This window comes from Bradyrhizobium sp. 132 (assembly GCF_023074185.1).
Classification (GTDB): domain Bacteria; phylum Pseudomonadota; class Alphaproteobacteria; order Rhizobiales; family Xanthobacteraceae; genus Bradyrhizobium.
In genome coordinates, this window is sequence record NZ_JADPKY010000103.1 from 170,907 (window position 1) to 224,794 (window position 53,888).

The window sequence follows — 53,888 nt, forward strand, 5'->3', positions numbered from 1 at the left end:
TCAGCGTCCCGTTCGACACCTCGTTCGAGATGAGGTCGTCGATCTTCGACTTCATGTCGTCCTTGGAGGGACGCGTGCCGCTCGACTGGTCGCTCGATCGGCTCTGCTGGAGCGCTGTGTCGATGTCGGTCAGCGCCGTCGAGAGCGCCGACTGATCCGACGACGAGACCGCGCCGGCGGAAACTTCAGATTGCAGCTCTTGCTGCAGCTTTTGCAGGGGAGACTGGTGGGTACCGGCGGAGGCCGCCGAAATCGAGGTCATGATGGCTCCGGGCTTTTTGCGGGTTTTCTTGAGTGACTCCGCCACGGTATGGTTAACGGCCTTAACGAGACCTTGCCGCTCCACTGCCGGGTGATGTCGTGGTGTTGCGGCAAAGGCCGTGGAAACAAACTGAAACAAAAATCTTCGCCTTTTGGCCCGAATCTTGGACAAACAAAGCGCATGGCCATTCCCAATCCCAACATCCTGGTCGTCGAAGACGACCGCGAAACCCGGACGTTGATTGCGAAATACCTGCGCAACAACGCCTGCAACGTCACCGCCGTGAGCGACGGCCGCGAGATGTCGCGCGCCATGGCCGATCACCGCGTCGACCTCATCATTCTCGACGTCATGCTGCCCGGCGAGGACGGCCTCAGCCTGTGCCGCAAGGTGCGCGCGGAGGCGCAGACGCCGATCATCATGCTGACCGCACGCGGCGAGGACATCGACCGCATCGTCGGCCTCGAGATGGGCGCGGACGACTATCTGGCGAAACCGTTCAACCCGCGCGAGCTGCTTGCCCGCATCAACGCGGTGCTGCGCCGCCAGGCGTCCGCACAAGCCGCAAGCTCGATCGAAGGCACCAGCACGCTCGACTTCGAGGGCTGGCGCATCGATCTGCGCTTGCGCGAGCTGCGCAATCCCGAAGGCGCGCGCGTCGCGGTGACCAGCGCCGAGTTCGATCTGCTGCGGACGTTCTGCGAGCGGCCCGGCCGCGTACTGTCGCGCGACAGCCTGCTCGACCTCACGCAGGGGCGCAACGCCGGCTCCTTCGAACGCTCGATCGACGTGCTGGTCAGCCGCATTCGCCGCAAGATCGAGCCCAACCCGGCCGATCCGACCATCATCAAGACGGTGCGCTCCGGCGGCTATCTGTTCACGCCAAGAACTGAAGCGGTAAGAACTGAAGCGGTAAGAACGGAAGCGGTCGCGGCAGCCTTGAGCATCTGACATGCGGCTTTTGGGGTTTTTCCATCTCAGGAGCATCAGCGGCCAGATCGCCGCGCTCGTCGTGGTGTCGATCGTCGCGCTTCATCTCATCATCACGGCGGGTTTTCTGATTACGCGGCCGGACCGCGCGGTAGCGCCGCCGGACAGCGAGCATGAACTGGCGAATGCCGCGCTGCTGCTGTCCGCGGCCGACGCGAGCGAGCGGCGGCGCCTTCTCGCCGACATCGCGCGCGCCTTTCCGGATCTGCGGGTCGAAGCGATCGCGCCCGGCTCCGTGACGCCCAGCGGCGACAGCGAAGGCCCGCATTTGCACGGCATGCGCCGCCATCTCGGTGAGGGCTACAAGATCGTCACGCTGGCTCCGAACGGCGGCTCGTCCCGGATCGGCATCCAGCTGCCTGACGGCACAACGATCGCTGGCCATGTTGAGCGGGGACGGCCGGGCTGGTTCTGGGGCAATCCCTGGATATCGACGCTGCTATCTGCCGTGATCAGCGTGACGCTGCTTGGCGTATGGGCCGCCCATGCGCTGGCCGCGCCGCTGTCGTCGTTTGCAAAGGCGGCCGAAAGCTTCAGCCTCGACGGCGCGGCCGACCCCCTGCCCGAGCGCGGCCCGGAGGAGATCCGCTCGGTCGCGCGCGCGCTAAACCGCATGCACGAGCGGATCGCGCGGCTGATATCGGACCGCACCAAGATGCTCGCGGCGATCAGCCACGATCTGCGCACACCGATCACGCGGCTGCGCCTGCGCGCCGAGTTCATCGAGGACGAAGGCAACCGCACGCGCATGCTGATCGATCTCGACCAGATGCGCTCGATGCTGGAATCCGTGCTGTCGCTCCTGCGCAACGACCGCAAGGTCGAGGCGGTGACGCTGGTCGACATCGCGAGCACGCTGCAGCTCATAGCCGACCAGTTCGGCGACATGGGCCATGTCGTGCACTATGACGGCCCGCTATCTGCGACCGCCGCAGCGCGGCCCGATGATCTGCATCGCGGCGTCACCAACCTCGTCGAGAACGCTGTGCGCTTCGGCGCCGAAGTGACGATCCGCCTCGACATATCGGGCACCAAACTCGTCATCGACGTCGAGGACGACGGTCCCGGCATTTCGGACGCGCGCAAGCAGGAGATGCTGGAGCCGTTCGTGCGCGGCGACGATGCGCGCACCATGGACGATTCCACCGGCTTCGGGCTGGGCCTGTCGATCGCCCGGGCGATCGCGGTCGCCCATGGCGGCGAGCTGTCGCTGCACGACCGCGAACCGCACGGGCTGATCGTGCGGATGCAATTGCCGGTGTGGCAACAGCCGCGGCTGGCGGCTTAAAGGCAGCGCTTTAGGCGGCGAGCGGCGGGTGCTCGAGGGCCGCCTCATCAAAGATCGCGATCGCCTCGAAGCGATAATTGCAGGCGTGGCATGTCCAGAGATAGGAGACGCGCCCCTCGCCCGGCTCGATCCAGTCCGGTTGCGGGATCGGCGTGCCGCATTGGGCACAGGGATTATGTCTGGGGATGTCTCCGATGTGTGCCTTCACCACGTTTGCTTTTGTCATGGCACCTCTCCCGATTTGCGCCGCTCTCATACTCGCTTTCGCGCCCGCACGCGAATAGACAGGCCCGCTGTCGCGAATGGCGGCTTCGTCTGCCTGACAACCCCTATGCCGGTCTTGCGTCGGAATGACGGCTCTGCGCTGCAAAATCGTAATCGGCGGCGTTTCGCCACATCATCGCCGCGTTCAAGAGTCCTAACGGTTCCAGTGCAGGTTACCCAAGGACCTCGGGGGATATCTGATGAAAATTTTACGTATTGCCGCGCTGCTCGCCGCCGGACTGATGTTGCCGCAGGCCGCATTCGCGGGCGAAGCGGAGTACGCCGAGATGGTCGCGGCCCATGCGCGCGCCAACGGCGTGCCGGAAGCGCTGGTGCACCGCGTGATCATGCGCGAGAGCCGCTATCAGCCCGGCCTGGTCGGTCATGGCGGCACCATCGGGCTGATGCAGATCAAGCTCGCGACCGCCCGCGGTGTCGGCTACACCGGCGATGCCGCAGGCCTGCGCGATCCCAACACCAACCTCACCTATGCCGTCAAATACCTCGCCGGCGCCTATCACGCCGCCAATGGCGATCACGCCCGAGCCGTGCGTTATTTCGCGGGCGGCTATTACTACGTCGCAAAGCGGCAGCGGCAGGAGGTCGTCCAGGTCGCCAATATGGGCGAGCCTTGGCTCGAGCCGAACGGCAATCCGCAGCCGATGTTCGGCACCGTACCGCACCGAAAGCTCGCCCAGCGCGTCGGCAACGCCCGGGCGCAGGCGCCCAGGTAGCTCTCCGTGTCCCGGACGCGCTGCAGCGTGCAACGCTGCTGCGCAGAGCCGGGACCCAGCCTACTCCCACAGCAATGGGCCCCGGCTCAGCAGCGCATCACTGCATGCTGCGCCGCCTCCGGGGCACGAGGAGTTCCCGCCAAACGCGTTGACACAGCCCGTCACTGGCATACATTAGAGCCGTTCCGAGGGGTGCTCCGAGGAGGAGCTGAGATACCGCTAAATGGGCCAACCGGCCCAGGACCGCGGTGACCCTTTGAACCTGATCCGGGTCATGCCGGCGAAGGGACAGGGATGTTGCAGACGACCAAACGACCGGATTCTTCGATATCCATCATCGGCGCAGGCATTGCGGGCGCCTGGCAGGCCTTGTTGTTCGCGCAGGCCGGCCACGCGGTCACCTTGCACGAGCGCGGTGACGCCGAAATGACCGATGCCACCAGCCATTGGGCCGGCGGCATGCTCGCGCCTTATTGCGAGGCGGAAGTTTCCGAGCCGATCATCTCCAGGCTCGGCCTGCGCTCGCTCGCCATCTGGCGGCGCGAGCTGCCTGACACCCCCTTCAACGGCTCGCTGGTCGTCGCCCATCCGCGCGAGCGCAACGATTTTGAGCGCTTTGCCCGGATGACCGAGGGCCATCGCCGGCTCGATGCCGCCAGTCTTGCCCAGCTCGAGCCGTCGCTCGAAGGCCGCTTCCGCGACGCGCTGTTCTTTCCGACCGAAGGCCATGTCGAGCCGCGCCGCGTGCTGCCGAAGCTGCACGAGCGCATCCGCGCCGCCGGCGGCACCATCAAGTTCGACAGCGACGTTTCCGCCGGGGATCTCGACGGCATCGTGATCGACTGCCGCGGCCTTTCTGCGCGCGAAGATCAGCCCGACTTGCGCGGCGTCAAGGGCGAGATGATCCTGATCGAGACGGACGAGGTGCAGCTTGCGCGCCCGGTGCGGCTGATCCATCCGCGCTGGCCGCTCTACGTGATCCCGCGAGAGCACAATCTGTTCATGCTGGGCGCGACCTCGATCGAGGCCGAGGACACCGGCGTCAGCGTGCGCTCGGCGCTGGAGCTGCTCGGCGCGGCCTATGCCGTGCATCCCGCCTTCGGCGAGGCCCGCATCGTCGAATTCGGCTCCGGCCTGCGTCCCGCTTTCCCCGACAATCTGCCGCGGATCGGCATTCGCGGCGGCAAGATCAGTGTGAACGGGCTCTACCGCCACGGATTCCTGATCGCGCCTGTTCTGGCCGAACTGACGCTCGCCTATATCGAGCGCGGCCAGATCGACAATGAGGTGATGCAATGCGCGTGATCGTCCAATGCTTGTGATCGTTAACGGCGAGCAGCGCGAGATAAACTCGGCCAGCGTCGACGCGCTGCTGAGCGAGCTCGACTACGAGGGCACCCATTTCGCGATCGCGCTGAACTACGACGTCGTGCCGAAAAGCCGCTGGGCCGAGACCCATCTTAAAGCCGGCGACGAGATCGAGATCATCACGCCCCGGCAGGGAGGATAATGGGGATGCGCTCGCTAAACACTCCGCTGTCATCGCCCGGCTTGACCGGGCGATCCAGTACGCCGCGACGTCTCGGTTCCAGCCGCGCGGCCGCGGCGTACTGGATCCCCGCCTTCGCGGGGATGACAGGGTCAATCGAGGAGACACCTCCCACATGGTGACCTTCTACGGCAAAACCTTCGCCTCCCGCCTGCTGATCGGCAGCGCGCTCTATCCTTCGCCTGCGATCATGCAGTCGGCGATCCGCGCCTCCGGCTCGAGCATCGTCACGGTGTCGCTGCGGCGCGAATCCGCCGGCGGCAAGAGCGGCGATGCGTTCTGGAAGCTGATCCGCGCGCTCGACGTGACCGTGCTGCCGAACACCGCCGGCTGCCGCAGCGTGCGCGAAGCGGTGACGACGGCAAAGCTCGCACGCGAATTGTTTGCGACGTCCTGGATCAAGCTCGAAGTGATCGCCGACAACGACACGCTGCAGCCCGACGTGGTCGGCCTGGTCGAGGCCGCCACCATCCTGATCAAGGACGGCTTCGAGGTGTTCCCCTATTGCACCGAAGATCTTTCGGTTGCGAACCGGCTGGTCGATGCCGGCTGCAAGGTGGTGATGCCGTGGGCCGCGCCGATCGGCAGCGCGAAAGGCATCACCAACCGCGACGCGCTAAAACTGATGCGCGAGCGGCTGCCCGACATCACGCTGGTGGTCGACGCCGGCATCGGCGCGCCGTCGCACGCGGCCGAGGCGCTCGAGCTCGGCTACGACGCCGTGCTGCTCAACACCGCCATTGCAAAAGCCGCCGATCCCGTCGCCATGGCCAACGCCTTCCGCCTTGGCGTCGACGCCGGCCGCACCGCATACGAAGCCGGGCTGATGAACGCCCGCGATTTCGCCTCCCCCTCCACCCCTGTCGTTGGGACCCCGTTCTGGCATGCCGTATCCTGATCCGTTCTATCCCGTCGTCGACAGCCTCGCCTGGGTCGAGCGCCTGACCAAGCTCGGGGTCGGCACCATCCAGCTGCGCGCGAAAGATCTCGACGATTCGCAGGCGCTGCAAATCGTCAGCGACGCGCTGGCGATCACGAACGGCACGCAAGCCAAGCTGGTCGTGAACGACTACTGGCGCGCGGCGATCGTCGCTGGTGCAAAATACCTGCATCTCGGCCAGGAGGATCTTGCGGACGCCGACCTCAAATCCATCCGCGAGGCCGGCCTGTCGCTCGGCGTCTCCACCCATGACGAGGCGGAGCTTGAGACCGCGCTCGCCGCCAAACCCGATTATGTCGCGCTGGGCCCGATCTTCTTTACCACGCTCAAATCGATGCGCTTCGCGCCGCAGGGCATTCCAAAAATCCCGGAGTGGAAGAAGCGGATCGGCCCCATCCCGCTGGTCGCGATCGGCGGCATCAAGTTCGAGCATGCCGCAGAGATCTTTGCGGCAGGCGCGGATTCCATCGCCGTCGTCAGCGACGTCACCCAGAATGCCGACCCGGATGCGCGGGTGCGGCAATGGCTCGGCCTATCCGCGGAGGCGGCGTGATGAGCCTCGCTCAGACTTTTCCCCGTCACCCCTGCGCAACGGCGGAGCCGTTGTCGCTGGAGGTGTGGCCGCTTCTTCGGCGGCCCTCGAAGGGCGACGGCCGGCTCCATCCTTCGAGGCTTGCAAGTGCTCGCACCTCAGGATGACGAACAGCACGCGACGACGCAAAACCATATTCAAAGGAGGATCCCATGAACATCCGCTCCAACCCTGAAAAAACCATCCCCGCCGTCACCACCGGCCCGCTGCCCTCGTCGCGAAAAATCTTCGCTTCGCCCGATGCCGCGCCTAATATCCGCGTGCCCTTGCGCGAGATCATCCTCTCTGAAGGCGCCGGCGAGCCGAACCTGCCGGTCTACGACACCTCGGGCCCCTACACCGACCCAAGCGTGACCATCGACGTCAACGCCGGCCTCGCGCGCGGCCGCAAGGCCTGGGTGCTGGAGCGCGGCGGCGTCGAGGAATATCAGGGCCGTCAGATCAAGCCGGAAGACAACGGCAGCGTCTCCACCGACAAGGCCGCGCGAGCCTTCAGCGCCTATCACCAGCCGCTGCGCGGCCTCGACGGCAACATGATCACGCAGCTCGAATTCGCCCGCGCCGGCATCATCACCAAGGAGATGATCTACGTCGCCGCGCGCGAAAATCTCGGCCGCAAAGAGCAGCTCGAGCGCGCCGAGGCAGCGCTCGCCGACGGCGAAAGCTTCGGCGCGGAAGTCCCCGCCTTCATCACCCCGGAGTTCGTGCGCAGCGAGATCGCGCGCGGCCGCGCCATCATTCCCTGCAACATCAACCACAGCGAGCTCGAGCCGATGATCATCGGCCGCAACTTCCTGACCAAGATCAACGCCAATATCGGCAACTCGGCCGTGACGTCGTCGGTCGAGGAAGAGGTCGAGAAGATGGTGTGGGCGATCCGCTGGGGCGCCGACACCGTGATGGACCTCTCGACGGGCCGCAACATCCACACCACCCGCGAATGGATTTTGCGCAACGCACCGGTGCCGATCGGCACCGTTCCGATTTATCAGGCGCTGGAGAAGTGCGACGGCGATCCGGTCAAGCTGACCTGGGAGCTCTACAAGGACACGCTGATCGAGCAGTGCGAGCAGGGCGTCGACTATTTCACCATCCACGCCGGCGTCCGCCTGCAGTACATTCACCTCACCGCCAACCGTGTCACCGGCATCGTGTCGCGCGGCGGCTCGATCATGGCGAAGTGGTGCCTGGCGCATCACAAGGAGAGCTTCCTCTACACCCATTTCGACGAGATCTGCGACCTCATGCGCAAGTATGACGTTTCGTTCTCGCTCGGCGACGGCCTGCGCCCGGGCTCGATCGCCGACGCCAATGACCGCGCGCAGTTCGCCGAACTCGAGACGCTCGGAGAACTCACCAAGATCGCGTGGGACAAGGGCTGCCAGGTCATGATCGAGGGCCCCGGCCACGTGCCGATGCACAAGATCAAGATCAACATGGACAAGCAGCTCAAGGAGTGCGGCGAAGCGCCGTTCTACACCCTCGGGCCCCTGACCACCGACATCGCGCCGGGCTATGACCACATCACCTCAGGGATAGGTGCGGCCATGATCGGCTGGTTCGGCTGCGCCATGCTCTGCTACGTCACGCCGAAGGAGCATCTCGGCCTGCCCGACCGCAACGACGTCAAGGTCGGCGTCATCACCTACAAGATCGCCGCCCACGCGTCCGATCTCGCCAAGGGCCACCCGGCCGCGCAGTTGCGCGACGACGCCCTCTCCCGCGCCCGTTTCGACTTCCGCTGGAGCGACCAGTTCAACCTCGGCCTCGATCCCGAGACCGCAAAGAACTTCCACGACGAGACCCTGCCGAAGGAAGCCCACAAGGTCGCGCATTTCTGCTCGATGTGCGGCCCAAAATTCTGCTCGATGAAGATAACGCAGGACGTGCGCGACTACGCCGCGACGCTGAACGATCCGAACGGCGTGGGGATGTCGATGAGCGGAACCGCCGAGGACGGCATGGCCAAGATGAGCGCGAAGTTCAAGGAGATGGGCGAGAACTTGTATCTGGATGCGGAGAAGGTGAAGGAGAGCAATCGGGTGTTGTGAGGGGGGCAATGCGACCCTTCAAGCTCTACTGGGTTGAGACGCCCTCCTCAGAGGAAAACTGCTTCGTTGCTGCGCGCTCAAAGCGCACAGCGGAGAAGTACGAAGAGGACGGGACGGGATTCGATTCTCATGATTGCGAAGCCACTCTCATCAGAGAGCTTGATGAGAGGTGGGTTTCTCAGTATTGCGATACGCAAGACGCTACGAAGGTCACTCCGTTCTATATTCAGCCTGAAGATGTCCATGAACTCGGGATCGCTTGGCGGATCGTTGAGGGCGACGAGGTCTTCGTCTACGGCGAAAATCATTTCGTCAAACAAGGCACCCTGAACTACTTCGCCTCTTTGGTGAAACGGCGCGACATTGTCGTCATCCGTTCAGTCGCCGACCTACTTGAGGCAATTAGAAAGGCTTCGACCCAGAGAGATTGGATTTTTCGAGGCCATAGCTCAGCGTTCTGGAGCCTCAAGGCCGGAGTGCATCGGTTTTCGGACACTACTACTTCCGACTCCGAACAATTAGTTGGGAGAGAACGGTGGTTCCTCGATGAATTTAAGCGGCGGGCGCGCGCCTTCTTGCCCTCACCTCCAACCTCTGACTGGGAGTGGCTAGTTCTATCTCAGCATTTTGGCCTCCCTACCCGATTATTGGATTGGACCGAGAATCCTCTTGTTTCTTTGTTCTTCGCCGTTCGCGACTAGCATGAAACGGCTAACGATGGAATGATTTACGCTTATCATCACGGCGCAAAAGCAATTGATCTTTCATCGACCAGCGATCCCTTTACGTTGGACCAGATCGAGCTCGTCAGACCGCCACATCTCGATCAAAGAGTCATCGTCCAACAATCCGTGTTCACTGCCGAACCGCCACTGTACGACCGAGGCGGCAGTGAAGACTCAGATTTACGATACTGGTACGTGTCGGTTCGACACAAAGCCAGTATTCGGACCGACCTTGCTAAGCTAGGTATTTCCGAGAGTTCGATGTTTCCCGGCCTTCCTTCACTTGCCTCGCAAATCAAAGAAGAATTTCTGTTAAGTAGGCCCAAGGCGAACGGGGGACGAAAGAGATGGACTGATGTCATCAAAAAGAAGGATGAAGAAAGCATCGAACCAACAGAGCCGTCGGAATAATGGCTGCCACCTGTGATTTGCCTAAGATCTCCCCCCACCGCCTCCCCGACCAGCTCCTTCCCAACCTCCGCCTCGTCTTCGTCGGCACCGCCGCCAGCACCCGCTCGGCCGAACTCGGGCACTACTACGGCCATCCCGGCAATCGCTTCTGGCGTGCGATCCATGAGGCCGGCATCACGCCGCGGCGCTATCAGCCGGGCGAGTTCGCCGCGCTGCTTGAGCTCGGGATCGGCTTCACCGATCTCTCCAAGTCGGGCGCCGGAATGGATCATCAGATCGAGGCCGCATCGATCGACGTGCCGGCGTTCAGGGCCAAGATCGAGAAATATCGGCCGATGACCATCGCGTTCACGAGCAAGAAGGCTGCGAGCTTGTTTTATGGCAGGCCGTCCAGCGTGATTTCGCTGGGGCGGCAGCAGCGGGATGTGTTTCCGGCGGAGGTGTTCGTGCTGCCCTCGCCTTCTGGCGCTGCGTCTGGGCATTGGACGCTGGAGCCGTGGCGCGAGCTTGCGGCGTGGGTCGCTGCACCAGACGCCCAACACCCACCGACCTCATCCTGAGGAGCCTGCGAAGCAGGCGTCTCGAAGGATCGCCGCGGGCGAGATGCGGACCTGCATGGTTCGAGACGGCGCTTCGCGCCTCCTCACCATGAGGGTTTGGCTTCGCATACGTCCCAGAAATCGAGATAGTCTGTCGGAAACTGTCCCCGCCGTTCGTCCTCTGGAAGCAAAATCTAAACCAAGCGGCGCACCGCCGCACCATCGTCATTGCGAGGAACTCCTGCGACGAAGCAATCCAGACTGTCTCCGCGGTGGCAATCTGGATTGCTTCGCTGCGCTCGCAATGACGACGAATGGAGACCTCAAATGCCCCCCACCATCACCGCCTTCGAAAGCTCGCCCGACCGCGGCAAGGGGCAGGCGCGTGACATGCGTGTTCGCTGGGCGCTCGAAGAAGTGGGTCAGCCCTACGACGTGCGACTGGTTTCGTTCAAAGCGATGAAAGAGTCGGCGCATCGCACGCTGCATCCGTTCGGGCAGATCCCGACCTATGAGGACGGCGATCTCACGCTGTTCGAATCCGGCGCCATCGTGCTCCATATTGCCGACCGCCATGCCGGGCTGCTGCCGGAGGATGCAAACGCCCGGGCGCGCGCGATCGCGTGGATGTTTGCCGCGCTGAGCACGCTGGAGCCGCCGATCGTCGAGCTCGGGATGGCCATGCTGTTCGAGCGCGACAAGAGCTGGTACGCGGAGCGCCTGCCGGTCCTGAAGGATCGCGTCCGCGTCAGGCTCGGCGAATTGTCCCGTCGCCTCGGCGATGCCGATTGGCTCGACGGCGCATTCAGCGCCGGCGATCTCATGATGGTGACGGTGCTGCGCCGGTTGAACGCCTCGGGCCTACTGGACGAATATCCCGGCATCGCCACCTATGTCGCCCGCGGCGAAGCGCGGCCGGCCTTCAGGCGCGCTTTCGACGCTCAACTGGCGGTTTTCATCGCCGGATCGAAGGGTTCGTAGGGGCGGTTGGCGCTCTAAAGATCGAAATTGGTCGGCAGCATCACCACGTCACGAATTGTCATGCCGCGCGGCCGCGTCAACATGAACATCACGACGTCAGCCACTTCGCTGGCCTCCAGCAGGCTTCCCGATTCCCTGGCTTCCTTCAGCTTCTCCGGCGGCCAGTCCGCGAGCAGTGCGCTGACAACCGGGCCGGGCGAGATCGAGCCGACGCGGATGCCGTCCTTGAAGACCTGGCGCCGCACCGTCTGGACAAAGCAGTTGATCGCCCATTTGGACGATGCATAGACCGGCTCCCACGGCGTCGGAAAATGCGCCGCCAGCGAACTCGTGACGATGATGTCGCCGGTCCGGCGCGCGATCATGTGCGGCAGCACGTCGTGCACGTTTTTCATCACGACGTTGATATTCAGGTTCAGCATCCGGTCGACCGCCATGGTGTCGGCATCGACCAGATCGCCACCGACATAGGTGCCCGCATTCGCATGCAGGATGTCGAGCTGGCCGGCCTTCTCCAGAACGCGCGGCAGCAGCGTTGCGCAATCCTTTGGGTCCAGCAGGTCGACGAGCAGCGGGATCACTGCGTCGCCATGCTTGTCGCCGAGCGCCTTCAGCGCGGCCTCGTCGCGGTCGACCATCACCACGCGCGCGCCCGCGGCCAACATCGCCTCGGTGCTGGCCAATCCGATGCCCGACGCGGCGCCGGTCACGGCCGCAACCTTGCCTTGCAAGTCTCTCGCCATAGGGATCCCCATCTTGCCGAGGTCACCAGGATCCGGAGTATAGCGATCCGTGGCGGCGTTGTCGGGGACAAACCGGCGACGATGCCATCGTCCGCCGAAGGAGGCGGCGCACAAAGCGCGGGACTGTTGCAAGCCCGTCACCGCGGCGATACGACTCAACTCGAGGAGCATCCCATGCTGACCCTCTATTCCTATCCAGACCTGTTCGGCGTCGCCGACAACAACGGCTACGGCCTCAAGGTCTATGCCTTCCTGAAGCTCGCGGGCGTACCGTTCGTGCATGAGCACGTGTTCGACGCCTCCGCCGCGCCGCGCGGGCAGCTGCCCTATATCGTGGACGACGGCGAGACGATCGGCGACAGCGAGACCATCATCGCGCACGCGATCGCGAAGTACCGCCTCACCATCGATGCAGCGCTAACTGCGGAGCAGAGGCGGACCAATCATCTCGTCACGCGCATGCTCGACGATCTCTACTGGGTGATGTCGTATTCGCGCTGGAAGGACGAGCGCTATTATCCGGCGTTTCGCGACGCCTTCATCGCGCAGCACAAGCAGATCGACGCGACAGGATTCGAGAAGGCGAAGGCGTATAATTCGCAGCGCTATCATTTCCAGGGCATCGGCCGCTATACGCCCGAGCAGGCTTACGCGCGGGGGCTCGCCGATCTGCAGGTGCTGGCCGAGATCGTGCCGGCGACCGGCTTCGTGCATGGCGAGCGACCGACCAGCATCGATGCCGGCATCTACGGCTTCATCGCCAACATCTATTACTTCCCAATCCCGACGCCGCTGAAGGCGTTCGTCGATCCGCACACAAATCTCGTCGCGCATTGCGGGCGGATTCATGCGGCGGTGACGCCGCAACCACAGACCTCATCCTGAGGAGATCGCGAAGCGATCGTCTCGAAGGATGGCCGCGGGCGAGACGGGCCCGCATGGTTCGAGACGGCGCTACGCGCCTCCTCACCATGAGGGTCTAACACCGCAATGAGGGGCACGGTGCTTGCGCGCCTTTGCCCCCTCTACACGCCCTACCGCATCGTGATCGCGAGCCCGCTCAGATCGGCATTCGCCATCAGGCCTACCTGTGTGCCGGACAGCTCGAGCACGGCGCCCTTCTGGTTGGTCAGCACGATGGCGCGGGCGCCGCGGCCGATCGCGATGCCCGCACCGGCGGCGCCGTAGACGCCGGCGATGTCGGAGGGCCGGTTGATGTTGGAGACGCGGCCGCGCAGCACGGTCTTGGAGCCGCCGAAGACCAGGCCGTAATCGAGCCCGCCGGTCGAGAGCGAATAGGAGCGGCCGCGGAAGCTCAGCACGCCCGAGCCGCCGGACCCGCCGATGATCCAGCCCGCCTTGTAGATCGTCAGCACCACGGTGCCGCCGTCGGCCAGCGCCGAGGTCGAGAGGCCGGCCAGCGCTGCAATGCCGAGCAGCGCGGCGCGGAAGGCGGATGCGATCTTCATGGAGGTCTCCGGGGGCTATTTTTCAAGGAGGGAATCGAATCAGACGCGGCGAATGTATCCGATGCATCGCGGCGGCAACATGATGGGGTGGGCGTGAATCGCGGTCTGTAGCACACGCTCAACTGTCATCGTCCGGCTTGACCGGACGATCCAGTATTCCAGAGATCGCGGTGGGATACCGAGACGCCGCGGCGTACTGGATGCCCCGGTCGAGCCGGGGCATGACGGCGGAGTTTGGCGCGACCAGGCACCACTGCCATCATGCCATTCTGCCCCTGTTTTGCCCGACGGAGCAAATGAATATTTTGCTTTTCCGAAACAAAAAGATCAACGATTTCTGCTTGATGCCTACTGTGCATAGGGTTGTTTTCGCGTTTTTTGTTGGAGCGGGCCCGACCTGCCGCTACGCTTACCGCCTCCAGCTGTCCATTCGAGGTGATCCATGCCGATCCAGCATTTCGCACCCCCGTCGCACGTCAAGGCTCCGCCGCTGTCCTTTGCCACGCGCGCCGGTGATCTCCTGTTCGTCTCCGGCATTCCCGGCTTCGACGCCGGCGGCGCGCTGCCCGACGGCTTCGAGGCGCAGTTCGCCAACGTCGTCGTCAACATCAAGCGCGTGCTGGAGGAGGCCGGCGCCGGCGTCCGCGATCTCGTCAAGGTCAACGTGCTCCTGACCCGCGCCTCCGACGTCGCCGCCATGAACGCGCTCTACGCCGGCGCCTTCGGCCCACCACCCTACCCCGCCCGCACCACCTGCGTGGTCCAGGCGCTGCCCGATCCGAAGATGCTGATCGAGATCGAGGCGGTGGCGTCGCTGGCCAAGGGGTAATCAAGCGACAGTCAAGGAATAAGGGTCGACCGAACAACCGGCGAACGGCTGACATATCCGTGAACGGTCAGCGCCCCGCTTGCCAGCCGCGCAGATTTGCCGCACCAGTTTCCTTCTCACGTTCCCATCAGGAGATATTTCATGCGTCGCGTTCTCGCCCTCTGTGCCGTTGCCGGCATCGCCACCTCCGTGTTCGCCGTGCCGGCCTCTGCCGCGGTCGGCTATTACGTGATCCGCTGGGACAACACCGGCATCTGCCAGGTCTGGAACGAGGACCTCAAGTACAAGCCGTTCCAGTGGGGTGTCTCGACCTACAAGGTCGTCAGCAAGCCGCTCCCGACCTTCACGGCCGCCTCGGACCTCCAGATCAAGCTGCGCGCGGAGCGCCGCTGCACGCTCTGAGCCTTACACGACAGATCATATTTTGAGGGCGGATTGCGCAAGCGGTCCGCCCTTTTCTTTTTGGACGCGCCGCTGGTTTTCGGCCGAAGTCACGCATTTTCCGCGCACGCGCTTTGAACCTGGCCACCTGGCGGAACTACTCACATCTTGTCCGGGGCGCGCCCCCCCAAAAAGCGTCTCGCACCACCCCTCCCCAGCAAGGATGCGATGCTAGCATCCTTGCCCGCTCGTTTTTTTACCTCGTGGCTTTGGAGCCAATCGATGCGCGCACCGGCGACAACAACGATTCTCGCCGCATCGCTCCTGCTCGCTGCAACGGCGTACGCGCAGGCCCCGCAATCCTTTCGCGTGATCTCGCCAATCTTCGGCCAGCTGGTCAGCTTCGCGATGCCGTCGAATTTTTCCGCGGTGTTCGAGAACACCGCGGACGGCCACTACATCCGCGAGGCGGTGCTGAAGGGCGAGACGCCGGAACGCTGGACCGAGATGATCACCGTGACAGGCGAGAAGGGCATGACGCTCACTCCAGGTTCATCGCCGGAGAAATTCGCGGGCTCGATCGCAGGCGGTTTCAAATCCGCCTGCCCCGACAGCTTTGCGGCAAGACCGCTCGGCACCACCACGTTCGGCCGCTTCGAAGGTTTCGTCGCCGTGATCGGCTGCGGCCGCGTCGACAGCGGCCCGACCCGGCACAGCGAGACCGCGCTCCTGGTCACCTTGAAGGGTACGACCGACTATTACACCATCCAGTGGGCCGAGCGCGGCCCCGAAAGCGACGAGCCGCCCGTGAACGACGACCGCTGGCAGGCGCGTTTGCGCGCACTCAGCCCCATCGAGCTCTGCCCGATCGTAGCGGGCGAAGCCGCGCCCTATCCGAGCTGCGTGAACAAGAGCTGAGCTCTCACGCGTCCTTGTACGCGCGGGGATGGATCAGGACATCGCGCGCGGCGGCGAGGTCGATGAAGGCTTCGGCGCTGCCGCCCTGGTCGGGGTGCATGCCCTTGGCCGCGCGGCGATAGGCCTGGTTGATGTCCTCGCAGGTGAGCTGCACGGCGAGCGGCAGGCCGAGCACCTTGCGGGCGCGATCCTCGCTGGACAGTTTTTTCGGCATGGCGTTGCGGCGGCCGAAGCGCGGCGCGGTGAGATCATGAACGACCTCGAGGACCACGCCGATGCGCCGCTGGGCCGCCAGCGTGACGCTGTGATCGTCATTGTCCACGGCCTGGCGCAGCACCGGCAGCGCCTGCTCGGCGGCCAGGCGCAGCATGGTATCGGTGCTCATCCGCACGATCTCGGCGACGAGCCGGCCCGCCTCGGCCCAATCGGCGCCTTGCGACGACCGCAGGCGTTCGAGTGCGAGTTTCCAGGATTCAAGCCGTTCCATCATGCGCGCAACGTTTAGCAATGAAGATCAGTATGCCAAGGCCGCCGTTTCCGACCCCTTAATTTCGGGTTAGCCTTTCATGAAACTTAGAAGCGAAATCGGGAGGAAATTGTCATGGCATTGCTCGCTAACCATATCGCCGTCGTCACGGGCGCCGGTTCCGGCATTGGCCGGGCAATCGCGGAAGGCTACGCACGCGAAGGCGCGCGGATCGTGCTGCTCGACGTCAACGCCGACACGGTCGCGGAAGCCGCCGAGGGAATCCGCAAGGCCGGCGGCAAGGCGGAGAGCTTTGCGCTCGACGTGACCAAGCGCGACGACTGTTTTGCGCTCGCCAAGCAGGTCGCCGACAAGGTTGGGCAGGTCTCGATCCTCGTCAACAATGCCGGCATCACCCGCCGCAATGCCTTCACCGCGGAGCCGGAGACAGTGGCGAAGGACTGGAACGACATCATCTCGCTCAACCTCAACGGCGTCTTCAACATGACGCAGGCGTTCCTCAGCCCGTTGCGCGCAGCTAAGGGTCGCATCGTCAATATCGGCTCGATCCAGTCCTTCGTGCATCTGCGCACGCCGAGTTCGGCGGCCTACACCACCTCGAAGCACGGCGTGCTCGGCTTCACCAAGGCGCTCGCGGTCGAGCTCGGCAAGGAGGGCGTGCGCGTCAATGCGATCGGGCCGGGCTTCATCGAGACCAACATCAACGCCAATGTGCGCGCGACGAATCCGGCGCTGGTGCAGGCCTTCGTCGATCACACCCCGCTGGCGCGCACCGGCAAGCCCGAGGACATCGTGGGCCCCGCGATCTTTCTCGCGTCGGATATGTCGGCCTACGTCACGGGAACGATCGTGATGGTGGACGGCGGATACCGGACGGTGTGAGCGGGGCGAGATATGCCCGCATCACGATGCATCTCGCGCCAATCGCGGCGCCTTCGCGGCAATCCTGAGGTCAATTGGTGCGATCGCCCCGCAGTTAACCTTTCATTAACCAAACCCGCCCACCGTAGATCTACGGCTTGGGGGTCGTTGGTTCTCGATCCGCTTCCAAAGATGGAAGCGGGCGTCGATCGGGAGGTGTTTTGATGACCACTGTTCATGTCGCTACGTCCGAACCGGGCGCGCAATTCCTTGCCCCGAACCAGATCGTTCCGCTGCTGATCGGCGCGACCGTCGACGAGGTCGAGCGTGAGCTCGTGCTCCAGACACTCGCGCGCTGCAACGGCAACCGGACGCGCGCGTCGCGCGTGCTCGGCCTGTCGGTGCGCACGTTGCGCAACAAGATCAGGATCTATGCCGCCTCCGGCATCGAGGTCCCTGCCTATCACGACTAGCGCGTGACGTGCAGCCGATTGATGTTGATCAAACCCTGCGCAATGCCGGGCGGAATTGCCGCTGCCGTCAAAGGCCGCTAAGTAGCCGGCTTCCGCAGAGGGAGCAGTGGCGTGGCAGACGAACAAAAACGGCAGGGACCGCGCGGACGTCAGGGCGAACCGGGACGGCCGGGACCACAGGGTCATCCAGGCAAGCGGGGACCGGACGGCGCGCGCGGCAAGCCCGGGCCAGAGGGCAAGCCGGGCCCGATCGGAAAGGCCGGACCGCTGGGCAAGCCCGGCCCGCAAGGCAAGCAGGGCGAAGCCGGCCCGCGCGGGGCAGCCGGCGCGCAGGGATCAGCCGGCCCACAAGGCCCCGCCGGCCCGCAGGGCCCGCGTGGTGAAGCCGGGCCTCCGGGCCAATTGCCGTCGATCGAACAAGTGTTGCCGTGGCTCGATCAGCTTTTCGACGCCTGGGACGAACGCCGCCGCCAGCGCGAGCATGAAGCTGCCGAGCGCGAGGCGCTGGAGGCCGCCGTGCAGGAGGTCGACGACGTGCCCCTCGATGACGGGGACGACGGCAGCGAAGGCGATGATCACAGGAAGAAGAAGAAAAAGAAGAAGCACGGCCACAAGGACTGACAGACGAATCTATTTCGTCCCGTTCTCGCGTCGCGGCAGCATGCCCATGCGCTCGAACTGCCAGCGCATGGCGCGGTACCAGAGATAGCCGACTGCTGCGCCGCAGAAGGCGAGGACTACGATGCTCGCGCTCGAGGACGAGCCGCTCCACCACGTCATCCACGCGGTCCACAGCAGCGTGAAAACGATGGCACCTGCTTTCAGCGGAAGAAGGGGGCGGCTCATGGTCGTGCTCCGGGGTATCAAAAGCCCGGCGAACATCATCGCGCGTTGAAACCGCTTTCACCGTGAGGCAGATCACGGAACGACGTTCGAGGCCGCCTAACCGAAACGCAGCCGCGAGCGTTCCTTCGCCTTGTCCGCCTCGACTTCCCGATCGCGCGCCGGCGCATGAGTGTGCAGCGACGTCAGGAGTTTTCGCGCGACCTCCGAGACCTCCGCCACGGCGCGGTCGAAGGCCGCCTCATTGGCCTGCGACGGCTTATTGAAGCCGGACAGTTTTCGCACGAACTGGATCGCACTGGCGTGGATCTCATCCTCCGTCGCCGGCGGCTCGAAATTGAACAGCGTCTTGATGTTGCGGCACATGCAGTCTCTCCTGATGCTTCCCTTGAAGACGATCGACGACAGCGAAATCCTACATCCTTCCGGACAGTTCTGCTAAGTTCCGCCGCAACGCGGCCGCCGACCATGAGCCGCATGGGGAAATCGACATGAAAGCTTCTTGCGCGGCGCTGTCAGCCATCCTGTTGTCCGTCTCGTTGTCGGCCATCTCGACATCCGCATTGGCGGCCGATTATCCCGCGCCGAAGCAGGGCGACTGGATCGCCAGGGATTTCAAATTCCACACCGGCGAGACCATGCCGGAGCTGAAGCTGCACTACACCACCGTCGGCGAGCCCTCGGGCCAGCCGGTACTGGTGCTGCACGGCACCGGCGGCTCGGGCGCGAGCATGCTGTCGCCCGCCTTTGCCGGCGAGCTGTTCGGCGCGGGGCAGCCACTCGATGCCTCCAAATATTACATCATCATCCCCGACAATATCGGCCATGGCAAATCGTCAAAACCGTCCGACGGAATGAAGACGAGCTTTCCGAAATACGATTACGACGACATGGTCGAGGCGCAGTATCGCCTGGTGACGGAAGGGCTCGGGGTCAAGCACCTGCGGCTCGTCATCGGTAATTAATTGGGCGGCATGCAGACCTGGATGTGGGGTGAGAAATATCCGAAGGCGATGGACGCGCTGGTGCCGATGGCCTCGCAGCCGACCGAGATGGCGTCGCGCAACTGGATGCTGCGGCGGATCATGCTCGACACCATCCGCAGCGATCCCGACTACAATGGCGGCAGCTATACCGGCCAGCCGCGCATGATGAAATACGCGATCGCCGCCTACGGCATCGCGAGCATTGGCGGCACGCTGGCCTATCAATCGCAAGCGCCGACGGCAGCCAAGGCCGACAAGATCGTCGACGATCGGCTGGCCATGCCGAACGCGGCAGATGCCAACGACTTCCTCTACCAGTGGGAGTCCTCGCATGACTACAATGCCGGCGAGAAGCTGGAGCAGATCGAGGCCTCGCTGCTGCTGATCAATTCTGCCGACGACGAGCGCAACCCGCCCGAGACCGGCATCACGGACTCTGCGATGAAGCGGGTCAAGAATGGGCGTCTCTACCTGATTCCAGGGAGCACCGAGACGCGCGGCCACGGCACCACGGGCAACGCAAAATTCTACAGCGAGCAGGTCCGGCAGTTTCTACAAACCGCGCCGCAGCGGACGATGTAGGATTGCCAGGCTCGCAGCCATATCGCGATGCATCATATGCGGCGCCTCGACGCCGCATACTATTTGAGCATGCAATGCGCTGACAGCTCGGGCTTAATCGCATCAACGATACGAATCGACGCGCGGGACAATCGCGCGCCAATGGCACGACACGCGATGAGGAGGATCGCATGCACAGGCTCGTACTGTGCGTTTGGCTGGCGGTGCTGACGAGCGCCGCGTTCGCGTTCGACAACGGGCAATATGATCACGTCCCGCCCGACGTCCGCGCCTGGTTCAAGAGTGTGATCGCACCGAACGGCGTGCCCTGCTGCGACGTCTCCGACGGCCATCGCACGGAGTACGATGTGCGCAGCGGCGCCTATTGGGTGCCGATCGAGGGACAATGGATGCAGGTGCCCGAGCGCGCCATCATCCGCGACCGCGGCAATCCGGTCGGCCAGGCCGTGGTGTGGTACGTCCACCACCGCGGCGCCATCATCATCAGCTGCTTCGTGCCGGCGGATGCGGTGTAGCAGACGGCAGACCCGAATTTCATTGGCTGGAAATGGTCCAATCAGATAGTTTGACGCGAAGCTGAAGCGGAGGCACGCCGTTGACCGATCTTTGCGCCGAAGACCTTGCCACCATCTATGCCCAGCCGAGCCCGCGCGTGATCGCGAAAGCGCGCCCCGCGATCGATACGCACGCGAAGAAATTCATCGAGATGTCGCCGTTCTGCGTGCTCGCGACATCGGGCGTGGACGGCAGCGTCGATGCCTCACCACGCGGCGGCGGCGTTGGCTTCGTCCACGTCGCCGGCCCCAACCAGCTGCTGATGCCTGATCGTTCCGGCAACAACCGCATCGACAGTTTTCGGAACGTCGTCGAGGGCTCGGGCTTCGTGCATCTGTTGTTCTTCGTCCCCGGCATCGACGAGACGCTGCGCGTCGGCGGCCGCGGCACACTGTCCGCCGATCCGGACCTGCTCGCCTCGATGGTGGAATTCGGCAAGCCGCCGCGCGCGGTGCTGAACGTCGCCGTCAGCGAAGTCTATTTCCACTGCGGCAAGGCACTGATGCGCTCGAAGCTGTGGTCATCCGAGAAGGTGCCGCGCTCGGTGATGCCGAGCATCGTCGAGGTGGTCCATGAGCAGACCGGCCTTGGTGAGCCGCAGAGTCAGGAGATCGTGGAAGAGCTCTACAAGACGCAGTTGTAGTTGGCGTCCTAAACTGTCGCCCCGGCCTGGTGCGCAATTGCGAACCAGGCCGACACGAAACCTTGTGGCAGCGCTAACGCGCCAGACTAATGCCCCTCGCCCTCGAGCCCGCCGACGTGCTTCTGGGTGTAGAGTTCGAGGCCGATGCGGCCGATCAAATCTAGCTGGGTCTCGAGGAAGTCGATGTGGTGCTCCTCGTCGCTCATCAGCTTCTCGAACAGGTCACGCGTGACGTAGTCCTTGACGCTGTGGCAATAGGTTGCCGCTTCCTGATAGAGCGCGCGCGCGCTCATCTCGGCGGCGAGATCGCAATCGATGATCTCCTTGACGTTCTGGCCGATGCGCAAGGGATCGAGCACCTGCATGTTCGGAAAGCCGTCGAAGAACAGGATGCGCTCGGTGAGCTTGTCGGCGTGCTCCATCTCCTCGATGGACTCCTTGCGCCAGACCTTGGCCATGTCCCGCAGCCCCCAATTGTCGAGGAAGCGATAGTGGAGCCAGTACTGGTTGATCGCAGTCAGTTCGTGACGCAGTGCCTTGTTGAGATAGTCGATAACTTTTGCGTCGCCCTGCATGATGCACTCCAGATCTTGCGTCCAAATCGGCTCTGCACCGAATTTAGAATGCTTCTAAATGAGTTTAAGGACGGGGGCAACCGGCTACGGGGACGCAGCCGGGATAAAGCTCAGCCGAGGTTGCGGAAGTTTTCAGCAGGCCGCGAGGGCAAACTGGGCGGGCCCGGCCGTCTCGTCGTTGGCGGCCACGGTGTGGTTGTGGGGGCAGCCGGAGCAGCAGGACTTGGCACACGGGCCGAGCGCTTCGTCGATGATGGTCTTGATCGTCCGCGCGCAGCGGCCGCATTCGGCGCTACAGCCGAGACACCCATAAACCTGCTTGGCATGGCGCATGGCGTCGTCGGACTCGGCGACGGCGGCGCGGATGTCGTCATCGCTTAGCACGTTACAGGAACAAACGATCATGGAAGCGGCAGGCCCTTCGGTGATGCGCCATCATCGATATTTAAGAGGCCGTCCGGATGCAAAAGGAAAAAGCGGTATTTGAAGCTATTCCAAACTGGCGCGGAAGCAGCCTAGAGCGACTCTAAAATGGGGTGTTGCGCTGGATCAATTTCGCGACGGACCTAGTCGCCCCCGCCCCCACCACCATCGCCTCCGCCTCCGCCTCCGCCTCCGCCTTCGCCTTCGCCTTCGCAATCCCGTCGCCCCTGGCGAGGGTGCCGTTCATTGATCATTCAAACGAAGTATGGAACCTTGCCCCTCAAAGAGTTCCCGCGTGTTTGTTCGAAAGGTCCAAGCCAATGAAGAAGTCGCTCCTGGCCATCGCTGCCACCGCTGTGGCCCTTACCGCCGGTACACCCGCCCATGCGCAGCGCGGCGTTGCTGCGGGCGTGGCGGCCGGAATCATCGGCGGCGCCATTGTTGGGGGCGCATTGGCCTCCCCGTATAATTACGGACCTGGCCCGGGTTACGGATATGGTCCGGGCTACGGCCCCGGTTACTACCCGCCCCGCTATTACGCGCCGGGTCCTGGCTATGTCGCCGACGACTATTACGGCAACGGCTGCGTCTGGCAGAAGCAGCGCTTCTGGGACGGTTATGCGTGGCGCGCCCGCCGCGTCAGAGTCTGTGGCTGAGTCGCGCCAAGCCGTTTCATTCCGGATGCGCCGTTCATCTCGGGGCCTGAAAAAGACCGCTTTTTCTCGTCACAGCTCCGTGTGCGTTTACCGCGGATTGACCATTTGCGCGCTTCCTAGCTGCAAGGCCAATTCCATCAGAGTCTGCGTGAACCTTTGAACCCCGGACGCTCCTAACAAGGTGCGTCCATCTCTCAGGAGAGCCAAGAGCATGAAGAAGACTTTAGTTGCCGCCCTCGCGGTTGCGACGATCGCCGGTTCGCTGGTGACTGCCACTCCGTCGGCCCAGGCCCGTGAAGGCGTCGGCGTCGGCATCGCAGCCGGCCTGATCGGCGGCGCCATCGTCGGCGGCGCCATCGCGTCGAGCCGTCCGGCCTATGGCGGTCCGGTATACGTGGCCGAGCCCGGCCCGCCGCCCCCGCCCTGCTACTGGCAGCGTCAGCGTTATTGGGACGGCTACGGCTGGGCCGTCCGCCCGGTTCGCGTTTGCTACTGATCTGATCGCATGGCGCTCATAAGCGCCGCGATCAAAGCCCGGCCGAGCATCTCGGCCGGGCTTTTTCTTTGAGCCAGAGGACCGAGACCCGCTATCGCGCCGCCTCGATCGAGCGCAGCACCTCTTCGCTCGGCCAGCAATCGACCTTGAGGCCTGCGGACTTTTGATAGGCACCAAGCGCGGCGCGCGTCTGCATGCCGGCCTTGCCGTCGATCTTGTCCTTGTAGAGCCCGACGCGCGTCAGCCCGCGCTGCATGGTCTCGACGTCCTTGGTACGCAATTGCTTCGAGGCCGACCACGGCGTCGCGAACGGCTGCGGGCTCGTCATGCGGTCGCTGAGATGGCCGACGAACAGCACGTAGAGATCGGAGAAATTGTATTCCTTGATGACGAAGTAGTTCTTCGTGGTCAGGAAGGACGGGCCGTAGATGCCTTCCGGTTGCAGCAGCGAGGCCGGCTGTGTCTGCTCGGCGGCACTGAGCTTTTGTCCCCGCACCGGCACAAAGCCTTCGCGCAGCCACTGGCCGATCGGCTTCGTCATCTCGGGCACACCGCTGGTGCAATCGACCTTGGCAGGCGCCTGCACTTCGTAAGCCCAGCGCACGCCGCTCTGCCAACCCTTGTTGACAAGCTGCTGCGCGGCGGATGCGAGCGCATCCGGCACCGAGTGCCAGATGTCGATGCGGCCGTCACGGTCGAAATGGACGCCGTGCTTGTAATATTCGGACGGCAGGAATTGCGTGAGGCCCGTGGCGCCGGCCCAGGACGAGCGCATGTCCTTGCGTGTCACAACGCCGTCGCCGAGGATTTTCAGCGAGAGGATGAACTCGTTGCGATAGGTGTCCTTGCGGCGGCCGACATAGGCCTGCGTCGCCAGCACGCGCACGAGATCGTAAGGCAGCGTGTAGCGGCCATAGTCGGTCTCGCGGCCCCAGATCGCCAGCATGACGGTGGCGGGCACGCCGGAGTTTTTCTCGATCTCGGTCAGCGCCGGCCGATATTTTTGCAGCAGAAGCTGCCCCTCGCCCGCGAGCCGCGCGATCGAGGCTTCCCTGACGTAGTCGCCCGGCACCTGCACGAACTCGGCCTGCGACGGCGCCCCCGTTGCGGGCCGTCCCGGCAGGATCAGATCGGGCAGCTTGTAGTCAGGCTCGAGCCCGCGCGTCTCTCGCTCGAACGTCGCGCGCGACACGCCGGCGGCCTGCGCTTCCGGCCAGAGCGAGGCGATGAACTGCGTGAAGGCGGCGTCGGCGGCGCGGGCGGGCGGCAGGCTACAGGTGATGGTGATCACCGCAGCTATGAGCGCCCGCCGCATCATACCGAAATCACCGCGTCAGCTTCTTGTACTTCACGCGATGCGGGATGATGCTGTCCTGGCCGAGCCGGCGCATCTTGTCCTTTTCGTAATCCTGGAAGTTGCCCTCGAACCATTCGACGTGACTGTCGCCTTCGAAGGCCAGGATGTGGGTCGCGATGCGGTCGAGGAACCAGCGATCATGGCTGATGATGACGGCGCAGCCGGCGAAATCCTCCAGGGCTTCTTCGAGCGCGCGCAGCGTGTCGACGTCGAGATCATTGGTCGGTTCGTCGAGCAGCAGCACGTTCGAGCCGGATTTCAGCATTTTCGCAAGATGCACGCGGTTGCGTTCACCGCCTGAGAGCGCGCCGACCTTCTTCTGCTGATCGGCGCCCTTGAAGTTAAACGAAGAGCAATAACCGCGTGAATTGACTTCCCTCTTGCCGAGCAGGATCAGTTCATTGCCGCCGGAGATCTCCTCCCACACGTTCTTGCTGCCATCGAGCGCGTCGCGGGACTGGTCGACGTAACCGAGATGAACGCTCTCGCCGACCGTGATGGTGCCCTTGTCCGGCTCTTCCTGCTTGGTGATCATCCTGAACAGCGTAGTCTTGCCGGCGCCGTTGGCGCCGATCACGCCGACGATACCGCCGGGCGGCAGCTTGAAAGTGAGATCGTCGATCAGCATGCGATCGCCGAAACCTTTGCTGAGCCCTTCGAAGTCGACCACGTTCTGACCGAGTCGCTCGGCCACTGGAATCGTGATCTGCGCGGTCTGGGTCTGCTTTTCGCTCGCCTGTTTCAGCAGTTCGTCATAGCGCTGATAGCGCGCCTTGGATTTGGCCTGGCGGGCTTTCGGCGAGGACGCGATCCATTCCTGCTCGCGGGCCAGCGTCTTCTGATGAGCAGCGTCCTCGCGGCCCTCCTGCTCGAGCCGCTTCTGCTTCTGCTGCAGCCAGGACGAGTAATTGCCCTCGTAGGGGATGCCCTTGCCGCGATCGAGCTCGAGGATCCAACTCGTGACGTTGTCGAGGAAGTAGCGATCATGGGTGACGATCAGGATCGCGCCGGGATAGTTGCGCAAATGCCCTTCCAGCCACGACACGGATTCTGCGTCGAGATGGTTGGTCGGTTCGTCGAGCAGCAGGAGTTCGGGCTGGTCGAGCAGCAGCTTGCACAGCGCGACGCGGCGGCGCTCGCCGCCGGAGAGTTTCGAGACCTCGGCATCGTCGGGCGGGCAGCGCAGCGCGTCCATGGCCTGGTCGACCTTGCTGTCGAGATCCCAGAGGCCCTGAGCCTCGATCTCGTCCTGCAGCTTGGTCATCTCGTCCGCGGTCTCCTCGGAATAATTCATCGCCAGCTCATTGTAGCGATCGAGGATGGCCTTCTGCTTGGCGACGCCCAGCATGACGTTCTCGCGCACGCTGAGTGTCGGATCGAGATGCGGCTCCTGTTCGAGATAGCCGACGCGGGCGCCCTGGGCGACCCAGGCCTCGCCGTTGTACTCCTTGTCGAGGCCGGCCATGATCTTGAGCAGCGTCGACTTGCCCGAGCCGTTGACACCGAGGACGCCGATCTTGGCGTCCGGGTAGAACGACAAATGGATGTTATCGAGCACCTTGCGGGTCGGGTAGCTCTTGGTCAGGCCCTGCATAAAGTAGATGAACTGGCGCGCCATCGGTCCCGAAAACCTTCGATTTGAGGAAATTTGCTTGCCGCCGATGTAGCGATCCCGCCCTCAAAGGGCAATGTTTTCCCTCCGTTCACCACGGATCAATACGGGTCGGACACCATCCGGACCTGGATCCGGACAATTGAAACCATCTTTTAATAAATCAGGCCAAAGCTCGGTTTCGCGCGGAAACAGCGCCACCCGCTCAGAAATGAACGGGAGCACAGCGAGACAGCGTCATGGCCGTGATCGAGACCAATTCTCTTCCCGTTCCGGTAGACTCCGGGAACGCGTCCGTGTTCGTCTCGGAGATCAAGGGCTTCTGGAAACGTTTCTTCGCCACCGCTTTCAACCCCTACCGGCCCGAACTGCATTACATGCGCGGCCCCGGCCCCGCCTGGCGGGCCAAACACGGCATGAATGCGCCGTTCCGGCTCAAGCCCCCCGAGCTCTGAGCCTTAATCACCTATCGGATTTTTGAAGACGCGAACGGCTTGCGCACGGTCGTGATTGCGCGCAACCATGGCCCGGTTCCACCTCACCCATGGATGAACGCTGATGACGCGGTTGCGCTGTGCAATTCTCGACGACTATTTCAACCTCTCCCTCGATGTCGCCGACTGGCAAAGGCTGTCCGACCGCGTCGACGTCACCGTCTTCAGCCATCCCTTCGCTTCCGAACAGGCTGCGGCCAGCGCGCTCGCCGATTTCGAGATCGTCTGCGCCATGCGCGAGCGCACGGCGTTTCCGAAGAGCTTGTTCGAGAGCTTGCCGAAGCTGAAGCTGCTGCTGACATCAGGCATGCGCAACGCCTCGATCGACATGGAGGCCGCGAAGGCGGGTGGCGTTACGATCGGCGGCACGCAATATTCGCGCGATCCGACCGCGCCCTTGACCATGGGCCTGATCCTGGAACTGACCCGCGGCATCGGCCGCGAGAACGCGCGCATGCATGCGGGCGAGCCCTGGCAGACCTTTGCCGGCGTCGAGATCGAGGGGCTGACGCTCGGCGTCATCGGGCTCGGCAAGCTCGGCAGCAAGATGGCGGGTATCGCGAAAGCGTTCGGCATGAACGTGATCGCCTGGAGCCCGAACCTGACGCCGGAGAAGTGCAAGGACGCCGGCGTCGGCTATGCCACCAAGGAAGAGCTGTTCGCCAAGGCCGATATCATCACCATCCATGTTGTACTGAGCGAGCGTTCGCGCGGGCTGGTCGGAGCTGCCGATCTTGCGCGAATGAAGCCGACAGCCTTCCTCGTCAACACCGCGCGCGGGCCGATCGTGGACGAGCAGGCGCTGCTCGAGGCGTTGCAGCAGAAGCGGATTGCAGGCGCCGGCATCGACGTGTTTTCGGTCGAGCCGCTGCCGACGGACCATCCGTTCCGCAAGCTCGACAATCTCGTGCTGACGCCGCATCTCGGCTACGCCACAGAGGACGGCTTGCGCATCCATTACGGCCAGATGGTCGACGCGATTGACGCCTTCACCAAGGGCGGTGAGCTGCCGCGGAAGCTGGCCTGAAGCCTCAGGCTGCCGCGCGGTGGCTGGTGGGCTGCCTTGCCGCATCGGCAAAGCCGTCGCGCCAGGAGGCATGCGCCAGCAGCCAGCCGAGCTCGCGCTTTGCCCTGCCGTTGGATGCTCCGCGCACCTCTGTCATCATCGCAACCATATGCTCGCCCGCAAGCAGGCGCCCGAGCCAGGCGGGAATGTGACGCGGCGGCTTGGCACCAAGCAGCTCGGCCAGCGCGGGCAACCAATCCCTCACCTGCGCCGGATGATCGTCGACGATGTTGTAGATGCCGCCAACGCGTCCGCGTTCAACCGCGGCCAGCGTGGCAGAGGCGGCATCTTCGGTGTGAATGAACGACCACGTCCCGCCGCCATCGCCGATCACCGGCACACGCCGGTGGCGCAGCTGGTCGATCATCGCCGGCGAGAGCGTGCCGGTGCCAGGTCCATAGAAGAATCCATAGCGCAGCACGATGCCCCCCGGCTTCGTTGAAGCGGTGACGCTTCGCTCCAGATACCGGATTGCCTCAAGGGTGCGTCGCAGCTCTTGCGGGGGATGCGGGTCGAGTTCATCGATCTCGGTCTTCACCGTTCCCCCGGCGCGACTGAAGGTCCAGCCGCAGAAGCTTTGCGCGATGAAGCGCTTGGCGCCGGCCTCGCGTGCGGCGTTGAGAAGAATGTCGGTTCCGCGGGTGCGGAGCTCGTTGGTTCGCGCGAAAGCCCGATCGAAGTGCCGGAGGTCCGTGGCGGCCGCGAGATCTGTCATCTGGTGGATGACGGCGTCGGGCTTCGCCGCGATCACCGCAGCGCGCATGCTGTCGGCATCGAGGCCGTCGGCGACGACCGGCTCCGTACCCAATCGACGCACAAAATCTGCTTTTGCCGCATTCCGTGTCGTGCCAATCACGGAATGACCTGCCGCGACTAGCAATGGAACAAGATAGCGACCGACCGCGCCGGTCGCCCCCGCAACAAAGATGCGCATCCTGTGCTCCTCAATTCGTTGCAATCCTCCCGGACGTAATCGAGGTGCTGAGCCGTTCAAGGAAGGCATGCGCAAGCAAGGCATGCGCAAGCGAGAGATGCGCGCATGCGTCAAATGATTACGGCGCGTGACCGAAATTCACGCGCCGTAATCAGATCAATTCTTGCGAGGCCGGTTCAGCGCACGGTGACTGGTGCGGGTAGCGGCGGCACCACGGTCGGCTGGGTGCCCGGGACCGGACCGGCCTGCGCGGCCATCGGCGCGGGCCCGGCAGCACCGGGCACGGGCGCGGCGGATGCGGTCGCAGTTCCCGGCGGCGGACCACCCGGCATCACGACCACACGGGTGCCGACCTTGACGCGATCGAACAGGTCGGAGACGTCCTCGTTCAGCATGCCGATGCAGCCGGAGGACACGAACTTGCCGATCGTCGAGGGCTGGTTGGTGCCGTGGATGCGGTAGACGGTCGAACCGAGATACATCGCGCGGGCGCCGAGCGGATTGCCGGGACCGCCAGCCATGAAGCGCGGCAAATAGGGCTGGCGCTCGATCATTTCCGTCGGCGGATGCCAATCCGGCCATTCGGCCTTGCGGGTGATCTTCTGCACGCCGGTCCAGGTGAAACCGTCGCGGCCGACGCGGACGCCGTAACGGACCGCACGGCCGTTGCCGAGCACATAGTAGAGGTAGGTATTCGGGGTATCGACGATGAGCGTTCCGGCCGGCTCCTTGGTCGCCAGCGAAACCTCCTGGCGACGCAGGTTCTGCGGCAACTGCGCTGGAGCGGCGTCGGGCTGCTCCTCGGGCGGCAGCGAGGCGATCGCCATCGGCCGGCCATCGGCGCCAACAGGCGGCTGCCCGGCCTGGACCGTTCCGGTCGCGGCGGGACCACCGACCGCCTCGGGCGGACGCAAGCCGTCACTGCCGGGCGCCTGAGCCGGACGATCCGCATAGATCACCGCGGGCGGCCCGGCGGGGCGGCCGTAGCGGGGGTCGTCGGGCGACGTCACGGGACCCTGCGGCGGCGCGGCCGAGTAGACGGGCGCGCCCGCGGGACGACCATAACGGGGATCATCCGGCGACATCACCGGACCCTGCGGCGGGGCCGCCGAATAAACCGGGGGAGCGCCGGCCGGACTGCCGTAGCGCGGGTCCGGGCCGGGCGGCGGTAGCGCCGCCTGCGGCATCGCGTCGTCTTCATCGTCCAGCGCGTCGAAATTCGGTGCGCGGTCGCCGGGCCGATATTCGGCCGGCGCGCCATAGCTCGGCGCCTGCTGGACCGGATAGCTCTGAGCCTGTGCGAGCGAGGTTCCCGCCGCAGCGACTGTCGCGGCAGCGCATATCGTCAGAATATGTTTGATCATCATCGCTCTTGTATAGTCCCCGGGCCCCGTCCGGACCGTTAACGGCCAGATGACGGAAGATAGCGGCACATTCAAGACATTACAGGTTGATTCGTGCCTGATTTGCCGATTTGTGATCCGCAAAACTACCGTTGCCTCGTTGCATCATGGGATGAAAATCAACGCACGCTTGAGATCACCGGAGTCGCCGGCTCCGTTTTTTACGGAACGACCCGGAATCGTTGCGGTATGTTCGAATCAGCCTGATTCGCCTCCGCTTTGAGCTTCGATCCCCGCGTGGCGAACGCGGCAAGCAGTACCGTCACCGCGTTCAGATGGCTCATGGGCCCTGGCCAATTCGCCGCCGGGGCGGAAATTCGCAATCCCTCGATGCTTCCCGGCTTTCGCTTCCTGTTTGCCGCGATCCTGCTGTCAGCCTCCATCCTGGTGTTCGGCCTAGGCGCCGCCGCGCTGCTGCGGGCGACCCACGAGCAGTATGTCAGCAACCCCTCCTGGCGGAACGGCCCGCAGGAGAAGGTGTTTGCGCAAGCTCCCGAGCCGGCCCAGCCGGTGCTCGCGGTACTGCGCGCCGAGCCGGAGGCGGTCGAGCCCACGCCGTCGCTGCGCGACCGGGTGCCGACGATCGGATTGCCGGCGAGCGAGCCCGAGCAGATCGCGCTGACGACCGAGACCGAATCTCAGCCGCAGATCGTTGCACCTCCGGCTGACGTCCCCGCCGAACCGGCCAATGCCGAGACCATGGCCGAGACCAAGGCCGAGACGACGACGGACGCCGCGGCGCCGGCCTCGAGCAACACGCTTACTCCGGCCGACGCCACCACATCCATCGCCGCGGCCAAGCCCGTTCCGATCGCTCTCGCGAGCAAACCAACACCTGCCGCCGCCAGCGGAGCCTCGGCTTCGTCCACGTTCGACATGGCGAGCGCGAAGTTCGCCGCGTTGAACGACCCGGCGACCACGGCCTGGAAGGATCCGCCGGCGAAAGCCAAGGGCGACGCTAAGGCCGACAGCAGCTCGCCGGAGAGCAAGGCAACCAAGCCGCGGGCGCATCGGGTGAAGAAGCGCCGCCACATTGTCCGGCGTCCGCCGCCGCCGGTTCAGCAACTCGATCCGTTCGGGCAGCCGCAACCGGCCTTCGCCGCGACGACCGCGCGCGCGCGTCCGTAAGGTTACGCCGGCCCGGTCGCGATCGGCGGGCCTTTTTCCTGGCCCCATTCCGACCATGAGCCGTCGTAGAGTGCGGTGTCGGTGATGCCGAGGCGATAGAGCGCCAGCGTCAGCACGCCGGCAGAGACGCCCGAGCCGCAGCTCGTCACGATCGGCGCATCGAGCTTGACGCCGGCGTTCGCGAAGGCGGCGCGGAGATCGTCGAGCGGCTTCATCGTGCCGGTCGCGGCGTCGAACAGCTGATTGTAAGGCACGTTGCGTGCGCCGGGGATGTGACCGGAGCGGATGCCCGCGCGCGGCTCGGGCGCCCGGCCCTCGAAACGGTCGGCGGCGCGCGCGTCGATCACCTGCTCGGCACGGCTTTCGACGTTGGCGACCAGTTGCTGCATGCTGCGCACGCGTTTTGAATCATAGCTCGCCTTGAACGTCGCAGGCTTCGGCTTCACTTCGCCGGTCTCGGTCGCACGTCCCTCGGCGCGCCACTTCTTCAGGCCGCCATTGAGGATACGCACATCGTTGTGGCCGAAAGCCAGGAACATCCACCACGCGCGCGGCGCGGCGACCCAGCCGCCGGCATCGTAGATCACGATGGTGTCGGCATTGGAGATGCCGAGATTGCCGACGTCGCGGCCGAACTGCTCGGCGCTCGGATACATGTGCGGCAGCGGGTTGGAATGGTCCGAGACCGCATCGACGTCGAAGAACACCGCGCCCGGCAGATGGGCTGCGAGATAATCGTCCTTCGGCAATGGCAGCACGCCCGGCAGCTTGAAGCTGGCGTCGATCACCTTGACGCCGGCATCGTTGATGTGGGTGGCGAGCCATTCGGTGGAGACGAGAGGATCGGTGGGGGTGGTCATGCGATTTCTTCCTTGTCATTCCGGAGCGTGCGCAGCACTGGCGAAGTTGAAGCAGTGCGCGTCAAACTCCACTGTCATCGCCCGGCTCGACCGGGCGATCCAGTATTCCAGAGGCGGTTGTGATTGAGCGGAGAGGCCGCGGCGTACTGGATTCCCCGCTTTCGCGGGGAATGACGCCGGAGATTGGAGCAACAGCGCAACACCCCTCACTCCTCACCCCTTCTTCTTCGGCTCCCACTGCTCCACCGGCCCGCCGGCATCCCGCCAGGCGGCGTAGCCGCCGGCGATGTGGGCGACGGGCTTCAGGCCCATGTCCTGCGCGGTCTTTGCGGCGAGCGCGGAGCGCAGCCCGCCGGCGCAGTGGAATACGAACTTCTTGTCCTCCTGGAACACCGGCTTGGCGTACGGGCTCTGCGGATCGATCCAGAATTCGAGCATGCCGCGGGTGCAGGCGAACGCGCCGGGGATGCGGCCGTCACGCTCGATCTCGCGGGGATCGCGGATGTCGACGATGACGACGTCGCCGTTTTTGGAGATCTCGATGGCATCCTTGGCGTTGAGCGTCTCGATCTCCGCATTGGCCTCGTCGATCAGCGCCTTGATGCCGCGGGTGATGGTCTGGGGCATGTGGTTCTCCCTCTTGTTGTCATTCCGTGGAGCGCGAGCTAATGCGTCAATTCCTTCATCGCACCCTCGAGCCCCTCGATCGTGATCGGGTACATGCGGTTGGCGAAGATGCGTTTGATGATCGTGGTGGATTCCGAATAGTCCCAGTGCTTCTGCTGTACCGGGTTCAGCCATACCGAATGCGGATAGGTATGGATGATGCGGTCGAGCCAGACCGAGCCGGGCTCCTCGTTGACATGCTCGACCGAGCCGCCTGGCACCATGATCTCGTAAGGCGACATCGAGGCGTCGCCGACGAACACGATCTTGTAGTCGTGCGGATATTTGTGCAGCACGTCCCAGGTCGGCGTGCGGTCGGTGAAGCGGCGCTTGTTCTGCTTCCACACGCCTTCATAGAGGCAGTTGTGGAAGTAGAAATACTCCATGTGCTTGAACTCGCTCTTCGCCGCCGAGAACAGCTCCTCGACCTGCTCGATATGCGCGTCCATCGAGCCGCCGATGTCGAAGAACACCAGCAGCTTCACCGCGTTGCGCCGCTCGGGCCGCATGTGGACGTCGAGATAGCCGTGATTGGCGGTCTCGCGGATAGTGGTGTCGAGATCGAGCTCGTCGGGCGCGCCGGTGCGCGCGAACTTGCGCAGACGGCGCAGCGCCACCTTGATGTTGCGAATGCCGAGCTCGACGTTGCCGTCGAGATCCCTGAACTCGCGTTTGTCCCACACCTTCACGGCGCGGTTGTTGCGGTTCTTCTCCTGGCCGATGCGAACGCCTTCGGGATTGTAACCATGGGCGCCGAACGGCGAGGTGCCGGCGGTGCCGATCCACTTCGAGCCGCCCTGATGACGGCCCTTCTGCTCCTCGAGGCGCTTCTTCAGGGTCTCCATGAGCTTGTCCCAGCCCATGGCCTCGATCTGCTTCTTCTCTTCGTCCGTCAGGTATTTCTCGGCGAGCTTCTTCAACCACTCCTCGGGGATCTCGGCGCCTTCCATGGCATCGAGCAGGCTTTCCAGCCCCTTGAACACCGTGCCGAAGACGCGGTCGAACTTGTCGAGATTGCGCTCGTCCTTCACCAGCGAGGTGCGCGACAGATAGTAGAAATTCTCGACCGAGTAATCCGCGAGGTCAGCGTCGAGCGCCTCCACCAGCGTGAGGTATTCGCGCAGCGTCACGGGGACCTGCGCATCGCGCAGAGAAGTGAAGAATTGCAGGAACATGGGTGACAGATTGCCCGTCGGGGGGCGAACGTCAAGGGGCGGAGGCCACCGCTCTGCGCTGGACCGCGAGGCTTTTTGCTCTAGAATTGGCGGCCTCACGGGGTTGTTTTGGGGACGTTTGCAATGGGAATTCTCGCAGCGCTCGTCATTGGCGCAATCGCCGGCTGGCTTGCCGGCAAGATTGTCCATGGGGCGGGATTTGGGCTGATCGGCAACATCGTCGTCGGCATCATCGGCGCGCTCGTGGCGAGCTGGATTCTGCCTCAGCTGCACATCCAGCTCGCAACGGGCGCGGTCGGCGCCATCATGGATGCCACGATCGGCGCGGTGATTGTGCTCGTCATCCTTTCGCTGATAAAACGGGTCTGAAAGCCTGACCGAACCAGGAACGGCCGCCACGCGCGGCCGTTCCCATGTCGCGACCAGGGCAACGCCTGGGACGACGACCAACAAGGACGCGCGATGAAATTTACCGGCACCAAGGACTATATTGCGACCGACGATCTCAAGGTCGCGGTCAATGCCTCGATCGTGCTGGAGCGCCCGCTGCTCATCAAGGGCGAGCCCGGCACCGGGAAAACCGTTTTGGCCGAGGAAGTGGCGAAGGCGCTGAACGCGCCGTTGCTCACCTGGCACATCAAGTCCACCACCAAGGCGCAGCAGGGCCTCTACGAGTACGACGCGGTGTCGCGCCTGCGCGACAGCCAGCTCGGTGATAGCAAGGTGTCCGACATCAAGAACTACATTAAGCGTGGCAAGCTGTGGGACGCCTTCACCGCCGAGCAGCGCCCCGTGCTCCTGATCGACGAGATCGACAAGGCCGACATCGAATTCCCGAACGACCTCCTGCTCGAGCTCGACCGCATGGAATTCCATGTCTACGAGACCGGCGAGACGATTAAGGCCAAGCAGCGCCCGATCATGATGATCACCTCCAACAACGAGAAGGAGCTGCCGGACGCCTTCCTGCGCCGCTGCTTCTTCCACTACATCAAGTTCCCCGACGCCGACACCATGACCCGGATCGTCGACGTCCACTTCCCCGGCATCAAGAAGCGCCTGGTCGAGGAAGCCCTGCGCATCTTCTTCGAGGTCCGCGAAGTGCCCGGCCTGAAGAAGAAGCCGTCGACCTCGGAGCTGCTCGACTGGCTCAAGCTGCTGCTGAACGAAGACATGAGCGTCGAGCAGTTGCGCGAGCGCGACCCGCGCAAGCTGATCCCGCCGCTGCACGGCGCGCTGCTCAAGAACGAGCAGGACGTGCATCTGTTCGAGCGGCTGGCGTTCTTGAGCCGAAGGGAAGTGTAGGACAAAGACAAACTGTAGGATGGGTAGAGCGCAGCGAAACCCATCAAGCTTTTCCCGTAGTGACGGAGGCGATGGGTTTCGCTGCGCTCTACCCATCCTACGCTCTCCGCACCTCGTCTCACGCGCGCAGACACACGCCCGCATCCTCGCGGCGCATTTCGCCCGAGCTATGCTCTCTCCATCGCCCTCATCAAAAAGGGCGCAGGGAAGACCGGGTGCCGGCTGGCACCCACGGTCCGCTGTGCGAAGATGTAGCGCAAGGAAACCGCACAGCGGCATACAGGTGTAGCCAATCACTCGGCCTTCCCTGCGCAGTGGCTTTACGGCTTATGCCGTGCTCTCCCGGGAGCCGAGTTCCTGTTGGCCTCCCTCGTCTTCACGAAAGTCGCGGACACCGCGCCGGTTGACGCGAATGCCGCATCCGCAAAGGCTTGACCGTAGCAACGACGGCCAGGACCACACGGTTTTGCCGTACGCACACAGCGTCGCTCGTCCACACGAAGCCTCGGGCTCACGGAGAGCAATCCGCCCTGCCCTTGACCTCTCGTACACGACGCTGCCGCGTCCACCGCAACCCGGCCCGCGTTTCGAACGACTCGCGAACCGCCCCTCTTCGTCGGGCCGGGCTGTTTCGATTTATGCCGCAATTCCGAATTTCGGTAAAGTGGAATGTTTTCGCGCAAAGGGATTGACGTAGTGCATGGTGTTTTGCCCGTCGGGCACGCGTAGGATGGGTAGAGCGCAGCGAAACCCATCAAACTTTTCCCGCGGTGATGGAGGCGATGGGTTTCGCTGCGCTCTACCCATCCTACGAAGATGCCCTACGCCACCGCCGCATCCGGCACGCGCGCGGCTTCCATCGGCTGCTTGCCGCGGATCAAATCCGACGCGCGGTCGGCGATCATCATGGTCGACGCATTCAGGTTCGCCGAGATCATGCGCGGCATCACGGAGGCATCGATCACGCGGAGGCCTTCGAGGCCGTGAACGCGGAGCTGGTCGTCGACCACCGCCCAGGTCGAATCGGCCGGGCCCATGCGGCAGGTGCAGCCGGGATGGAAGGTGGTAGTGCCGCGTTCGGTGGCGGCGGCCAGGAACTCGTCGTCGGTGTTGATGTCAGGGCCGGGGAAATCCTCGTAGGCGTAATAGGGCGACAGCGGCGCGGACTTCAAAAGCCTGCGCGCGAGCTTCATGCCGCCGACGATCACGCGGCGGTCGAGCTCGGCGTCGAGATAATTGGTCTGGATGATCGGCGGCGCAAAGGGATCGCTGGAGCGGATGCGGACATAGCCGCGGCTCTCGGGGCGCTGCTGCCAGGAGGCCACCGTCATGCCGGGCTCGTTCTCGAGCTGGCCCTGCACGCCTTCCTTGTAGCTCGCCGGCGTGAAGGTGAGCTGAAGGTCGGACGAGTCGGCGCTCTCGCCGGAATGCCAGAAGCAATAGACCATGGTCGGCGACAGCGAGAGCAGGCCTTTGCGCGCGGTCGCCCATTTCAGCGCCTCGATCCACAGCGAGAAGCCGCGGCGAAGCTCGTTGATGGTCCTGATGTTTTTGACACGCGCCACAGTGCGCGGCGCATAATGATCCTGCAGGCCCTCGCCGACCGGCAGCGCGTGACGCACCTGGATGCCGTGGGTCTGCAACAGGTCGGGCGAGCCGATGCCGGAGAGCTGCAAGAGCTGCGGCGAATTATAGGTGCCGCCGGAGAGGATCACTTCCTTGTTGGCGCGCACCTCCACCGGCGTGCCGCCTGAGCCGCCCTTCATGTAGCGCACGCCGACGGCGCGCTTGCCCTCGAAGATGATCTCGGTCGCGTGCGCGTGGGTGTGGACATGCACGTTCGGCCGCTTCATCGCGGGCTTGAGAAACGCGGTCGAGCCGGAGACGCGCAAGCCCTTGTCGATGGTGCGCTGACAATAGGAGACGCCTTCCTGGGTCTTGCCGTTGTAATCGGGGTTGCGGGGGATGCCGAGCGAGACCGCGCCTTCCATGAAGGCTTCGCAGAGCGGATCGCGCCAGTTCATCGTGGTGACGGTGAGATTGCCGTCGCGGCCGCGGTAAATGTCCTCGCCCTCGCCGACCCGCTTCTCCAGCCGCCGGAAGTAAGGCAGCACATCGGCATAGCCCCAGCCGCGATTGCCCATCTGCGCCCAGGTGTCGAAATCCATGCGCTGGCCGCGGTTGTAGATGTGGCCGTTGATCGAGGACGAACCGCCGAGCGTCTTGCCGCGCGGCGCATAGATGCTGCGCCCGCCGGTCCAGGGCCCGACCTCCTGCTGGTAGGCCCAGTTGATGCTCTTCATGTGGAAGGTCTTGATGAAGCCCGCCGGCAGATGGATGTAGGGATGCCAGTCGCTGGGTCCGGCCTCCAGCACGCAGACGCTCACGTTCGGATCTTCGCTCAGCCGGCTGGTGAGCACGCAACCCGCCGAGCCCGCGCCGATGATCACGTAGTCAAATCTATCCATGGTGCCTCGGCCGCCGCTCAGCGCGGCTTGTCGTTGAGTTGATAATTCAAATGCGTCCGCACCGTCGGCCATTCGGCCGCTGTGATGCTGTAGACGACGGTGTCGCGCAGCGTGCCGTTGGGCGCGACCTGGTGGCTGCGCAGGATGCCGTCCTGCTTAGCGCCCAGACGTTCGATGGCGCCGCGGCTCTGGTGATTGAAGAAATGCGTGCGGAATTCCACCGCGATGCAGTCCAGGGTTTCGAAGGCGTGGGTGAGCAGCAGCAGCTTGCACTGCGTGTTGAGCGGGCCGCGCTGCGCGCTCTTGCCATACCAGGTCGAGCCGATCTCGACGCGGCGGTTGGCGGCATCGATGTTCATGTAGGTCGTCATGCCCACGATCTTGCCGCTGCCATCGAACACGGTGAAGGGGAGCATCGAGCCCGTGGCCTGAAGACCGAGCCGGCGGTCGATTTCCTTGCCCATGTTGTCCGGCGTCGGAATCGCGGTGTACCAGATGGTGGAGAGCTCGCCATCCTTCACGGCCTCGATCAGCCCCTCGCGGTGCTGATGCGACAGCGGCTCGAGTCGGGCATGCTGTCCGCGCAGGGTGATGGGATCAGGCCAGGGCATTGCAGGTCTCTCTCTGTTGTCGTTGCGAGCGAAGCGAAGCAATCCAGAGTGCCTGCTCCTCGTCCTGAGGAGCGCGTCTTCGCGCGTCTCGAAGGATGAAGGCCCCGCTGGTGACCTCGCCCTTCGAGACGCGCGCTAAGGGCGCGCTCCTCAGGGTGAGGGTCTACTTGATTGCTTCGCTTCGCTCGCAATGACGGCTTGGCTCACTTGTTCAAGAAATTCAACGGCAAACCGCCGCGCGGCCAGTCCATGGCGATCAGCTCGCCCTTGCCCGAGAGGGTGATGTAGGCGGTCTTCAGCTCGGGGCCGCCGAAGGCGATGTTGGTGGTGACGCGGTCGCCGGTCGGCACCTGCTCGACCAAGGTGCCATCGGGCGCGATCACCGAGATGCAGCCGGAGACGAGGGTGGCGACGCAGACATTGCCGTTCGCTTCGACCGCCAGCGAGTCGAACATCTGGTAGCCGCCGAGGCCGCAGATCGGTTTTCCGCGCTCGCCGCGATAGATCACGTCGCGCGGCTTCAGCGTGCCGGGCGCGGAGAGCTCGTAGGCCCAGAGCCGGCCCGTCGGCGTCTCCGCGATGTAGACGGTGTTCTCGTCCGGCGACAGGCCGATGCCGTTGGCCGGCAATACGCCATGAACGATTTCGACGATCTCCTTCATACCGGGCTTGAGATAATACATGCCGCCGACGTCCATCTCGCGCGCGCGGCGCTTGCCGAGATCGGAGAACCAGAGGCCGCCGTGCTTGTCGAACACCAGATCGTTCGGACCGCGCAGATCGTGCTCGCCGCACTTGGTGACGACGGTTTCGATCTTGCCCGATTGGAGATCGACGCGCTGGATCGAGCCGCCGAGATAATCGTCCGGCTGCGGGCCGGGCATGATCATGTTGCGGGTCGGGATCCAGGAGAAGCCGCCATTGTTGCAGATGTAGACCTTGCCGTCGGGGCCGAGCGCCGCGCCGTTCGGGCCACCCGGAATCTTCGCGACGATCTCCTTGCGGCCGTCGGGATAAACGCGGGTCAGGCGCTGACCGCGGATCTCCACCAGCACCACCGAGCCGTCCGGCATCACGACCGGCCCTTCGGGAAATTCGAGGTCGGTGGCGAGAACGCGGACGTTGGACATGTGGGGACCCTCCCGATGGCTTGTTATGACTTGCACGGGATGTCCGGCACGGGCCCCACACGCAAGATTTGCCTGCGGTTATGACAAAGTCACCGCGGCTTGCCAAGCAAGCCGGATGGTATGCCAGCGTTGCGCGCTACTGCTTCATGGTCCCGGCTCTGCGTCGCAGCGCTACACGCCGCGACGCGTCCGGGACACGGACGGATCACTTCGCATCCTTCGCAGGCGGCGCGTCCTGCTTCTTCTTCACATCCTCCGCGATCTTCGCCTGCGCGGCCTGGAGATCGCCGAACGTCTTCTGCAAGCCGGCAACCGTCGTCTTCAACGCATCGATCTGGCGAGCGGCGGCGTCCAGCTTCTGCTGGTGATCGAGGTTTAGCCTGGTGATCGTCTTCTGGAGAAAGTCGACGTTGCTCTGGAGGCAGCTGGTACGGCGCTCCATGATCTTCTCGACGGTGCAGATCTCGATGCCGGGCACGTCCTGCGCGCGGACCGGCGCATTCGCCAGCGCGGCGAGCAGTAACATCGCGAAACAGACGCCGGCACTTCGAAGATGCATGCTGGTTCCTCGTCAAATCAATCACGGCAATGTGCGCTTTTTGCGCGCCGCCGCATGAGGCTACCACACTCGCACCGCATTCTCGCGTTGAGCTTGCAGCTGTTCCCTCGGACGGGGAGCGATGATCTGCAGGCGGGGGGAAATGGGCACTTCTTCCGCGGCTTTGTTTAGGGGAGATTTTTGGAATGGCAACGCGCGACAGACGACTTGCAGAATTCGACGGCTCCGGAGAACCGCCGCCTGGCCTTGCAGTCGAAGTGCTGTGCGAGGACCATAGCGGGACGTATCAACTGCCGTTCGCTTGCCGCTATGTCGAGGGACGCTGGCAGAACCACACCGCCGGCGTCGCGGTCGAAGCAACCGTCATCGGCTGGCGCGTGCCGCGCTTGAAGCACTCGGGCGTGGCCTGAGCATCGAATTCTGTCTCAAAATGCGACGGGGTCGCGTCCCGGCTTAACCTTCGGAACGCGGCCCGAACGAATCACGTCCGAATCAGCCGTGGGGCGCTGTACGCGCCTGTTCACGGCTAGATGTCGCAACCGGTTCGCACGCGTATACAATATCTGTGCAGCGCGTGAGCAGGCCCGAGCCGGCCACGGACGCCAAAAGTTAACGGCATCAATGACTTCAATGCCATGACTGCCGGGTGCGGCGGTTCAGGCCGCGCCCCCAAAACAGGCAGGGCGGCATCAGGCCTGCCTAATATTCGACCTCGAGCTCCTCGATCTCGGCCGGCTCGTCCCTTGCCGCTGCGATCCATTCCCTCATCTCGGGCATGGCCAGGATGGTATCGGCATAGGCTTTCAAAAGCGGTTCGAGCTTGACGTCATAGGTGACGAAGCGCGTCACCACCGGGGCGTACATCGCATCCGCCATGGTGCGCTTCTCGCCGAACAGGAAGGGGCCGCCCGATTTCTCCAGGCAGTCGCGCCAGATCGCCCAGACGCGATCGATGTCGGCCTGCGCGCGCGACCAGACCTTGAAGCCGGGGAAATGTCCCTTCAGATTCACCGGCAGCGAGGCGCGCAGCGTGGTGAAGCCGGAGTGGATTTCGCCGCAGATCGAGCGGCAATTTGCGCGCTGGACGCTGTCAGCCGGTAGCAGGCTGGCATCCGGCATCGCCTCGTTGAGATATTCGGCGATCGCCAGCGTGTCCCAGACCACGGCGCCGTCGTGCCGCAGGCACGGCACCAGGATCGATGACGACAGCAGCAGGATCTCCGCGCGTGCCGACGCGTCGTCGGGCGCGGTGGCGATCTCCTCGAAATCGAGCCCGGAAAATTTCGTCAGCAGCCAGCCACGCAGCGACCAGGACGAGTAGTTCTTGCTGCTGATGGTCAGTTTCGCCTTCGCCATATGGCCTTCCCTCACGCCTTTGACCTGCACCCGCCCAGCCTGCGGGGAATGCTCGCTTCCCGCAAATAAAGCAGCAAGCGACGTGCCAATCTGGAGGTCGGCCCATCTCCGGTTTGGCTTCGATATTGCATAGCAGCACGGGACAGGTGGGCGTTTCAGTATGATGTCGATGTATTATCAGGCCTTTCAGAACCATATGGACCTGACGGCGCCGTGGCGGTCGGGCGCTTCGTCCGCACTCCAATTCCTCAATCTGGTGCCGCAGGGCTTGTCGGATCAGGTCGTCGGCCGACTGTCGGCCGCGCTGGAGCTGATCTCGCGCTCCACCCTCACCTATCACCGCCCCGCTTACGGCATCGACAGCGTCATGGTGGGCAACCGCGATGTCGGCATCACCGAGGAGGTCGCCTACGCGACGCCGTTCGGCTCGCTGCTCCACTTCAAGAAGGATGGCGCGCCCGAGCAGCCGCGCATGCTGCTGGTGGCGCCGATGTCCGGCCATTTCGCGACGCTGCTGCGCGGTACCGTGAAGACGCTGCTTCAGGACCACGACGTCTACATCACCGATTGGCACAATCCACGCGACATTTCACGCAGCGAGGGTCGCTTCGGGCTCGACGACTACACCGATCACCTTGTCGATTTCCTCGGCCAGCTCGGCCCGCGCCCGCATATGGTGGCGATCTGCCAGCCCTCGGTCTCGGCGCTCGCGGCCGCCGCGATCATGTGCGAGGGCAACCATCCCTCGCGGCCGGCGACGCTGACACTGATGGCGGGGCCGATCGACACACGCATCCAGCCGACCAGGGTCAACGAGTTCGCCAAGAGCAAGCCGATCGAATGGTTCGAGCAGAACCTGATCAACTACGTGCCGATGCAGTGCCGCGGCGCGCTTCGGAAAGTCTATCCCGGCTTCGTGCAGCTCACCGCCTTCGTCTCGATGAATCTCGAGCGCCACATCAAGCAGCACATGGACCTGGCCAACCACATCGCCAAGGGCGAGAAGGACAAGGCGGCCAGCATCAAGAGCTTCTACGACGAATATTTCGCAGTGATGGACCTGCCCGCCGAGTTCTACATCGAGACCGTGCGCGACGTATTCCAGGAACATCTGCTGCCGCAGGGCAAGCTGATGCATCGGGGACGTCCGGTGAACACCAAGGCCGTCAGCCGGATGGGGCTGATGACGGTCGAGGGCGAGAAGGACGATATCTGCTCGATCGGCCAGACACTCGCGGCGCAAGACCTCTGCACCGGCGTGCGCGCCTATCGCCGCGTCCACCACATGCAGGCCGGCGTCGGCCATTACGGCGTGTTCTCGGGCAAGCGGTGGAACAACGAGATCTATCCGCTGCTGCGGGATTTCGTGCACGTGAATTCCTGAAGGCGCACCAAATTCCTTCAGCAGGATCGGACAAAGCAGCGCGGCATTGGGAAAGACGCCGGCGCTGCACCAGCCCTAAAACATGGACATGCCGCTTCAGCCGGAGGCCTTGCCATGTCCGAATTGCCAACCCCAGCCGCCACGCCGGCCGCGATCGTCGACGCACTGAAGACGGTCGCAGGCAATCCGCCGAAGGTGCGCGCGAGCTTCGCCAAGGGTCGATGCGTGCGCGGCACCTATACCCCGTCCGACCGCGCGGCAGAGGTCACGCGATCGCTGAGCTTCACAAGGCCTTCGCGCGTGCTGGCCCGCTTCTCCGTCGGCGGCGGCAATCCTGACGTAGCCGACACCAGCAATTTCGTGCTGCGCGGCTTCAGCTTCAGGCTTGGCGACGACGCCCATCGCTCGGACATTTTGGTGGAAAGCGCGCCTGTGCATTTTGCACGGACGCTGGACCAGATGCTCGCCTTCCTCAAGGCGCGCATTCCGGGCGCGGACGGCAAGCCCGACATGGCGAAGGTCAAGGCCTACTCCGCGGCCAATCCTGAGACGCTGAATCAGGCCAGTTACATCGCCGCGCGCCGGCTGCCCGGCAGCTTTGCCGGCACGACCTATTGGGGCGTGCACGCCTTTCCCGCGACCAGCGCGAAAGGTGAGACCCGCTTCATCAAGTTCAAGCTCGCGCCTGTCGGCGGCGATATCACGCTGGGTGAGGACGAAGCCGGGGCGAAGTCCGCCGACTTCCTGCACAAGGATCTCGCGCAGAGGATCGCAGCCGGCGATGTCCGCCTCAACGTGATGGCTCTGCTGGACCGTCCCGGCGATCCCGTCATGGACGTCACCCTGCGATGGCCGGACGAGGACAACCGGGAGGAGGTGCGGCTGGGGACGATCGTCATCACCGGTCTGGAAGCCAACGATGCCTGCGACCGGTCCATCTTCGATCCGGCCAATCTCGCCGACGGCATCGGCCATCCGCCGGACGAGATTTTCGCGGCGCGCCGCGCGGCCTACAACAATTCGCTGGCGAAGCGGCGCTGATTAGATCTTTTCTCGTCCGCCATCCGTTTCTCGACGCCACGCGCCCGGACTGACGCCGACCATCGACGAGAACACCCGCGTGAAATGGCTCTGATTGGCAAATCCGGCCGAGATGGCAATCTCGGATAACGGCAGGTCACGGACCGTCATCAGTTGCTTGGCCGCCTTCACGCGCTGTTGGAGCAGCCATTGATGCGGCGGCAGGCCGGTGGAGATGCGGAATGCGCGTGAGAAGTGGCTGACGGAAAGGCCGAGCTCGGTCGCGATCTGCTGCAGCGCGATCTTGCCTGAGAGATCGGAGTCGAGCCGCTCACACGCACGCTTCACCTGCCATGGCGCGAGACCGCCGCGGCTCGGTTCTGCGGCGGGTTTGAGCCCGCCATAGGTCTGGCCGACATGGGCGGTGAGCGCGAGCATCATGTGATCGACGAAAAGCTGGTTGGTCTCGTCGGGCCGACGCAGTCCTTCCTGCAACGAAGCGCCGACGTGTCGGATGATCGCGTCGTCATGACCGACACCGGGCTCGTAGCTGAGCTCGCCAATGCGCGACCCGCGGGGCTGCACGGCAAGGTCACCAATGGCCGAGCGCGGCAAATAGAAGAAGAGCGAGTGAAACGGCTTGTCGATCACATAGCGCGGGTCGCGCTTGAGGTCGTACAGATAGGTCGCGCCTGCGCGAACATCCGCCTTGGTGACACAGCGGCCCTGCTCCCAGCATTCGCAACCCGGATAGTCGCGGAATTTCAGGCTGACAAGATAGGCATCTTCCGCCGCCAGGGAGCCGGAAATACCCGGTGTCGGATCGTCGTTGCGGACTTCAGTGACCGCGAGCGCGGCGCTATGCAGCGAACGCGTGATCAGCACTGGTGCTTGCTTCGAGTGAAGGCCCTGTCCGAGCCTCCGTCCGTAGACGCCCGCTTGTGTCATTTCAATAAACCTATCCGTAAAGGCACTTCTTCGTCGGCCTTCCCGATATTTGCGCATTATCGGAGATCGCCGGCCAACGGTCCAGCCGCAGCGCATAACACGAAGCTTTTGCCGCAGGCTGTCGCGCCGGATCGCGCCGCGATGATTTCATTGTGATTTCAGCGTGATGTCATAGGCCCGGCATCGCGAAGGACAACACAGCTAATCTGTTCTGCGACTCACCGCACGATTTCGTCGTGCGTTCTCGAAAGCATTCGCAGCGCGCCTGCGCGCCTCAGGCGGACCACTCCTCGCCCCAGACCTGGACGACGTGACCCGGCGACACTTCGCGATATTGCCGAACCGGCGGCCAGACGCTCGCGGCACAAGACCTTTGCACCGGCGTGCGCGCCTATCGCCGCGTCCACCACGGTGTCGGACATTACGGCGTGTTCTCGGGCAAGCGCTGGAACAACGAGATCTATCCGCTGCTGCGGGATTTCGTGCACGTCAACTCGTGAAGCGCCGTTCCCTAACCCGCACGTCACGTTGCAAATCTCAATGTGCAATTGCGCATTGAGGTTCGAAGATGCTGGCGGCATATCGAGACGCCTCTGCCCCCAAACGACCGGCTAGAGAGCACGTGGCTAACGCTCTTGCTTGAGCAGCTCTTTCGCTTCTTCGACTTCGGGAAGATTTCGCTCCGCATCGAATTCAGCAAGGACGGGAGCGAGCACCTCGGATACCGCGCCCGCTCGGCCCCTTCTCTTGAGCAGGCGTGCGAGACCAAGGGCGCTGCGCAACTCGAAAGTCTTCGCCTGTTGGTGTCGTGCGATTTCCAGCGCTCGCTTGAGGGCATTTTCGGCACTGCATTCGTCAGGGTCATGGCGCGACAACAGTTCGCCGTAGACGCGATGCAGCTCGGCATCAAGCCAATGCTGACCGGATTGGCCCGCCCATGCGATCAATTCGCTCAAGATTTCCAGCCCGTTTTCGAGTTGACCCGACTCTGCGGCCGCCATGGCGACATGCATCCCCCAAAACGGTTCACAGAGATAGCAGTCATTCTCGTGCAGCAAGGTCCAGCCGCGGCGCATTTCCGTCAATCCGGTCGTTCGGTCGCCGGCGCGCCACTTGGCCAGGCCATTCAGGTAGGTGCCGGCGGCCACATACAGCGGCATCGTGTGGTCGCGAGCGAGACCGAGCGCCAGGATCGTCTCTGTTTGCTGCAACATGCCCCCGCATAGTCCGTCAAACACAGCGCGATGAACAAGCGCATTGGCCTCGGAAAGAGCCCGTTTTTCTCCTGAAGCACTCACCGCTTCGGCTGCGAGCCGGCGCGCGCGAGCGATCCTGCCAAGCGGCCAGAGCACTAGGGCAAGAAATCTCATGATCACGAACGGAAGATCCAGCGCCGAAGCCCTGAACGTCGCGGGATCCGGCTCGGCACCATAGATATCCAGCGCCTGCTCAAGATGCACTCTCGCGTTCAAGTAGTCACCCCCGAACCAGCAGGTAACCCCGCCCGTCCAATGCGCTACGACGGCGGCCACCGGTGAGTCCGGTCGTCGGTCAGCGGCGCTCCTGATGGCATCCGCCAGCTCCCGCATCGGAGCGAGTTCGCCGTGTGTCAGGCAGGCATTGAAGAGTCCGGAATGGACCGGCGCAAGTTCAACTGGATCATTGATGTCAGCTACGAACTGCCGAGCGCGCGTCCATGCGGCTACCGTTTCGGGAGCGCTGTGCCCGAGGCTGCCCCGTAGTGCGCGACCATAGGCGATTTGAAGATGGAGCCTGCTCATCATCCCGCGAGGCTCATCAGGCAACTCACCGGCGGTGGCAATCGCCTTGCCGAGATGTGCGATCGCCTCGGAATAGGCCGAACGCTTCAGCGCCTGCTGTCCCGCCTTGCGCCACCACTCGTGGGCGACCTCGCTCAACCCCGCCTCGGTGAAGTGGTGTGCCAGAACTTCCGGCTCGGTCTCAGCGACGACCGGAAACTTTTCGCGCAGGACGTCGCCGATGCGGGTGTGCAGCACATGCCGTTTGCTCTTGAGCAGGCTCTCGTAGGCCGTTTCCTGAACGAGAGCGTGCTTGAAACTATAGTTTGCTTCGGGCGGAACCCCGCGACGCACCAGCAGTTCGGCCTCTTCGAGTTGCCCTAGCGCAGCACTCAGCGTCAGATCATCGCGTCCCGCCACATATTTCAGCAGCGCGTATGAGAAGTCGCGGCCGATGGCGGCGCCTATCTGCGCCACCTCCTTGACTGGAGCGAGCCGGTCGAGCCGCGCCATCAGCGAATCTTGCAGCGTCGCGGGAATAGCGAGCGGCGGGAGCGGACTATTGAGGCGATAGCGCCCGGCATCTTCGACGAGCAGCCCGGACTCGAGCACCATCTTGGTCAATTCTTCGACGAATAGCGGGATGCCATCCGTCTTGTCGATGATCTGCTTCATCATCTCGCGTGGCAGCTGGCGACCCACGGCCACCTGTTCGACCAGCGCGCGCGAGTCCTGCCGGTCGAGCCGGTCGAGCCGCAACAGACTGACGTTGGCAAGGCCCGACCATGAGGGCTCGAACTCCGGCCGGGATGTCATGAGCACGAGTATCGGCAGTCCTCTGATCCGATCGACCGCGAGATCGAACAGTTCAAGTGTCGTGGCATCGGCCCAATGCATATCCTCGCAGATAATTAGCAGGGGTTGCTCTCGCGCCAACCCCTCGAGCTGATCGAGAAGGGCGGCAAATGTCTGTCGCCGCTGCTGCGCCGGGCTCAAACCGAGCGGCGAACAATGGTCTCCGGTTGGAATCGAAAGGAGAGCCGCAATGAGCGGTGTCGCTCGGGCGACCTGCTGTGTTCCAAGCGCCAGCATTGCTTCGAGCTTGTCGAGCTTTTGCCCGCACGTATCGTGCGAGCGGATGCCGGCGGCGCGCTCGAGCTGCGCGACAAAGGGATGAAGCGCACTGTTGGTGTGGTAAGGCGAACACTGATATCGCACCCGGCGGTGCGCGCCCAACGAGGGGCTTTCGGACAGCGTTGCGACAATGCGCGACTTGCCGATGCCCGCTTCGCCAGAAATCAATACCATCTGGCCCTGCCCCTGCCATGCCCGGCGCTGGCGCGAGAGAATGAATTCGATCTCGTCCTTGCGGCCAACAAAGCCGATCGAGCGCGCCGCGCGGACCGCCTCGAAGCGACTCTCGGATGCGGTCGCTCCCTCCACCGCCCAGACTGCGATGGGTTCGGCTATTCCCTTGACTTCACGGCGGCCGAGATTGCGAAAAGCGAAGAGATCACCAAGCAGCCGGCGCGTCGACGAAGCAACGACGACCGCCCCCGGCTCCGCCAGGCTCTGGAGCCGAGCAGCGAGGTTTGGTGTATCGCCGACGGTTGCGTGCTCCTCTGACGCATCTCCACTGATGAGGTCGCCGACCACCACAAGCCCGGTCGCAATTGCGATCCGCATTTCAACCCGTTCGTCAGCGCCTGTTTTGAGCTGCCGAATCGCGGCTATAGTGTCGAGCCCCGCTCGCACTGCGCGCTCCGCGTCATCCTCGTGGGCGCGAGGATAGCCGAAATAGACGAGTATTCCGTCGCCAACGAACCTGGCTATCCTGCCGTCATAAGCGGCAATGACTCTCGCGCAGGCCGCGCGGTAGGCCCGGATCACCTCCCACATATCCTCGGGATCGAGACGCGCCGAGAGCGCAGTCGAGCCGACCAGATCGCAAAACATGACGGTGAGATGGCGCCGCTCGGCGTCATGAGGAGGAGCCGGCGATGCGATCAACGCGGCTGGATCGAGGTCGGCAATAGCACGCAGCATTTTGCGGCGATGGCCGAGCAGGACTCCGAGCTTATCGAAGTCCTCGTCCATCAGTTCGGGAAGGACGTCGATGTCAATCCCATTTTGGACAAGACGCTCTGCGTATTGCCCAAGCCCCAGCTTCTCGAGCCACTCCGCAATCTGCATTGGCTCCACCGATCGTGTGGTTGGCGGTTAGCAGAATTTTTGGACCACGGCGCGCGGGGACAATATCCCAACACCACCATGATGGCACGTCTTGTTTGTCGCGCGATCGTTTAGGTTGCTCAGTACCGGCACCGCTTCCAGGCAGGGACATTGCTCGATGCGAACGGCTGCGCTACTAAAAATCGTCACCACGCAGCGTTGGACGACAGAGGTTGCGATGAGTTGTCAGCCGTCAGCTACTCACTTTCAGACCTGAAGCCGAAACCAACACTGCGGCCTGTGCCCACGTCACGACGCCAAGCAGACGTTTTTCCGTGAGCACAGTTTTGTTCATTCCTTGCCCATGGACGCTTCGTAGTTGCGAGCCATCGTCCCCGCCGCAACTTGAAGCGAAGAACCAACCACCCAACAGCCGGCAACAAAGCCTATCAGGCCATTGGGCAAGGTTTGATCAAGGACAAGGATGCTGACGGACAGAGTTGCAGCAATCGCGGCGCCGAACGTTCCGGCCGCACTCATGACCTCAGCCGCCTCGAAACCGTTCCATTCTTCCGAGATGCTCGAAATCGACCTCCGAGCGGCACTGCGGGACAAATCAATTCCGACATAATAGCTAAGAGCTCCGTACAGCATCGTTAGCAGCACGATCCAGCCGCTTTCAAACAGTCCGTCTTTCTGACGCAACAGGGTCGCACCCACATAGAGGCCGCAAGAGGCCCCAACGGCTGCGAGCCCAATTCTTTCAATAAGATGGGCCGATTTGATCAGACTGGAACGAGCGATCCGAAGATTGCCGGTTTGCTTCGTTACGGATAATGCGCTGGAAACGGCATTGCTAATCTTCATTGGAGTCTCCCTCTCAGGTAAGTAGCGGCCTACCGGCCGACCTCGAATAGAGGCTGCCTCGTGGACGTGCTTTGCGATTCCGTGGATTCCAATTTCTGAAAGATCTGTGCTGAGTGATGGGGCTGGCTTGCTCATGAGCAAGACGAGAGCCAATCCAAAGCTGCGAGCTCGCCGCTTCGCAGGCATTGCATCTCACCCGTGTCTGTCAATTAGCTCCGGGTGCGGCAATTTCTTGTGGGAGTGATAGCTCAAAAAGAGAGTGATGGAATGTGAGACGGTTCACATACCGTGGTTTCCTGTCGCTCCATCCGGTCACAATTTCCGGAGGACGCCTCTGCATCGTCGCGACACCCGGGAGCGCGCAAGCAGGAGCTGAACGGCGCGGTCAACTCGCAAGCTGTCCCCGCATTTCGCCGACGTCAAATCTATCCGCCCTTGCTGTTTCGTGCACGTCAACTCATGAGGTTAGGCCGCGTCACCGGAAACGCACCGCGCCTGCGCGCCTCAGGCGGACCACTCCTCGCCCCAGACCTGGACGACGTGACCCGGCGACACTTCGCGATATTGCCGAACCGGCGGCTGGTAGTCGGGCGCGCGCACGGGGCTTCTGATCTCGTCGTTCGAGGCCTCGCGCCGGGTGCCGCGGCGCGCTGGATCGGGCACCGGCACGGCCGCCATCAGCTTCTTCGTATAGGGGTGCTGCGGATTGCCGAACAATGCCGCGCGCGGGCCGGTCTCGACGATCTCGCCGAGATACATCACCGCGACGCGGTGGCTCATGCGCTCGACCACCGCGATGTCGTGGGAAATGAAGAGATAAGCAAGCCCCATGTTGGCCTGAAGGTCGAGCATCAGATTGACGACCTGCGCCTTGACCGAAACGTCGAGCGCGGAGACCGCTTCGTCCGCGACGATCAGCTTCGGTCTGAGCGCAAGCGCGCGTGCGATGCAGATGCGCTGGCGCTGGCCGCCGGAGAATTCGTGCGGAAAACGCGCGGCCATGTCGGCGGTGAGGCCGACGCGCACGAGCAGGTCGGCGACCTTGTCGCGCGCCTGCGACGCCGTGGCGAGCCCGTTGGCGAGCAGCGGAGCAGCAACAGCCGTTCCCACCGACATGCGCGGATTGAGGCTCGCGAATGGATCCTGAAACACGATCTGCATCTGCTTGCGGAAGTCGCGCAAGGTGCGGGCATTCATGGCCAGCACATCCTGCCCGTCGATCAGAACGGTGCCGCTGTCCGGCTCCGTCAGCTTGAGGATGGAACGGCCCGTCGTCGACTTCCCGCAGCCGGATTCGCCGACCAGTGCCAGCGTCTCGCCGGCGCGCAAGGTGAAGGAAATGTTCTCGACCGCATGGACGCGGCCCGAGACTTTGCCGAACAGGCCCGAACGGATCGGAAAGCGCGTGGTGAGGTTGGCGACTTCGAGCAGCGGGCGCTCGGCGGTCGAGACCGTATCGGGTGTCTCCGCCGGATCATCCGAGGTCCCTGTCACCTTGTCGACGATCGGAAACCGCATCGGCCGCACGCGTCCATCCATGGAGCCGAGGCGCGGCACAGCGGCGAGCAGTGCCCTTGTATAGGGGTGCGAGGGGGCTGCGAAGATGCGCGAGGTCGCGTCGGTCTCCACCGCCTGGCCGCCATACATCACCACGGTGCGGTCCGCGATCTCGGCGACCACGCCCATGTCGTGGGTGATGAAGAGGATCGACATCCCCTCCTCGTTCTGGAGCTCCTTCAACAGCTCCAGGATCTGCGCCTGAATGGTGACGTCGAGCGCAGTGGTCGGCTCGTCGGCGATCAGGAGTTTCGGCTTGCAGGCCAGCGCCATCGCGATCATCACGCGCTGCCGCATACCGCCGGAGAAGCGATGCGGATGCTCGTGGAAGCGCGATTTTGCCGCGGGGATGCGAACACGGTCGAGCAAGCGGATGGTCTCGGCCTCCGCCGCCGCGCGCGACAGGCCGCGATGCTGGATCAGCGCTTCCGCAATCTGGAAGCCGATGGTGAGCACCGGATTGAGGCTCGTCATCGGCTCCTGGAAGATCATGGCGATTTCGTTGCCACGAACATCCTTCATGCTGCTCTCGGGCAGCGTCAGCAGATCGCGACCGGCAAGCCGGACGCTGCCCTCGACGCAGCCGTTCTCTTTCGGAATGAGTCGCATGATCGAGAGCGCGGTGACGCTCTTGCCGGAACCGGACTCACCGACGATCGCCACGGTCTCCTTGGGGGAGACATCGAACGACACACTGCGGACGACGGGACTCCATTGCCGTTCGCGCATGAAGGACGTGGTGAGGCCTGAGACCGACAGCACCGGCGCCTGCGCGTCGGCAGCGACGTGGTCGGGTATGCTTGCGCCCATGCTCATGCCGATGTCCTAATAGCCACGACTACGGTCGACACGCCCCGGCAAATCCTCGCCGCGGCGGTGGCGTTCGATCACGTCGAGCACGAAATCGACGGCCGTATCCGGCGACGTCATGCTGGCATTGTGCGGCGTCAGCAGAATGCGCGGGTGGCTCCAGAACGGATGACCCGCAGGCAGCGGCTCCGGCTCGGTGACATCAAGGACGGCGCCTGACAACGCACCGCTGTCGAGCGCTGCGAGAAAATCGGTTTCGACCAGATGCGAGCCACGCCCGACATTGACGAGCGACGCGCCGCGCGGCAGGCGCGCGAACATATCTGCGTTCAGAATGCCCCGGGTCTCGTCGGTCAAAGGCAGCAGGCAGACGAGAATGTCGGCCTGCGCAAGGAAATCCGGCAGCGCATCCGCGCCCGCATAGCAGGTCACGCCCCCGATCTCGCGCGGTGAGCGGTTCCAGCCGAGAAGCGGAAAGTCGAACGTCTTGAGGCGCTCGAGCACGGCCTGGCCAAGCCGGCCGAGACCCATCACGCCGACACGACGACGCCTGGCCGGTGTGATCCGGATCTCGCGCCAGACCTGCTCCTTCTGCTGGGCGATGAAGTCCAGGAGATTGCGATGCAGGGCGAGCACAGCCATGGTGACATATTCGACCATGGTTTCGGCGATGCCGGGCTCCAGCATGCGCACCAACGGAATGTGCGGCGGAATTTTTGACGCGTCGAACTGGTCCACGCCCGCACCGACCGAGAAGACGAGCTCGACATTAGGGAAAGTCGTCGCGATGTCATCCGGTGGCACCCACGCCACGAGATAGCGGACGTCAGCGGGATCGCCGATGTCGGGCCAGAGCCGGAACGGCACATCAGGCGCGCGCTGGGCGAAGAAGCGCGCCCACTCCTCACCGCGAACCATATTGGCCTTGTAGAGAACCGTCATGCGGCCAAAACTCTCAAAACGGGCTGACCGGCGCGAGCCGCCGGCCGTCGATCAGGCGCTTGTGGCTGTACGCCGCAGGATCGACCAGCGGCGTCGCGCCCGTCACGATGTCGGCGGCCAGCTTGCCCGCCGCGGGGCCGATGCCGAAGCCATGGCCGGAGAAACCGGTGGCGAGGAAGAAGCCCGGCAAGGCGTCGACCGGCGAAATCACCGGAATGGTATCCGGCGTACAGTCGATCGTGCCGCCCCAGGCTTCCGCGATCTCGACGTCCTTCAGTTCCGGATTCGATTTGATCAGCGAAGCCAGCGCCGCATTGACCAGCGACATGTCGGGCGCGGGGTCACGGACACGCTCGGTCTCGAACGGCGACGGCTTGTCCAGGCTCCAGTCCGTGCCGCGCATGAGTTGATCGAAGAACGACTTGCCGAGCGACAGTTTCAACCCGTTCTTGCGGTGCAGGTAGGTCGGCCAGAAGGTCAGCGCATAGCGGAACAGGTCGGGCGACAGTTCAACCGTGCCGCGGTTGCGCAGCGCCAAGGTGAAACCGCCGTCAAGGCGGCGGCGGATGCAGTAGAGATCGGTGCCGAGCGCACCGGAGGTGATCTCCGGTCCCGGCGTAGTCCGGCATGCGGTGGCGTTGACGAGGCCGATCGGCAGCTCGATGCCGTGGCGCCGGCAGAACAGCGATGACCACGCCCCTCCGGACAGCAGTACCGATTGCGTGCGAACGGTGCCTTTCTCGGTGACGACGGCGCTGACCCGTCCACCCTGCGTTTCCAGTCCGCGCGCGGCGCAGCCCTGATGGAGGGTGACGCCGTGTTTTCGCGCGGCGGTCGCGAGCGCGGGCACAGCCATCGACGGCTCGGCGCGCCCGTCGCTCGGCGTGTGCAGGCCGCCGACCCATTTCTCGGAATGACCGGGCAGGCGCTCGGCGACCTCGGCCGGCGTCAGTACCGTCGAGTGCACCTGCATCTCGCGCGCCGTTGCCGCCCATCGCTCCCAGCTGGCGAGCTCATCCTTGCTCTTGGTCAGGAACAGCACGCCGGTGCGGCGGAAG

59 protein-coding genes, 2 pseudogenes and 1 riboswitch (2 of these 62 cut by a window edge) are annotated in these 53,888 nt (G+C 63.8%); of the genes and pseudogenes, 33 read left to right on the top strand and 28 right to left on the bottom strand.

All coding sequences use genetic code 11. The features are described 5' to 3' along the window. Positions 1–262, bottom strand: the 5' portion of a protein-coding gene (locus IVA74_RS21025) for a hypothetical protein (RefSeq protein ID WP_247347793.1). It extends 320 nt beyond the left edge of the window; 262 of the gene's 582 nt are visible here — the first part of the coding sequence; its start codon is at positions 260–262; its stop codon lies beyond the left edge, outside the window. 180 nt (positions 263–442) lie between these two features. Between IVA74_RS21025 and IVA74_RS21030 the strand changes: the two genes are divergently transcribed. Beyond that, positions 443–1,213 (top strand): response regulator, encoded by a 771-nt coding sequence (locus IVA74_RS21030; protein WP_247347794.1) that lies wholly within the window; start codon positions 443–445, stop codon positions 1,211–1,213. A 1-nt stretch (position 1,214) separates the two neighbouring features. Next, positions 1,215–2,540 carry an ATP-binding protein gene (locus tag IVA74_RS21035; RefSeq protein ID WP_247347795.1) on the top strand — a complete coding sequence of 442 codons (1,326 nt, stop codon included), beginning with the start codon at positions 1,215–1,217 and terminating at the stop codon, positions 2,538–2,540. A gap of 10 nt (positions 2,541–2,550) precedes the next feature. Here IVA74_RS21035 and IVA74_RS21040 read toward each other — a convergent pair whose 3' ends face one another. Further along, positions 2,551–2,766, bottom strand: coding sequence for a hypothetical protein (locus IVA74_RS21040; protein WP_247347796.1), 216 nt, complete (start codon positions 2,764–2,766; stop codon positions 2,551–2,553). Positions 2,767–3,004: 238 nt separating this feature from the next. Here IVA74_RS21040 and IVA74_RS21045 point away from each other — a divergent pair, with 238 nt between their 5' ends. The 10 genes from IVA74_RS21045 (at position 3,005) to IVA74_RS21090 (ending at position 11,326) form a co-directional block, all read left to right on the top strand. Continuing rightward, the gene (locus tag IVA74_RS21045) at positions 3,005–3,538 is read left to right on the top strand and encodes a lytic transglycosylase domain-containing protein (protein ID WP_247347797.1); all 534 of its coding nucleotides are present in this window, start codon (positions 3,005–3,007) and stop codon (positions 3,536–3,538) included. A 178-nt stretch (positions 3,539–3,716) separates the two neighbouring features. Next, positions 3,717–3,845, top strand: a riboswitch (TPP riboswitch). Beyond that, positions 3,833–4,843, top strand: a complete 1,011-nt coding sequence (locus IVA74_RS21050; protein WP_247347798.1) for an FAD-dependent oxidoreductase — start codon at positions 3,833–3,835, stop codon at positions 4,841–4,843. Its footprint overlaps the riboswitch before it by 13 nt. 7 nt (positions 4,844–4,850) lie before the next feature. Further along, complete coding sequence (gene thiS / locus IVA74_RS21055; RefSeq protein WP_247330056.1) at positions 4,851–5,048, top strand: sulfur carrier protein ThiS; 198 nt, start codon at positions 4,851–4,853, stop codon at positions 5,046–5,048. A gap of 154 nt (positions 5,049–5,202) precedes the next feature. Next, positions 5,203–5,985, top strand: a complete 783-nt coding sequence (locus IVA74_RS21060) for a thiazole synthase (RefSeq protein ID WP_247347799.1) — start codon at positions 5,203–5,205, stop codon at positions 5,983–5,985. Next, positions 5,972–6,580 carry a thiamine phosphate synthase gene (locus IVA74_RS21065; RefSeq protein ID WP_247347800.1) on the top strand — a complete coding sequence of 203 codons (609 nt, stop codon included), beginning with the start codon at positions 5,972–5,974 and terminating at the stop codon, positions 6,578–6,580. The genes IVA74_RS21060 and IVA74_RS21065 overlap by 14 nt, the downstream gene beginning before the upstream one ends. Positions 6,581–6,771: 191 nt before the next feature. Next, positions 6,772–8,670 (top strand): phosphomethylpyrimidine synthase ThiC, encoded by a 1,899-nt coding sequence (gene thiC, locus IVA74_RS21070; protein WP_247347801.1) that lies wholly within the window; start codon positions 6,772–6,774, stop codon positions 8,668–8,670. 8 nt (positions 8,671–8,678) lie between these two features. Next, a complete protein-coding gene (locus IVA74_RS21075; RefSeq protein ID WP_247347802.1) occupies positions 8,679–9,371 on the top strand; it encodes an FRG domain-containing protein in 693 nt (230 codons plus the stop codon). 21 nt (positions 9,372–9,392) lie between these two features. Continuing rightward, positions 9,393–9,806 carry a hypothetical protein gene (locus IVA74_RS21080; RefSeq protein ID WP_247347803.1) on the top strand — a complete coding sequence of 138 codons (414 nt, stop codon included), beginning with the start codon at positions 9,393–9,395 and terminating at the stop codon, positions 9,804–9,806. Between the two features lie 17 nt (positions 9,807–9,823). Next, entirely contained in the window at positions 9,824–10,366 is a 543-nt protein-coding gene (locus IVA74_RS21085) for a mismatch-specific DNA-glycosylase (RefSeq protein ID WP_247347804.1), read from the top strand. Between the two features lie 306 nt (positions 10,367–10,672). Next, complete coding sequence (locus IVA74_RS21090; RefSeq protein WP_247347805.1) at positions 10,673–11,326, top strand: glutathione S-transferase family protein; 654 nt, start codon at positions 10,673–10,675, stop codon at positions 11,324–11,326. A 14-nt stretch (positions 11,327–11,340) separates the two neighbouring features. On the opposite strand, the gene IVA74_RS21095 is transcribed toward IVA74_RS21090, so the two are convergent. Then, complete coding sequence (locus tag IVA74_RS21095) at positions 11,341–12,069, bottom strand: SDR family oxidoreductase (RefSeq protein ID WP_247347806.1); 729 nt, start codon at positions 12,067–12,069, stop codon at positions 11,341–11,343. 174 nt (positions 12,070–12,243) lie between these two features. Here IVA74_RS21095 and IVA74_RS21100 point away from each other — a divergent pair, with 174 nt between their 5' ends. After that, on the top strand, positions 12,244–12,954 hold the full coding sequence (locus IVA74_RS21100; RefSeq protein WP_247347807.1) for a glutathione S-transferase family protein: 711 nt from the start codon (positions 12,244–12,246) through the stop codon (positions 12,952–12,954). Between the two features lie 149 nt (positions 12,955–13,103). On the opposite strand, the gene IVA74_RS21105 is transcribed toward IVA74_RS21100, so the two are convergent. Next, positions 13,104–13,538: a hypothetical protein gene (locus IVA74_RS21105; protein ID WP_247347808.1), complete on the bottom strand. Its 435-nt coding sequence runs from the start codon at positions 13,536–13,538 to the stop codon at positions 13,104–13,106. A gap of 442 nt (positions 13,539–13,980) precedes the next feature. On the opposite strand from IVA74_RS21105, the gene IVA74_RS21110 reads away from it, so the two are divergent. The 3 genes from IVA74_RS21110 (at position 13,981) to IVA74_RS21120 (ending at position 15,666) form a co-directional block, all read left to right on the top strand. Beyond that, positions 13,981–14,367 (top strand): RidA family protein, encoded by a 387-nt coding sequence (locus IVA74_RS21110; RefSeq protein ID WP_247347809.1) that lies wholly within the window; start codon positions 13,981–13,983, stop codon positions 14,365–14,367. Between the two features lie 141 nt (positions 14,368–14,508). Beyond that, positions 14,509–14,769, top strand: coding sequence for a hypothetical protein (locus IVA74_RS21115; protein WP_247347810.1), 261 nt, complete (start codon positions 14,509–14,511; stop codon positions 14,767–14,769). A 261-nt stretch (positions 14,770–15,030) separates the two neighbouring features. Beyond that, positions 15,031–15,666 carry a hypothetical protein gene (locus tag IVA74_RS21120; RefSeq protein ID WP_247347811.1) on the top strand — a complete coding sequence of 212 codons (636 nt, stop codon included), beginning with the start codon at positions 15,031–15,033 and terminating at the stop codon, positions 15,664–15,666. A gap of 4 nt (positions 15,667–15,670) precedes the next feature. Here the strand turns inward: IVA74_RS21120 and IVA74_RS21125 are convergent, their stop codons facing one another. Then, complete coding sequence (locus tag IVA74_RS21125) at positions 15,671–16,156, bottom strand: J domain-containing protein (RefSeq protein ID WP_247347812.1); 486 nt, start codon at positions 16,154–16,156, stop codon at positions 15,671–15,673. Positions 16,157–16,267: 111 nt separating this feature from the next. Here IVA74_RS21125 and fabG point away from each other — a divergent pair, with 111 nt between their 5' ends. The 3 genes from fabG (at position 16,268) to IVA74_RS21140 (ending at position 18,108) form a co-directional block, all read left to right on the top strand. After that, positions 16,268–17,035, top strand: a complete 768-nt coding sequence (gene fabG / locus IVA74_RS21130) for a 3-oxoacyl-ACP reductase FabG (protein ID WP_247347813.1) — start codon at positions 16,268–16,270, stop codon at positions 17,033–17,035. Between the two features lie 203 nt (positions 17,036–17,238). After that, positions 17,239–17,487: a helix-turn-helix domain-containing protein gene (locus IVA74_RS21135; protein ID WP_247347814.1), complete on the top strand. Its 249-nt coding sequence runs from the start codon at positions 17,239–17,241 to the stop codon at positions 17,485–17,487. Between the two features lie 111 nt (positions 17,488–17,598). Continuing rightward, positions 17,599–18,108, top strand: a complete 510-nt coding sequence (locus IVA74_RS21140; protein ID WP_247347815.1) for a collagen-like protein — start codon at positions 17,599–17,601, stop codon at positions 18,106–18,108. Between the two features lie 9 nt (positions 18,109–18,117). Here IVA74_RS21140 and IVA74_RS21145 read toward each other — a convergent pair whose 3' ends face one another. After that, entirely contained in the window at positions 18,118–18,333 is a 216-nt protein-coding gene (locus IVA74_RS21145; protein ID WP_247347816.1) for a hypothetical protein, read from the bottom strand. A gap of 96 nt (positions 18,334–18,429) precedes the next feature. Beyond that, the gene (locus IVA74_RS21150) at positions 18,430–18,696 is read right to left on the bottom strand and encodes a DUF2277 domain-containing protein (protein ID WP_247347817.1); all 267 of its coding nucleotides are present in this window, start codon (positions 18,694–18,696) and stop codon (positions 18,430–18,432) included. Between the two features lie 125 nt (positions 18,697–18,821). Here IVA74_RS21150 and IVA74_RS21155 point away from each other — a divergent pair. From IVA74_RS21155 to IVA74_RS21165, 3 genes and pseudogenes are all read left to right on the top strand, one after another. Beyond that, positions 18,822–19,898 (top strand): annotated as a pseudogene (locus tag IVA74_RS21155) (alpha/beta fold hydrolase). A gap of 170 nt (positions 19,899–20,068) precedes the next feature. Further along, positions 20,069–20,413, top strand: a complete 345-nt coding sequence (locus tag IVA74_RS21160) for a hypothetical protein (RefSeq protein ID WP_247347818.1) — start codon at positions 20,069–20,071, stop codon at positions 20,411–20,413. Positions 20,414–20,493: 80 nt separating this feature from the next. Next, positions 20,494–21,096 carry an MSMEG_1061 family FMN-dependent PPOX-type flavoprotein gene (locus IVA74_RS21165; RefSeq protein WP_247347819.1) on the top strand — a complete coding sequence of 201 codons (603 nt, stop codon included), beginning with the start codon at positions 20,494–20,496 and terminating at the stop codon, positions 21,094–21,096. An 86-nt stretch (positions 21,097–21,182) separates the two neighbouring features. Here the strand turns inward: IVA74_RS21165 and bfr are convergent, their stop codons facing one another. From bfr to IVA74_RS21180, 3 genes are all read right to left on the bottom strand, one after another. Next, positions 21,183–21,671 (bottom strand): bacterioferritin, encoded by a 489-nt coding sequence (bfr, locus tag IVA74_RS21170; RefSeq protein WP_247347820.1) that lies wholly within the window; start codon positions 21,669–21,671, stop codon positions 21,183–21,185. 132 nt (positions 21,672–21,803) lie between these two features. Then, positions 21,804–22,076, bottom strand: a complete 273-nt coding sequence (locus tag IVA74_RS21175; RefSeq protein ID WP_247347821.1) for a (2Fe-2S)-binding protein — start codon at positions 22,074–22,076, stop codon at positions 21,804–21,806. A 121-nt stretch (positions 22,077–22,197) separates the two neighbouring features. Then, positions 22,198–22,341 carry a hypothetical protein gene (locus tag IVA74_RS21180; RefSeq protein WP_247347822.1) on the bottom strand — a complete coding sequence of 48 codons (144 nt, stop codon included), beginning with the start codon at positions 22,339–22,341 and terminating at the stop codon, positions 22,198–22,200. A gap of 73 nt (positions 22,342–22,414) precedes the next feature. Between IVA74_RS21180 and IVA74_RS21185 the strand changes: the two genes are divergently transcribed. Next, complete coding sequence (locus IVA74_RS21185) at positions 22,415–22,750, top strand: hypothetical protein (protein WP_247347823.1); 336 nt, start codon at positions 22,415–22,417, stop codon at positions 22,748–22,750. A gap of 211 nt (positions 22,751–22,961) precedes the next feature. Next, on the top strand, positions 22,962–23,246 hold the full coding sequence (locus IVA74_RS21190) for a hypothetical protein (protein ID WP_247347824.1): 285 nt from the start codon (positions 22,962–22,964) through the stop codon (positions 23,244–23,246). Between the two features lie 91 nt (positions 23,247–23,337). Here IVA74_RS21190 and IVA74_RS21195 read toward each other — a convergent pair whose 3' ends face one another. Next, positions 23,338–24,564, bottom strand: coding sequence for a lytic murein transglycosylase (locus tag IVA74_RS21195; protein WP_247347825.1), 1,227 nt, complete (start codon positions 24,562–24,564; stop codon positions 23,338–23,340). Positions 24,565–24,571: 7 nt separating this feature from the next. Further along, on the bottom strand, positions 24,572–26,221 hold the full coding sequence (gene ettA / locus IVA74_RS21200) for an energy-dependent translational throttle protein EttA (RefSeq protein WP_247347826.1): 1,650 nt from the start codon (positions 26,219–26,221) through the stop codon (positions 24,572–24,574). A gap of 233 nt (positions 26,222–26,454) precedes the next feature. On the opposite strand from ettA, the gene IVA74_RS21205 reads away from it, so the two are divergent. Further along, complete coding sequence (locus tag IVA74_RS21205) at positions 26,455–26,670, top strand: hypothetical protein (protein ID WP_247347827.1); 216 nt, start codon at positions 26,455–26,457, stop codon at positions 26,668–26,670. Positions 26,671–26,773: 103 nt separating this feature from the next. Next, positions 26,774–27,736 (top strand): D-2-hydroxyacid dehydrogenase family protein, encoded by a 963-nt coding sequence (locus IVA74_RS21210; RefSeq protein ID WP_247347828.1) that lies wholly within the window; start codon positions 26,774–26,776, stop codon positions 27,734–27,736. A gap of 4 nt (positions 27,737–27,740) precedes the next feature. Here the strand turns inward: IVA74_RS21210 and IVA74_RS21215 are convergent, their stop codons facing one another. After that, positions 27,741–28,709, bottom strand: a complete 969-nt coding sequence (locus IVA74_RS21215) for an NAD-dependent epimerase/dehydratase family protein (protein WP_247347829.1) — start codon at positions 28,707–28,709, stop codon at positions 27,741–27,743. Positions 28,710–28,885: 176 nt separating this feature from the next. Beyond that, a complete protein-coding gene (locus IVA74_RS21220) occupies positions 28,886–30,073 on the bottom strand; it encodes a L,D-transpeptidase (protein WP_247347830.1) in 1,188 nt (395 codons plus the stop codon). A gap of 321 nt (positions 30,074–30,394) precedes the next feature. Here IVA74_RS21220 and IVA74_RS21225 point away from each other — a divergent pair, with 321 nt between their 5' ends. Then, the gene (locus IVA74_RS21225) at positions 30,395–31,240 is read left to right on the top strand and encodes a hypothetical protein (protein WP_247347831.1); all 846 of its coding nucleotides are present in this window, start codon (positions 30,395–30,397) and stop codon (positions 31,238–31,240) included. Between the two features lie 2 nt (positions 31,241–31,242). On the opposite strand, the gene sseA is transcribed toward IVA74_RS21225, so the two are convergent. The 3 genes from sseA to IVA74_RS21240 all read right to left on the bottom strand — a co-directional run bounded on the left by sseA (position 31,243) and on the right by IVA74_RS21240 (position 33,941). Further along, positions 31,243–32,100 (bottom strand): 3-mercaptopyruvate sulfurtransferase, encoded by an 858-nt coding sequence (gene sseA / locus IVA74_RS21230; protein WP_247347832.1) that lies wholly within the window; start codon positions 32,098–32,100, stop codon positions 31,243–31,245. A gap of 213 nt (positions 32,101–32,313) precedes the next feature. Further along, positions 32,314–32,727 (bottom strand): rhodanese-like domain-containing protein, encoded by a 414-nt coding sequence (locus IVA74_RS21235; protein WP_247347833.1) that lies wholly within the window; start codon positions 32,725–32,727, stop codon positions 32,314–32,316. A 38-nt stretch (positions 32,728–32,765) separates the two neighbouring features. Beyond that, positions 32,766–33,941 carry a VWA domain-containing protein gene (locus tag IVA74_RS21240; protein ID WP_247347834.1) on the bottom strand — a complete coding sequence of 392 codons (1,176 nt, stop codon included), beginning with the start codon at positions 33,939–33,941 and terminating at the stop codon, positions 32,766–32,768. A gap of 123 nt (positions 33,942–34,064) precedes the next feature. On the opposite strand from IVA74_RS21240, the gene IVA74_RS21245 reads away from it, so the two are divergent. Together IVA74_RS21245 and IVA74_RS21250 are read left to right on the top strand one after the other, a co-directional pair. Continuing rightward, entirely contained in the window at positions 34,065–34,310 is a 246-nt protein-coding gene (locus IVA74_RS21245; protein WP_247347835.1) for a GlsB/YeaQ/YmgE family stress response membrane protein, read from the top strand. 93 nt (positions 34,311–34,403) lie between these two features. Next, the gene (locus IVA74_RS21250) at positions 34,404–35,246 is read left to right on the top strand and encodes a MoxR family ATPase (RefSeq protein WP_247347836.1); all 843 of its coding nucleotides are present in this window, start codon (positions 34,404–34,406) and stop codon (positions 35,244–35,246) included. An 821-nt stretch (positions 35,247–36,067) separates the two neighbouring features. Here the strand turns inward: IVA74_RS21250 and IVA74_RS21255 are convergent. From IVA74_RS21255 to IVA74_RS21270, 4 genes are all read right to left on the bottom strand, one after another. Continuing rightward, on the bottom strand, positions 36,068–37,714 hold the full coding sequence (locus IVA74_RS21255; RefSeq protein WP_247347837.1) for a GMC family oxidoreductase N-terminal domain-containing protein: 1,647 nt from the start codon (positions 37,712–37,714) through the stop codon (positions 36,068–36,070). Positions 37,715–37,731: 17 nt separating this feature from the next. After that, entirely contained in the window at positions 37,732–38,325 is a 594-nt protein-coding gene (locus IVA74_RS21260; protein ID WP_247347838.1) for a GNAT family protein, read from the bottom strand. A 203-nt stretch (positions 38,326–38,528) separates the two neighbouring features. Then, positions 38,529–39,455, bottom strand: coding sequence for an SMP-30/gluconolactonase/LRE family protein (locus IVA74_RS21265; RefSeq protein WP_247347839.1), 927 nt, complete (start codon positions 39,453–39,455; stop codon positions 38,529–38,531). A gap of 205 nt (positions 39,456–39,660) precedes the next feature. Then, the gene (locus IVA74_RS21270) at positions 39,661–40,014 is read right to left on the bottom strand and encodes a hypothetical protein (protein ID WP_247347840.1); all 354 of its coding nucleotides are present in this window, start codon (positions 40,012–40,014) and stop codon (positions 39,661–39,663) included. 185 nt (positions 40,015–40,199) lie between these two features. Here IVA74_RS21270 and IVA74_RS21275 point away from each other — a divergent pair, with 185 nt between their 5' ends. Next, the gene (locus IVA74_RS21275; protein WP_247347841.1) at positions 40,200–40,424 is read left to right on the top strand and encodes a hypothetical protein; all 225 of its coding nucleotides are present in this window, start codon (positions 40,200–40,202) and stop codon (positions 40,422–40,424) included. A gap of 289 nt (positions 40,425–40,713) precedes the next feature. Here IVA74_RS21275 and IVA74_RS21280 read toward each other — a convergent pair whose 3' ends face one another. Beyond that, on the bottom strand, positions 40,714–41,370 hold the full coding sequence (locus IVA74_RS21280) for a glutathione S-transferase family protein (protein ID WP_247347842.1): 657 nt from the start codon (positions 41,368–41,370) through the stop codon (positions 40,714–40,716). A 160-nt stretch (positions 41,371–41,530) separates the two neighbouring features. Between IVA74_RS21280 and phaZ the strand changes: the two genes are divergently transcribed. Together phaZ and IVA74_RS21290 are read left to right on the top strand one after the other, a co-directional pair. After that, positions 41,531–42,754: a polyhydroxyalkanoate depolymerase gene (gene phaZ, locus IVA74_RS21285; protein ID WP_247347843.1), complete on the top strand. Its 1,224-nt coding sequence runs from the start codon at positions 41,531–41,533 to the stop codon at positions 42,752–42,754. Between the two features lie 114 nt (positions 42,755–42,868). Further along, positions 42,869–43,795 (top strand): catalase family peroxidase, encoded by a 927-nt coding sequence (locus IVA74_RS21290; RefSeq protein WP_247347844.1) that lies wholly within the window; start codon positions 42,869–42,871, stop codon positions 43,793–43,795. On the opposite strand, the gene IVA74_RS21295 is transcribed toward IVA74_RS21290, so the two are convergent. After that, positions 43,796–44,722 carry an AraC family transcriptional regulator gene (locus tag IVA74_RS21295; protein WP_247347845.1) on the bottom strand — a complete coding sequence of 309 codons (927 nt, stop codon included), beginning with the start codon at positions 44,720–44,722 and terminating at the stop codon, positions 43,796–43,798. It abuts the gene before it with no gap. A 347-nt stretch (positions 44,723–45,069) separates the two neighbouring features. Between IVA74_RS21295 and IVA74_RS21300 the strand changes: the two are divergent. After that, a pseudogene (locus tag IVA74_RS21300) lies at positions 45,070–45,222 on the top strand (polyhydroxyalkanoate depolymerase); the annotation flags it as partial. A 126-nt stretch (positions 45,223–45,348) separates the two neighbouring features. Here IVA74_RS21300 and IVA74_RS21305 read toward each other — a convergent pair. The 5 genes from IVA74_RS21305 to IVA74_RS21325 all read right to left on the bottom strand — a co-directional run. After that, positions 45,349–48,675 carry an adenylate/guanylate cyclase domain-containing protein gene (locus IVA74_RS21305; RefSeq protein ID WP_247347846.1) on the bottom strand — a complete coding sequence of 1,109 codons (3,327 nt, stop codon included), beginning with the start codon at positions 48,673–48,675 and terminating at the stop codon, positions 45,349–45,351. 330 nt (positions 48,676–49,005) lie between these two features. Then, positions 49,006–49,521, bottom strand: a complete 516-nt coding sequence (locus IVA74_RS21310) for a hypothetical protein (RefSeq protein WP_247347847.1) — start codon at positions 49,519–49,521, stop codon at positions 49,006–49,008. Positions 49,522–50,025: 504 nt separating this feature from the next. Next, positions 50,026–51,894 carry an ABC transporter ATP-binding protein gene (locus IVA74_RS21315; RefSeq protein WP_247347848.1) on the bottom strand — a complete coding sequence of 623 codons (1,869 nt, stop codon included), beginning with the start codon at positions 51,892–51,894 and terminating at the stop codon, positions 50,026–50,028. Between the two features lie 9 nt (positions 51,895–51,903). Further along, a complete protein-coding gene (locus IVA74_RS21320; protein ID WP_247347849.1) occupies positions 51,904–52,830 on the bottom strand; it encodes a glyoxylate/hydroxypyruvate reductase A in 927 nt (308 codons plus the stop codon). 13 nt (positions 52,831–52,843) lie between these two features. Then, positions 52,844–53,888, bottom strand: the 3' portion of a protein-coding gene (locus IVA74_RS21325) for an FAD-binding oxidoreductase (RefSeq protein ID WP_247347850.1). 284 nt of this gene lie beyond the right edge of the window; only the last 1,045 of its 1,329 coding nucleotides appear in the window; the start codon falls outside the window, past its right edge; the stop codon is at positions 52,844–52,846.

What these genes read in the sequence shown, in the direction of transcription:
- IVA74_RS21225 (WP_247347831.1), top strand. Translation starts at nt 30,395, where the DNA reads ATGGGCCCTGGCCAATTCGCCGCCGGGGCGGAAATTCGCAATCCCTCG.
- ettA (WP_247347826.1), bottom strand. Translation starts at nt 26,221, where the DNA reads ATGGCGCGCCAGTTCATCTACTTTATGCAGGGCCTGACCAAGAGCTAC.
- IVA74_RS21205 (WP_247347827.1), top strand. Translation starts at nt 26,455, where the DNA reads ATGGCCGTGATCGAGACCAATTCTCTTCCCGTTCCGGTAGACTCCGGG.
- IVA74_RS21045 (WP_247347797.1), top strand. Translation starts at nt 3,005, where the DNA reads ATGAAAATTTTACGTATTGCCGCGCTGCTCGCCGCCGGACTGATGTTG.
- IVA74_RS21295 (WP_247347845.1), bottom strand. Translation starts at nt 44,722, where the DNA reads ATGACACAAGCGGGCGTCTACGGACGGAGGCTCGGACAGGGCCTTCAC.
- IVA74_RS21280 (WP_247347842.1), bottom strand. Translation starts at nt 41,370, where the DNA reads ATGGCGAAGGCGAAACTGACCATCAGCAGCAAGAACTACTCGTCCTGG.
- IVA74_RS21245 (WP_247347835.1), top strand. Translation starts at nt 34,065, where the DNA reads ATGGGAATTCTCGCAGCGCTCGTCATTGGCGCAATCGCCGGCTGGCTT.
- IVA74_RS21120 (WP_247347811.1), top strand. Translation starts at nt 15,031, where the DNA reads ATGCGCGCACCGGCGACAACAACGATTCTCGCCGCATCGCTCCTGCTC.
- IVA74_RS21320 (WP_247347849.1), bottom strand. Translation starts at nt 52,830, where the DNA reads ATGACGGTTCTCTACAAGGCCAATATGGTTCGCGGTGAGGAGTGGGCG.
- IVA74_RS21275 (WP_247347841.1), top strand. Translation starts at nt 40,200, where the DNA reads ATGGCAACGCGCGACAGACGACTTGCAGAATTCGACGGCTCCGGAGAA.
- IVA74_RS21270 (WP_247347840.1), bottom strand. Translation starts at nt 40,014, where the DNA reads ATGCATCTTCGAAGTGCCGGCGTCTGTTTCGCGATGTTACTGCTCGCC.
- IVA74_RS21305 (WP_247347846.1), bottom strand. Translation starts at nt 48,675, where the DNA reads ATGCAGATTGCGGAGTGGCTCGAGAAGCTGGGGCTTGGGCAATACGCA.
- IVA74_RS21065 (WP_247347800.1), top strand. Translation starts at nt 5,972, where the DNA reads ATGCCGTATCCTGATCCGTTCTATCCCGTCGTCGACAGCCTCGCCTGG.
- IVA74_RS21075 (WP_247347802.1), top strand. Translation starts at nt 8,679, where the DNA reads ATGCGACCCTTCAAGCTCTACTGGGTTGAGACGCCCTCCTCAGAGGAA.
- IVA74_RS21115 (WP_247347810.1), top strand. Translation starts at nt 14,509, where the DNA reads ATGCGTCGCGTTCTCGCCCTCTGTGCCGTTGCCGGCATCGCCACCTCC.
- IVA74_RS21100 (WP_247347807.1), top strand. Translation starts at nt 12,244, where the DNA reads ATGCTGACCCTCTATTCCTATCCAGACCTGTTCGGCGTCGCCGACAAC.
- IVA74_RS21110 (WP_247347809.1), top strand. Translation starts at nt 13,981, where the DNA reads ATGCCGATCCAGCATTTCGCACCCCCGTCGCACGTCAAGGCTCCGCCG.
- phaZ (WP_247347843.1), top strand. Translation starts at nt 41,531, where the DNA reads ATGATGTCGATGTATTATCAGGCCTTTCAGAACCATATGGACCTGACG.
- IVA74_RS21035 (WP_247347795.1), top strand. Translation starts at nt 1,215, where the DNA reads ATGCGGCTTTTGGGGTTTTTCCATCTCAGGAGCATCAGCGGCCAGATC.
- IVA74_RS21060 (WP_247347799.1), top strand. Translation starts at nt 5,203, where the DNA reads ATGGTGACCTTCTACGGCAAAACCTTCGCCTCCCGCCTGCTGATCGGC.
- IVA74_RS21040 (WP_247347796.1), bottom strand. Translation starts at nt 2,766, where the DNA reads ATGACAAAAGCAAACGTGGTGAAGGCACACATCGGAGACATCCCCAGA.
- IVA74_RS21235 (WP_247347833.1), bottom strand. Translation starts at nt 32,727, where the DNA reads ATGCCCCAGACCATCACCCGCGGCATCAAGGCGCTGATCGACGAGGCC.
- IVA74_RS21250 (WP_247347836.1), top strand. Translation starts at nt 34,404, where the DNA reads ATGAAATTTACCGGCACCAAGGACTATATTGCGACCGACGATCTCAAG.
- IVA74_RS21260 (WP_247347838.1), bottom strand. Translation starts at nt 38,325, where the DNA reads ATGCCCTGGCCTGATCCCATCACCCTGCGCGGACAGCATGCCCGACTC.
- IVA74_RS21185 (WP_247347823.1), top strand. Translation starts at nt 22,415, where the DNA reads ATGAAGAAGTCGCTCCTGGCCATCGCTGCCACCGCTGTGGCCCTTACC.
- IVA74_RS21195 (WP_247347825.1), bottom strand. Translation starts at nt 24,564, where the DNA reads ATGATGCGGCGGGCGCTCATAGCTGCGGTGATCACCATCACCTGTAGC.
- IVA74_RS21315 (WP_247347848.1), bottom strand. Translation starts at nt 51,894, where the DNA reads ATGAGCATGGGCGCAAGCATACCCGACCACGTCGCTGCCGACGCGCAG.
- sseA (WP_247347832.1), bottom strand. Translation starts at nt 32,100, where the DNA reads ATGACCACCCCCACCGATCCTCTCGTCTCCACCGAATGGCTCGCCACC.
- IVA74_RS21240 (WP_247347834.1), bottom strand. Translation starts at nt 33,941, where the DNA reads ATGTTCCTGCAATTCTTCACTTCTCTGCGCGATGCGCAGGTCCCCGTG.
- thiS (WP_247330056.1), top strand. Translation starts at nt 4,851, where the DNA reads ATGCTTGTGATCGTTAACGGCGAGCAGCGCGAGATAAACTCGGCCAGC.
- IVA74_RS21265 (WP_247347839.1), bottom strand. Translation starts at nt 39,455, where the DNA reads ATGTCCAACGTCCGCGTTCTCGCCACCGACCTCGAATTTCCCGAAGGG.
- IVA74_RS21160 (WP_247347818.1), top strand. Translation starts at nt 20,069, where the DNA reads ATGCACAGGCTCGTACTGTGCGTTTGGCTGGCGGTGCTGACGAGCGCC.
- IVA74_RS21030 (WP_247347794.1), top strand. Translation starts at nt 443, where the DNA reads ATGGCCATTCCCAATCCCAACATCCTGGTCGTCGAAGACGACCGCGAA.
- IVA74_RS21310 (WP_247347847.1), bottom strand. Translation starts at nt 49,521, where the DNA reads ATGAAGATTAGCAATGCCGTTTCCAGCGCATTATCCGTAACGAAGCAA.
- IVA74_RS21175 (WP_247347821.1), bottom strand. Translation starts at nt 22,076, where the DNA reads ATGATCGTTTGTTCCTGTAACGTGCTAAGCGATGACGACATCCGCGCC.
- IVA74_RS21090 (WP_247347805.1), top strand. Translation starts at nt 10,673, where the DNA reads ATGCCCCCCACCATCACCGCCTTCGAAAGCTCGCCCGACCGCGGCAAG.
- IVA74_RS21220 (WP_247347830.1), bottom strand. Translation starts at nt 30,073, where the DNA reads ATGATCAAACATATTCTGACGATATGCGCTGCCGCGACAGTCGCTGCG.
- IVA74_RS21145 (WP_247347816.1), bottom strand. Translation starts at nt 18,333, where the DNA reads ATGAGCCGCCCCCTTCTTCCGCTGAAAGCAGGTGCCATCGTTTTCACG.
- IVA74_RS21105 (WP_247347808.1), bottom strand. Translation starts at nt 13,538, where the DNA reads ATGAAGATCGCATCCGCCTTCCGCGCCGCGCTGCTCGGCATTGCAGCG.
- IVA74_RS21255 (WP_247347837.1), bottom strand. Translation starts at nt 37,714, where the DNA reads ATGGATAGATTTGACTACGTGATCATCGGCGCGGGCTCGGCGGGTTGC.
- IVA74_RS21050 (WP_247347798.1), top strand. Translation starts at nt 3,833, where the DNA reads ATGTTGCAGACGACCAAACGACCGGATTCTTCGATATCCATCATCGGC.
- thiC (WP_247347801.1), top strand. Translation starts at nt 6,772, where the DNA reads ATGAACATCCGCTCCAACCCTGAAAAAACCATCCCCGCCGTCACCACC.
- IVA74_RS21135 (WP_247347814.1), top strand. Translation starts at nt 17,239, where the DNA reads ATGACCACTGTTCATGTCGCTACGTCCGAACCGGGCGCGCAATTCCTT.
- IVA74_RS21215 (WP_247347829.1), bottom strand. Translation starts at nt 28,709, where the DNA reads ATGCGCATCTTTGTTGCGGGGGCGACCGGCGCGGTCGGTCGCTATCTT.
- IVA74_RS21180 (WP_247347822.1), bottom strand. Translation starts at nt 22,341, where the DNA reads ATGAACGGCACCCTCGCCAGGGGCGACGGGATTGCGAAGGCGAAGGCG.
- IVA74_RS21080 (WP_247347803.1), top strand. Translation starts at nt 9,393, where the DNA reads ATGATTTACGCTTATCATCACGGCGCAAAAGCAATTGATCTTTCATCG.
- IVA74_RS21150 (WP_247347817.1), bottom strand. Translation starts at nt 18,696, where the DNA reads ATGTGCCGCAACATCAAGACGCTGTTCAATTTCGAGCCGCCGGCGACG.
- fabG (WP_247347813.1), top strand. Translation starts at nt 16,268, where the DNA reads ATGGCATTGCTCGCTAACCATATCGCCGTCGTCACGGGCGCCGGTTCC.
- IVA74_RS21190 (WP_247347824.1), top strand. Translation starts at nt 22,962, where the DNA reads ATGAAGAAGACTTTAGTTGCCGCCCTCGCGGTTGCGACGATCGCCGGT.
- IVA74_RS21290 (WP_247347844.1), top strand. Translation starts at nt 42,869, where the DNA reads ATGTCCGAATTGCCAACCCCAGCCGCCACGCCGGCCGCGATCGTCGAC.
- IVA74_RS21095 (WP_247347806.1), bottom strand. Translation starts at nt 12,069, where the DNA reads ATGGCGAGAGACTTGCAAGGCAAGGTTGCGGCCGTGACCGGCGCCGCG.
- bfr (WP_247347820.1), bottom strand. Translation starts at nt 21,671, where the DNA reads ATGCAGGGCGACGCAAAAGTTATCGACTATCTCAACAAGGCACTGCGT.
- IVA74_RS21125 (WP_247347812.1), bottom strand. Translation starts at nt 16,156, where the DNA reads ATGATGGAACGGCTTGAATCCTGGAAACTCGCACTCGAACGCCTGCGG.
- IVA74_RS21210 (WP_247347828.1), top strand. Translation starts at nt 26,774, where the DNA reads ATGACGCGGTTGCGCTGTGCAATTCTCGACGACTATTTCAACCTCTCC.